Source organism: Thermus hydrothermalis, from assembly GCF_022760925.1.
Taxonomy (GTDB): Bacteria; Deinococcota; Deinococci; order Deinococcales; family Thermaceae; genus Thermus; species Thermus hydrothermalis.
On record NZ_JAKTNT010000006.1, the window covers coordinates 51938 to 105047 of the forward strand.

The following is a 53110-nucleotide window of genomic DNA, read 5'->3' on the forward strand; positions in this document are numbered from 1 at the left end:
GGATGGTGACGAGCTCCATCCTCCAAGGCTTTGAAAGCCTCCTGGAGGCGGTGACCGCCCTGGCCTTTTACGTGCCCGTGCTCCTGGGCACCGGGGGGAATACCGGCAACCAGTCGGCCACCCTCATCATCCGCGCCCTGGCCACCCGGGACCTGGACCTCAAGGACTGGCGGAAGGTGCTCCTCAAGGAGAGCCTGGTGGGAAGCCTTCTGGGCCTCACCCTGGCCGCTTTGCTCCTCGGCAAGGTGGTGCTGGACGGGCACGCCGCCCTGGCCCCGGTGGTGGGCCTCGCCCTCTTTCTCCTGGTGCTTTTCGCCAACCTGGTGGGGGCCATGCTCCCCGTGGTCCTAAGGCGGCTTGGGGTGGACCCCGCCCTGGTTTCCAACCCCTTGGTGGCCACCCTTTCCGACATCTCCGGGCTCCTCATCTACCTCTCCGTGGCCCGGCTCCTCTTGAACCTAGAATGAGGCGGCTTCGCATGGTGGTGGAGTGGTCCAGGGGAAGCCCCCTGCGCTATGCCTTCAAAGAAGGAAAGCTTGTCCCCGTGGGGCAAGACGCCCCGGCCCCGGTGAACTACGGCTTCATCCCGGGCCTCCTCAACCCCGCCGACGGGGAGGAGGTGGACGCCTGCTACCTGGGCCCACCCCTCTCCCCAGGCACCGAGGCGGAAGGGTTCCTCCTAGGCATGGTGGCCCTTTCCGACGGGGACCACAAGCTCGTGCTTGCGCCTGAACCAAGCGCCCTGGACCAAGAAGCGTTAGCGCCCCTCCTCGCCTGGTTTGCGCCCGAGCGCAGGCCCACCCTCCTGGGGGACGAGGAGGCTTGGGCCTGGCTCAGGGGGCTTGGGGAAGGATGAGCATGGCGTCCCCCAAGGAGTAGAAGCGGTACCCCTCGGCCACCGCCAAGCGGTAGGCCTCTAGGGTCCGCTCCCGCCCCAAGAAGGCGGCCACCAGCATGAGCAAGGTGGAGCGGGGCAGGTGGAAGTTGGTGAAGAGGGCGTCTATGGCCCGGAAGGTGTAAGGGGGGCGGATGAAGAGCCGGGTTTCCCCCGCTCCCGGAACCACCCCATCCCCCTCCCGCCAAGCGCTTTCCAAGGCCCGCACCACCGTGGTGCCCACCGCCACCACCCGCCGCCCCTCGGCCCTGGCGCGGTTCACCGCCCGGGCCGTTTCCTCGGGGATTTCAAAGGGCTCGGCGTGCATCTCGTGCTTGGCCACGTCCCCCTTGACGGGGCGGAAGGTGCCGGGGCCCACGTGGAGGGTAAGGAAGCAAAGCTCCACCCCCATGGCCTCCAAGCGGGCCAGAAGCTCGGGAGTGAAGTGAAGCCCAGCGGTGGGGGCGGCCACCGACCCCGGGCGCTTGGCGTACACGGTCTGGTAGCGCTCCAGGGGGATCTGGGCCTTGATGTAGGGGGGCAGGGGCACCTCCCCCACCTCCAAAAGGTGGGCGGCGAGGTCCCCCTGGAACCGGAGAAGCCGCACCCCATCGGGCTCTACCCCCACCACCTCCGCCTCCAAACCCTCCACGGGCCTTAGGTCCTTGGGGGAAAGGAGGCGAAGCCTTGTGCCCACGGGCGCCCTGCGGGCGGGGCCCAAGAGGGCCTCCCAGAGGCCCGGGGCCTTTTCCCGCACCAAGAGGATCTCCACCCGGCCCCCCGTGGGCTTCTGGGAGAGGAGGCGGGCGGGGATCACCTTGCTCTCGTTGAAGACCAGGACGTCCCCGGGCCGCAGGAACTCGGGAAGGTCCCGCACCCGCCGGTGCTCCACGCTAAAAGGGCCTTCCCGGTAGACCACCATCATCCGGGCGGCGTCCCGGGGCTCCGCCCCCGCTTGGGCGATCTGCTCGGGGGGCAGGTGGTAATCGTAGAGGTCAAGCTCGCTCATCCTGCGTTTTTAGGCTCCATGAAGGGGTTGGGGATGTCCGGGAGGTGGACGAAGCGGTCCACGGCGTCAATGAGCTTCTGGGCCGTGGTTTCGCGGAAGGCGATGACCTCCACCCGGATCCCCCGCTCCATGAGGACCTCGAGGATCTCCACGAAGTCCCCGTCCCCGCTCCCCAGCACCACCACGTCCAGATAGGGCATGAGCCGCACCATGTCCGCGGCGATGCCCATGTCCCAGTTCCCCTCGTAGATGGGCTTGCCCCCCTCCCCCACCTCCTTCACCGTGAGGTACATGCGCCGCACCCGGTAGCCGATGGTGGAAAGCTTGTAAATAAAGGGCCAAGCGGAGGTGTCCCCCTCCTTTTCCACCACATAGGCGGTGGCCCGCACCAAGCGCCTTCCCCCCACGGCGAAGCGGAGGAGGCTTTCAAAATTCACGTTCCGCTCGTAGTAGTCCCGGGCAGAGTGGTAGAGGTTTTGCGTGTCCACGAAGACGCCGACCCGCTGCTCGGGGTGGTGGCCAAGGGGCTCCATCGCCTCCATCATACCTAGCCGGCGTTTCTAAGCCCCGCCGCCACCCCGAGGAGGGAAAGGAGAAGCGCCCGCCTAAGGGCATCGTCCTCCCGGCCCCCGGGGGCCCGGTAGCGGGCAAGGAGCTCCACCTGCACGAAGTTGATGGGGTCCACATAGGGGTTCCTGAGGCCGATCTGCCTGTCCAGGGTCTTCTGGTTGTGGAGGAGGGGGGCCTCAAAGATGGCCTCCAGGAGCGCCACGGTTTTGCGGTACTCCTCCGCCAGGTGGTGGTACAAGCCCTGGAGCCCCTCGGGCACCAGCCTGAGGTAAAGCTCGGCGATGCCCAAGTCCGCCTTGGCCAAGGCCATGGCGGCGCTTTCCAAGGTGGTGGCGAAGAAGGGCCACTCCCGGTACATCTCCTGGAGCAGGGAAAGGGGTAAGGCCTCCAAGGCGGAGAGCCCGTACCAACCCGGCAGGAGAAGGCGCACCTGGGTCCAGGCCATGACCCAGGGGATGGCCCGGAGGTCCCGGATGTCCCGCACCCGGCCGTGGCGGTAGACGGGCCGGCTGGCGATGGGGAGTTCGCCGATCTCGCGAATGGGGGTAAAGGCCTCAAAGAAGGGGAAAAACCCCTCCTGGGAGAGGAGGGCCCGGTAGCGCTCCATGCTCCTCTCCCCCGCCTCCCAAAGCGCCTCCCGCCAATGGGCCTTGGGCTCCACCCCGTCCCCCAAGGCGGCCTGGGCGAAGTGGTAAAGGAGTTGCTCCAGGTGCCGCACGGCCAGGTCCGGGTGGGCGTAGCGGTCCGCCAAGGCCTCCCCCTGCTCCGTGAGGCGCAGGCGGTGGCCCACGCTCTTGGGCGGGAGGCCCGCGATGGCCCGCCCCGCCGGCCCCCCGCCCCGGGCGGTGGAGGTGCCCCGCCCGTGGAAGAAGAAGACGGGGATCCCTTCCGCTTCCCCCACGGCGTGGAGGGCCTCCTGGGCCTGGTAGAGGGCCAGGTTGGCCATGAGAAACCCGGCGTCCTTGTTGGAGTCGGAGTAGCCGATCATCACCTCCACCCCGCCCCTCGCCTGGGCGTGGGCCCGGAAGACGGGGTTGGCCAAGAGGCGCCTTAAGACCTCAGGAGCCCGCTCCAGGTCCTCCAGGGTTTCAAAGAGGGGGACCACGTCAAAGGGGAGGGGTTTCCCGGGGCGGTAAAGCCCCACCTCCCGGGCCAGGAGGAAGACGGCGAGGAGGTCGGCGGGGTGGTGGGTCATGGAAACCACGTGGGCCCCCTTGTCCCCCCAGGCCCGAAGGGCCCCCAGGGCCACCCTTAGCGCCTCGCCTTGCGGCGCCTCCCCCACGGGCAGAAGGGGGCGGGCGGTTTGGAGCTCTTGGGTGAGGAGGGCTTCCTTTTCCTCCGGGGAGAGGGCCAGGAAGTCCGGGTGGACCCCGCCCAGGCGGAGAAGCTCTGCGGCGGCCTCCAGGAGCTTGCCCGACTCCTCCCTCAGGTCCAAGGGGGCAAGCTCCAGACCGAAGGCGGAAAGCCGCGCCTCCAAGGGCTGCAAAAAGGCCTGCACCACCTGGGTAAGCCCCACCCCCTCCAGGCCCTTTTCCGCCACCCTTAGGGCCCGGGAAAGCCCTTCGGTGGAAAGGGCCTCCCCTTCCAAGGCCCGGTAAAGGGCGGCGAAGTAGCGGCGGTAAGGCTCCCCGGGAAAGCGCTCCACCCCTTCCCCCCCTTCCCGCACCTCCTTGGGCACGGGAATGCGGGCCTCGGAAAGGGAGAGGTCCCGCACCAAGGCCTCCAACTCCTCCAGGTACCGCCCCTTGGCCACCTCCCGGGCGTAGCGGCTGGCGAAGGCGGTGACCTCGGGGGTGACGAAGGGGTTCCCGTCCCGGTCCCCACCTATCCAGCTACGGAAGCGCACGGGGCTCTTGAGCCGGGGGCGCTTGCCGTAGACCCGTTCTAGGGCAGCCTCGAGGCCCGCCACCACCTTGGGAATGGCCCGCCACAGGGTGGTGGGCAGGTAGTAAAGCCCTCCCTTGATCTCGTCCTCCACGCTGGGTCGCGCCTTGCGCACCTCCTCCGTGGCGTAGAGGAGGACAACCCGGGCCAGAAGGCGCTCCCGGTCCCCTCCTTCCAACTCCTCCTGAAGCCTTTCCAAGTGGTGCCGGAGGGTGCGGCGGCGGGTTTCCGTGGGGTGGGCGGTGAAGGTGAGGAGGAGCTCCAGCCGGTTCAGGTGGGCCTCCGCCTCCTCCAGGGAGAGGCCCCGCTCCTTCAGGGCCTTGGCCAGGGCCAAAAAGCCCTCGGGCCTAGGGTTTTCCAAGGTCTCCCCTTCCGCCCTCAGGCGGTTCACCCGCACCCGGTGGCGTTCCTCCGCCAGGTTCACCAGGTGGAAGTAGTGGGTGAAAGCCCGCACCAAAGCCTCCATCTCCTCCACGGGCATGCGCTCCACCCGCCGGGAAAGGGCCTCGGCCGCAGCCCTGTCCCCTTGGCGCCTGGCCTTGGAAAGGAGGCGCACCTCCTCCACCAAGGCGAAGAAGCGCTCCCCGGAAACCTTCCTTATCGCCTCCCCAAGGAGGCGGCCCAGGAGGTCCACCTCGGCCTTTAGGAGCTCAAAGGGGTCGTTCACGGCTCCTCCCAGACGTAGGGGCTTAGGGAAACGGGCTTGCCGCCTTCCAAGACGAGCTCCGCGGCGTGGAGGCGCGCCTTGCCCTGGGCGGCGCGGAAAGGCTGGGGGCGGCCGGTGAGGAAGCGGGCCAGGAAGGTTTCTATCTCCCCCCCGATGATGGACTGGTAGGTGCCGGTCATCCCCACGTCGGTCTGGTAAAGCGTCCCCTTGGGAAGCCGCATGGCGTCCAGGGTAGGGACGTGGGTGTGGGTGCCGAGGACGGCGGACACCCGGCCATCCAGGTAGTGGGCCAGGGCCATCTTCTCGCTGGTGGCCTCGGCGTGCACCTCCACAAGGACATAGTCCGCCTTCTCCTCCCGCAAAAGGGCGTCCAGGGCGCGGAAGGGGTCGTCCAGGGGGTCCATGAAGACCCGGCCCATGACCTGAACGAAGAGGAGGCTTTCCCCGTTCACCTCAAGCCGCCACCACCCCCGCCCAGGGGTGCCCGGAGGGTAGTTGAGGGCCCGCACCACGGGCTCCCTTTCCAAAAGCTCGTAGACCTCCTTGTGGTCCCAGGCGTGGTTCCCCAAGGAAACGAGGTCTACCCCCGCCTCCCGCAAAAGGCGGTAGGCGCGCTTGTCTAGGCCTTTTCCCTTGGCGGCGTTCTCCCCGTTGGCGATGACCAGGTCGTACCGGTGGCGGATATCGGGCAGGTGGAGGCTCACCGCCCGCAGGCCCGGTTCCGCCATCACGTCCCCGATGAATAAAACCCGCATGGGGGCATTATATGGCCCCCATGCGGTCTTTGAGGTCTAACCTACCTTGATGTAGCCGTGGGTTGGGGGGAGAAGGAAGGCCTTGCCCTCCCGGTGTCAAGGGGTCAGGCGGCGCTTCGCTTCTGCAAGAAGTAGACCACGGCGTAACCGATCCCCGCCAGAATGAGAAGGGGGATGGCGTAGACGAGGAGCGTCCAGATGAGCCCCGAAAGCGCCAACAAGACCTTGCCCAGGAAGGAGAAGACCCACCCCCCCACCCAGAGGGCGAGGAGGACCCCCACCACCACCAAAAGGCCCAAAACCACCCACTCCAGGATGTCCCGCAGGCTCCGTTCCATGCCCTAAGCATACACTGGAAAGGTGGAACGCTACCGGTTGGAAGAGGGCGTGGTGGTGGGCCGCAAAGCCCTGCCCCAAGGGGACCTCCTCCTCCGCTTCGTCACGCCCAAGGGGAGCCTCGAGGCCATCGCCAAGAAGGGCCTCAGGCCCACGGGGCGCTCGGGGCGGCTCTCCCTCTTCCACCACGTGCGCTTCCAGGTCTATGCCAAAAAGGAAGGCCTCCCCACCCTGACCCAGGCGGAGCTTTTGGGAAAGCTTTTTGGCCTGGAAGAACCCCGCCGTTACCTCTACGCCTCTTTTCTAGCCGAGCTCGCCTACCGCTTGGCCTCCCCGGAGGCCGCCCCCAAGGTCTACCCCCTTTTCGTCTCCGGGCTAAGGGGCATCGCCAAGCACGAAAACCCCCTCCTGCCCCTGGTCTGGGCGGGGTGGCGGGTGGTGAAGGCAGGGGGGCTTGCCCCTCACCTCCTGGGCCCCGGGCTCCACCTGAAGGAGGGGCGCCTGGCCGAGGAGGGGGTGTACCTGGGGGAAAAGGGGGTGGAGGCCCTAAGGGCCATCCTCCACCTCCCCGGGGGGGAAGCCCTAACCTACCTGGAAGAAGCCCCCTTGGAGAGGCTTCTCCTGGCGCTCAAGCACCACGCGGAGGAAACCCTCGGCCCCCTGAGGAGCGCGGACCTCCTATAGGGGCTTGATCTCCAGGATGGTGTAGACCTGGGCGCCCTTCTTGCCCCGGATCTCCACCACGTCCCCCACCTTCTTGCCCAAAAGGGCCTGGCCCAGGGGGGATTCGTCGGAGATCTTCCCGCTGAAGATGTCCGCCTCGTGGCTCCCCACGATGGCCAGGGAAAGCCTCTCCCCCGCCTCGGTTTCCAGCTCCACCTGGCAGCCGAGGGCCACCTGGTCGTAGGAGCCATTCTCCACCACCACCGCCCGGGCCAGAAGGTCTTCCAGCTGGGCGATGCGGGCCTCGTTCTGCCACATGGCCCTGCGGGCCTCGTCGTACCCGGCGTTCTCCCTAAGGTCGCCCTCCTCGAGGGCCTGCTCAAAGTCGGCGGAAATCTCCTGCCGCTTGGTGGTCTTCAGGTGGTGTAGCTCCTCCTGAAGGCGCCTAAAACCTTCGGGAGTGAGGTAAACCGGCTTCTTCATGCGCATCCCTCCGGGTAAAAAGGGGCACCAGCCCAAGGCCTTGGGCTGGCGGTACCGCTATTTAGTATAGCAGGCGGGAAGAAACGCCTCCACCAGGGGGAGAAGGGCCTCCTCGGGCTTCCCTGCGGGCAAAAGGCCCACCCCGCTTCCCGCAAGGAGAAGGGTGCCCAAAAGCTCCCCTGGCCGAAGGTAGGCCCGCACCACCCGAAAGCCTAGCTCCCTCGCCTTCTCGGCCACCTTCTCCCGGGTGATGCCCTCGAGACCCCCTTCCAGCACGTAAAGCGTGCCCTCGCGGAAGAGGAGGGGGCTCGTGCGGCTTCCGTCCACCACGTGCCCCCAGGCGTCCAAGAGGAGGCCTTCCAAGGCCCCCTGCGCCGCCGCCCAGGCCTGGGCCAGGCGGTAGGGGAGGTAGTTCCCCGTCTTGTAGCGGGCGAGGTCGGGGTGGACGCGGTAGGGGGTGAGGACCACCTTCACCCCTTCCCGGTAGAGGCTTGGGGGCAGAGGGGCAAAGGGCCGGGCCTCGGCCAGCCGCACCCCCTCCCCCAGGGTCAGGCGCACCCGGAGGCAGGGCGTTTGGGGAAACGCCGCAAGGAGCTCCTCAAGATCCTGGAGGAAGGCCTCGTCGCCCGGGTAGGGGAGCCCCAAGGCCGAGGCGTGGCGGCGGAGGCGGGAGAGGTGCGCCTCCAGCCACAGGGGCACACCCCCCTCCACCCGCAGGGTGGTGAAGACGCTCGCCCCGTGGTAGAAGAAGGCCTCGGGCAAGGGGCCGGTGAAGGGTTCGCCGTTTAAAAGCCTCATCCCACCTCCAAGAAACGCGCCAAAAGCTCCATCCCCCAAGGGGAGAGGATGCTCTCCGGATGGAACTGGACGCCAAAGGCCCTCCTCCCGTCCCAAAGGGCCATGGGCACGCCGTCTTCCGTCCAGGCGAGGAGGCGGAGGCGGGGGGGAAGGCGCCTGAGGGCCAAGGAGTGGTAGCGGGCGAAGGGCAAGGGGTTGGGGAAGCCCTGAAAGAGGGCTTCCCCAGTATGGAAAACGGCGTGGGCCTCCCCGTGCACCGGGGCCTCCCGGTAAAGCTCCGCCCCCAGGACCACCCCCAGGGCCTGGTGGCCGAGGCAGACCCCGAGGAAGGGAATACCCTCCGCCAAAGCCCTTTCCGTCCACGCCAGGACCTGGCCCGCCGTATAGGGGTCCTTGGGCCCCGGGCCCACCACCAGGTGGGTGAAGCCCGAAAGGCAGGGGGCCTCCTCCTGGTCCACCACGTGGACCTCCGCCCCCAGGGCCGAGAGGTAGTCCACCAGGTTGTAGCTAAAGGAATCCCGGTTTTCCAAAAAGAGCACCCGGGCCCGAAGCCGCCGGGGAGGAGGGGGAGGGCTCCAGGCGGCCTGGGGCTTAGGGGGCCTAGGGGCTTTCCCCGGCTTCCCCCGCTCCAGGGCCAGGAGGAGGCTTTGCGCCTTGTGGAGGGTTTCCTCGTACTCCCTTTCGGGGTCCGAGGCGATGACGATGCCCGCCCCGGCGGAAAAGAGGACCTCTTCCCCCACCCTTTGGAAGGAGCGGATGAGGATGTTGAAGTCCGCCCCCCGGCCCGAAACGTAGCCCAGGCTTCCCGTGTAGGCCCCCCGGGGCACGGGCTCCAGGTCCCGGATGGCCTCCATCACCGTGCCCTTGGGGGCCCCGGTGATGGTGCCCCCGGGGAAGAGGCTTCGGAAGACCTCCCCCAAGGGGGCGCGGGTGTACCCCTCCACCTCGGAAACCAGGTGCATCACGTGGGCGTAGCGCTCCACGGTGAAAAGCTCCCGCACCCTCACCGTCCCCGGCAGGGCCACCCGGGCCAGGTCGTTGCGCAGGAGGTCCACCAGCATGGCGTGCTCGGCCCGCTCCTTGGGCGAGGCCAAAAGCTCCGCCTCCAAGGCCAGGTCCTCCGCTTCCGTCCTTCCCCTAGGCCGCGTGCCGGCGATGGGCCGGGCGAGGAGGCGGCCTCCCACCTTCTGGAATAGCCGTTCCGGGCTCCCCGAGACCACGGCCCACCCTTCCCCCTCCAGAAGGCCCATGAAAGGGGAAGGGTTCAGGGCCCGGAGTCGGGCGTAGAGGAGGAGGGGGTCCACGGGGCCCAAGAGGCGGAAGCGGTGGGAAAGGTTCACCTGGTAGACCACCCCGGCCCGGATCCTTTCCTGCACCTCCGCCACCCCCTTAAGGAAAGCCGCCTTGGGGAAGTCCGAGACCAGGGGGTGGTGGGGCAAGGGCGGCGGGGTGTAAGGAGAGGGGCGTAAGGGGAAAGAGGGGCGCTCCACAAGCCGCCCCTCCAAAAGGGCGTACCCCTCGGGGTAGTAGAAGAAGGCCGCCTCGGGGAGGCCAGGCAAGGGGTCGTGGGCGGGCAGGCCCAGGTGGCGGGCGAACTCGTAGGCGAAAAAGCCCACCCAAGCGGGGAAAAACCCCTTCCCCAAACCCCTTTCCAGGTAGCCGAAGAGGTCCAGGGCCTCCCCCACCCGCTTCCCGTCCAGGTAAAGCCGGCCCTCCAGGACCTCGAGGCGGTGCCGGGGCCTTACGCCCAGGAGGGAGAGGCGGGCGAAAGGGGTGCGGAAACCCAAGGACTCCAAAAGGGCAGGGCGAAGCCCCTCCTCCCGCGCCGCTTGGTAAAGGGCCAGCACGGCCCCGAGTATACTCAAGGAGATGGTCAAACACCGCTTCACGCTAGAGGCCTACCACAAAGCCTACGAGGCGGGGGCGCTTCCCGAACGGGTGGAACTTCTGGAGGGGGAGGTTTACGCCGTGTCGCCCATGGGGAAAAAGCACATCCGTTACCTTATTCACCTGACCAAGGTCTTCAGCGAAACCTTCGGCGAGGAAGCCTTGGTGGTTTCCCAAATACCCCTGCAACTCTCCGAGGTGTCGGAACCCGAACCCGATCTCCTGCTCCTGATGCCCCCCGAAGACCGCTACGACCGCCGCCCCCCTACCGCCAAGGATGCCCTCTTGGTGGTGGAAATCGCCGACACCACCTTGGTCCAAGACCGCACCCTGAAGCTTCCCCTCTACCAGAAGGCAGGGGTGCCGGAAATCTGGATCGTGAACCTGGTGGAGGAGGTCCTGGAGGTCTTCGCCTTCCCCCATTACTTGGAAGAGCGTTACCCCAAAGGGGAGAGGGTAGCCCCCAAGGCCTTCCCCAAGAGGCCCCTCGCCTGGTGGGTTTAGCCCCGCACCGCCCGCAAGGGAAGCCCCTCCGCCCTGGCCCAGGCCTCCCAGGCCTCAGGGGACTTCTCCCGGAAAAAGTCCAAAAGCTTCCGATAAGCCGGGTTTTCCGGGGTAGCGGGGGAAAAGGCCATGCCCAAGAGCTCCGGAAGCCCTGCCTTTTCGCAAAAGCGCGCCCAAAGGTGGGGCTCCAGGGCGGCCAGGGCCACCTCGCCCCCTTGGGCGGGGTAGACGCCGTAGCAGAGGACCGAGCCGTCCAGGAAGGGGATGGGCGGGTAGGCCACGGCCCGCACCGCCTCGGAGAGGGCCACCTCGTACACCCCGCCCCCCAGGAGAAGCCCCTTGAGGGCGGCGAGGGCCAGGGCGTAGGCCCCGGCCAGGTCGGCGAACTGGAAGGCCCGCCAGGGAAAGCGGCCCAAAAGCCCCGCCTCCGCCAGATAGGTGAGGTCGTGCCCGGGATCTTCGCCTTCCGGGTAGCCGCGAAGCCGGGCGTAGACCAAGCGTGGGTTCCGCTTGAGGAGGACCTCCGGGCCCAGGCCGAGCCGCTCCATCGCCCCGGGGCGGTTGGACTCTAAGAGGATGGCCGCCTCCGCCGCCAGGGCAAGGAGCGCCTCCCGTCCCTCCGCGGCCTTCAGGTCCAGGACCCGCACCTCCTTCCCCCCATTCAGGAAGCGGTAGGCCTCGGGGGCCAGGGCCCGCAAGGGGTCGCCCCCCGGGGGCTCCACCTTGACCACGGGGAAGCCCAGGTCTAGGAGGAGCTTTCCCGCCAAAGGCCCCGGCAGGAGGCGGGTGAGGTCCAGGACCTTACCGGGGGGCCATGCGCAAGGCGCCATCCAACCGGACCACCTCCCCATTCAGCATGGGGTTTTCCAGGATGTGGAGGACCAGAAGGGCGTACTCCTCCGGGCGCCCCAGGCGCCTTGGGAAGGGCACCTGCTCCGCCAAGGAGGCCTTGGCCTTCTCGGGAAGGCCCTGAAGGAGGGGGGTGTCAAAGAGGCCCGGGGCGATGGCCACCACCCGGATGCCCCATTCGGCGAGCTCCCGGGCGGCGGGCAGGGTGAGGGCCACCACGCCCCCCTTGCTGGCGGCGTAGGCCGCCTGGCCGATCTGCCCCTCGTAGGCGGCCACGCTGGCGGTGTTTACGATGACGCCCCGTTGCCCCTCCCCGTCGGGCGGGTTCTCCCGCATGGCCCAGGCCGCCAGGCGGAGGACGTTGAAGGTGCCCACCAGGTTCACCTCCAGCACCTTCCGGAAGGCCTCGAGGTCATGGGGGCCCTCCCGGCCCAGGATCTTCTGGGCAAGGCCGATGCCCGCGGCGTTCACCACGGCGAAAAGGGGCCCGCCCTCCCCCGCCAGGGCCACCGCCCTCGCCACGTCCGCCTCCTCCCGCACGTCCCCTTCCACATAGAGGAGGTCCTCCTCCCCCCGCTTGAGGTCCAGGACCACCACCCGGTAGCCCCTCGCCCTCAGGGCCAAGGCGGCGGCCCACCCAAGCCCCGAGGCCCCACCCGTCACCAAGGCGCTCCGCTCCATACCCGCCTCCTAAAGCCTCTGGATCACCGTGGCCGTGGCCTGGCCGTGGCCGATGCACATCACCTGGAGGCCGAGTTCCCCGTCCCGCCTCTCCAGCTCGTGGAGGAGCTTGGTCATGAGGATAGCCCCCGTGGCCCCCAGGGGGTGGCCCAAGGCGATGGCCCCCCCGTTGGGGTTCACCCTCTCGGGGTCCGGGTTGAACTCCTTGAGAAAGGCCAGGACCACGCTGGCGAAGGCCTCGTTCACCTCTATCACGTCCAGGTCACGGAGGGAAAGCCCCGCCCGCTCCAGGGCCTTCCGGGTGGCGGGGAGGATCTCCAAAAGTTGCAGGGTGGGGTCCCCCGCCACCACCACCCGGGCGAGGAAGCGGGCCCGGGGCCTAAGGCCCAAGGCCTGGGCCCTTTCCTTTTCCCCCAGGAGGAGGGCCGCCGCCCCGTCGGAGATCTGGCTGCTATTGCCAGCGGTGATGAGGCCATCTTCCAGGAAGGCGGGCTTGAGGGCTAAGAGCTTCTCCAGGCTCGTGTCCGGGCGGATGCCCTCGTCCCGATCTAGGAGAAAAGGCTTTCCCTCGGGGTCCAGGCCGGTGAGGGGGACCAGCTGCCCAAGGAAGCGGCCCTCCTCCGTGGCCCTTTGCGCCCGGCGGTGGGAGAGGAGGCTCCACTCATCCAGGTCCCGCCGGGAAAACCCGTAAAGCCGGGCGATGCGCTCGGCGCTTTCCCCTTGGTGGATGAGCGCATACTTCTGGAAAAGGGCGGGGTTTAGCGTGTGGAAGCCGCCCCCGATGTCCGAGAACATGGGGGCCCGGGTCATGCTCTCCACCCCACCGGCGATGGCGAAGTCCAGGTCCCCGGCGGCGATGGCCTGGGCGGCGAAGTGCACCGCCTGCTGGCTTGAGCCGCACATGCGGTTGAGGGTCACCGCCGGCACCTCCTTGGGCAGGCGGGAAAGGAGCACCCCAAGCCGCCCCACGTTGGCCCCCTGTTCCCCCGCCTGGGTCACGCACCCCGTGACCACGTCCTCCACCCGGGTGGGGTCCAGGCCGCTTCGCGCCAGGAGGGCGTTCAGGACCTCGGCGTACAGGGCATCGGGCCGCCACTCCCTAAGGGCCCCGTTCCGCTTGCCGATGGGGGTGCGCACCGCCTCGAGGATCACCGCTTCCCTCATGTCCGCCTCCTATGCCCCTCCCCTCCTCTATATGCCCAACATCCGCCTGTAAAGCTGCCCTACTTAGGAGCCCAGTCTACCAGAAGCCCGCCCGGAGCACCTTGAACTAAAATCCCCCGATCAGCCCCTCCCCTAGCCCGCCTAGAGTTTTTAGGAATGCCAGTGAACCAACCCCTTCTCTCAACCCCTGGATGCGCCCACCTCTTGACGCTCCCTGCCTCGGGTACTACACTAACCCTTGCGCGCCGGGGAGTAGCGCAGCCTGGTAGCGCACACGCTTGGGGTGCGTGTGGTCGTCGGTTCAAATCCGGCCTCCCCGACCAAAAGGCCCCGCCCAAGGGCGGGGCCCAAGCTTATTTCAAAGCCTCGCGCAAAACCCGCAGGTTGTCCGCCACAGGCCTTTCGTTGAAGAGGGCGCTCCCCGCCACCGCCACGTCGGCACCTGCCTGGTACACCTCCCCCACGGTCTTTGGGTTCACCCCTCCGTCCACCTCGAGGAGGCAGGCGGGGTTCAGCCTATCCCTAAGGGCCTTGAGCCTTCTAAGCCGCTCGGTGGAGGTGGGGATATACTTCTGCCCGCCAAACCCCGGGTTCACGCTCATGAGGAGGGCCAGGTCCAGGTAGGGGAGAAGGGGTTCAAAGGCCTCGAGGGGGGTTCCGGGGTTGATGGCGAGCCCGGCCTTCTTGCCCAGTTCCTTGATGCGCTCCACCGCCCGGTGGGGGTGGTAGGTGGCCTCCACGTGGACGGTGATGTGGTCCGCCCCCGCCTGGGCGAAGTCCTCGAGGTAGCGCTCGGGGTTCACGATCATAAGGTGCACATCCAAGGGCAAGGAGGTCGCCCGGCGCACCGCCTCCACCACAAGGGGGCCAAAGGTGAGGTTGGGGACGAAAACCCCGTCCATCACGTCCAGGTGTATCCAGTCCACCCCAGCCCTCTCCGCCTCCTGGACGACCTCCTTCAACCTACCGAAATCGGCTGTGAGAATAGAAACGGCGAAGCGCACGAAAAAACTATACCCCCTCCTCAGCGACGCACCCAACGGTACGCCAAGGCCAAAGCCAAAATCATTAGCGAAAGCAAGAGGAGCTCCGCCAAAACCGCCTGAAAACCTGGATGGTCCAGGGAAAAGGGAAACTTCTGGAGCCCCTCGGCAGTCACCACCAAGATGCGCCGTACCCCCGCAATCACCCCGATGATAAGGAAGGGTTCCACCTGAAGTTGACCTTCCTTGGCAAAACGCACCAGGGTGTAAAGGATTTCCGCCATCATTAGGGCGAGGAGAACGCGGTCCAAAAGAAAAACAGCCAGCTTGCCCCCTTCACCACCCAGGAGAAGCGCAACCCCCTCCACCACCGCTGCGGCCAAAAGGTAGGCTGCACCCAAAACGACCAATACCCCCGCAAAGAGGTAAATCACTGCCTCCGCGCGGGGGAAAAAGCGATAAAACCCCTCCATGGAGAAAGGATAGCCTCGAGGACACCCTTCACCTAGGAGGGAGAAGCTCGTGTGATTACACCAGCTCTAGAAGGGCTTCCGCCACCCGCTCTGGCGTAAAGCCCAGGCGCTCGTAGACCTCGGGGTAAGGGGCGCTGGCCCCGAAGCGGTCCAGGCCCACCACCTTGTGGGCGTACCGCTCCCAACCCAAGGAGGCCCCCGCCTCCACCGCCACCACGGGGAGGCCCGGGGGCAGGACCGCCCTGCGGTACGCCTCGGGCTGGGCCTCAAAGAGCTCCAGGCAAGGCAGGCTCACCACCCGCACCCCAACGCCCTGCTCCCTCAGAAGGTCCCTCGCCTTCAAGGCCAGGTGGACCTCGCTCCCCGTGGCCAAAAGCACCCCTTGGGGCTTCTCGGCGTCTTCCAGGACGTACCCGCCCCGCAAAAGCCCCTTGGCCTTCTCGGGGGAAAGGAGGGGCACCGCCTGGCGGGTGAGGACCAAGGCGGTGGGGCCCTCCTTCCTTTTCAGGGCCACCTGCCAGGCGTAAAAGGTCTCGTAGGCGTCGGCGGGACGGACCACCCAAAGCCCCGGCATGGCCCTAAGGCTCATCAGGTGCTCTATGGGCTGGTGGGTGGGCCCGTCCTCCCCTAAGGCGATGGAGTCGTGGGTGAAGACGAACACCGTGGGGGTTTCCATGAGGGCGGCGAGGCGGATGGCGGGGCGCATGTAGTCGGAAAAGACCAGAAAGGTGCCCCCATAGGCCCGGTAGCCCCCGTGGAGGTTAAGCCCGTTCAGGATGGCCCCCATCCCGTGCTCCCGCACCCCAAAGCGCAGGTAGCGCCCCGTGGGGTTTTGCGGGGAGAAGTCCTCCATGCCCTCGGCCTTGGTGTTGTTGGAGGGGGTAAGGTCGGCGCTACCCCCCAGGAGTTCGGGCATGCGGGGAGCGAGGAGGTCCAGGACCTTGCCGCTCGCCGCCCGGGTGGCCAGGGGTTTGTCAAAGGTAGGGGGCTCCTCCGGCAACGGGGGAAGCTCCCCTTGGAGGCGGCGGAGAAGCTCTTGGTACAGGTCCGGGTACGCCCGGGCGTAGGCCTCTAAGGCGCGTTCCCACGCCTCCTGCCAGGCCTTGCCCTGGGCGCGCATGTCCATGTGCTGGTAGACCTCCTCGGGCACCACGAAGGGCGGGTAGGGCCAGCCCAGGTTCTTGCGGGTGGCCTCCACCGCCTCCGGGCCCAAGGGCTCCCCATGGGCCTTGTGGGAGTCCTGCTTGGGCGAGCCGTAGCCGATATGGCTCCGCACGGCGATGAGGGTGGGGCGCTCGTCCAGTTGGGCGAGCCTTAGAGCGTGGCGGAGGGCGTTGAGGTCGTTGGCGTCCTCCACCCTGAGGGTCTGCCAGCCGTAGGCGCGGTAACGCAGGAGGACGTCCTCCTTAAAGGCCAGGTCCGTGGGGCCGTCTATGGAGATGCGGTTATCGTCCCAGAAGACGATGAGCTTGGAAAGCCCCCACTGCCCTGCCAAGGAGCTCGCCTCCCCCGAAACCCCCTCCATCAGGTCCCCGTCCGAGGCCAGGACGTAGGTGTAGTGGTCCACCACGGGATGGCCCGGGCGGTTGAACTCGGCGGCAAGCTTCTTTTCCGCCAGAGCCAGGCCCACCGCCGTGGCAATCCCCTGGCCCAGGGGCCCCGTGGTCACCTCCACCCCAGGAGTGTGGCCCCGCTCGGGGTGGCCCGGGGTCTTGGAGCCCCACTGGCGGAAGCGCTTAAGCTCCTCCAGGGGGAGGTCGTACCCCGTGAGGTGGAGGGCGGCGTAAAGGAGCATGGACCCGTGGCCGGCGGAAAGGACGAACCGGTCCCGGTTGGGCCAGGCGGGGTCCAGGGGGTTATGCCGCATCACCTCCCGGAAGAGGAGGTAGGCCAAGGGGGCCATGGCCATGGGCATACCCGGATGGCCGCTTTTGGCCTTTTCCACGGCATCTATGGCCAGGAAGCGGATGGCGTTCACGGATAGGGCGGTGAGGTCCTGGGTCTTGGTCATGTTCCCTCCAGGGTAGGCTCCCCAAAGCGCGAGCGCAAGGAAGCCTGGGGCATTCGTGCATAAAGGGGGACTTATGGAACGCCCCTCATCCCCCGCGAAAGACTATACCGGACCGGGGGCGGTTGCCATGGCCTCCAAGGGGTGCTAAAATCCCAAGGGCGTGGGCGCCCGTAGCTCAGCAGGATAGAGCGGGGGCTTCCTAAGCCCTAGGTCGGGGGTTCGAATCCCTCCGGGCGCACCAGAAGGCCTCCCCCCTCCCAGGAGGGGGGAGTTTTTTAGGCCCAGTGGTTGAGGGGCCCATGCCCGTGGCCCACGGGAGGGGCCGTTTTTAAGGCGCGGGTGAGGTAGGCCTTGGCCTCCGCCACCGCCTCCTCGAGGGGCTTGCCCAAGGCCAGAAGGGCAGCAATGGCGGCGGAAAGGGTACAGCCCGTGCCGTGGGTGTTCCGGGTGTTCACCCTCGGGGCCCGGTAGGCCCGCACCCCCTCCCGGGTGGCGAGGAGGTCCACCGCCTCCTCCCCCTCCAGATGCCCCCCTTTGAGGAGGACCGCCTTGGGCCCTAGGGCCAAAAGGGCTCTAGCAGCCTCCTCCGCTTCCTTTAGGGTCCGGATGGGGCTTCCCAAGAGGGCTTCGGCCTCGAGGCGGTTTGGGGTGATGAGGAGGGCTAAGGGAAAAAGCGCTACCTTCAGGGCCTCCACCGCCTCGGGGGCGAGGAGAGAGTCCCCGCCCTTGGCCACCATCACCGGGTCCACCACCAAGGGAGCGATGCCGAAGCGCCGCACCCCCTCCGCCACTGCCTGGACGATCTCGGCATTCCCCAAGGCCCCGGTTTTAGCGGCATGGATGGGCAGGTCCTGGGCCACGCTTTGGATCTGGGCGTAGACCAGGCCGGGCGGCAGGGGGTAGACGGCCTGCACCCCCAGGGTGTTCTGGGCCGTGACCAAGGTGAGGGCGCTCGTCCCGTAGACCCCGAAGCGGAAGAAGACCTTGAGGTCCGCCTGCACCCCCGCCCCGCCCCCAGAGTCCGAGCCGGCGATGCTAAGGGCCACCCTCATGTTTCCTCCAAGGGCCTTCCCCGGGTCTCTACCCCCACCCCCAAGGCAAAAAGTCCCGCCAGAAGGAGGAGCCCCCCGTGAAGGGCAAGCACCCCGCCCGGCCCCCAAGCGGGGAGGAGGGCCCCGGTGGCGTAGGGCGCCAGGATACCCCCCACCCGGCCTACGGCAGCGGCTAGCCCCGCTCCGCTTCCCCGCAACGTTGTGGGGGAAAGCTCAGGGGTATAGGCGTAGATGGCCCCCCAAGCCCCCAGGTTGAAGAAAGAGAGAAGGCTTCCAAAAAGAAGGAGCTCTCCGGGAGAGGAGGCCTGGGCCAAGAGGTAGGCGGAGAGGGCCGACAGGGCCAAGAAGCCCACCAAAACGGGCCTCCGCCCCAGACGCTCTACCAGGAAGGCGGCCGTCAAGTAGCCCGGCACCTGGGCCAGGGTCATGAGGAGCACATACTCCAAGGAGCGCACCAGGGTATACCCCTGGGCCACGAGCAGGGAGGGAAGCCATATGAAGGCCCCGTAGTAGCCAGCGTTTAAGGCGAACCAAGCCAGCGAGAGGAAAAGGGTGCGGCGGAGAAGGGGCGGGCGGAAGAGGGCGGCGTAAGGGTAAGCCTTCGGGGCGGGGACAGGGGACGGCAGAGGCAAGGGGTGGGGAAAGGCCCTCTCCCAAGCGGTCACCAGGGCCTCCGCCTCCTTCAAACGCCCCTGGGCCACAAGCCAGCGGGGGGACTCGGGCAAGGAAAGCCGCAGGTAGGCGGCGTAGAGGGCAGGGAGGGCCCCCACCAAAAAGGCCGCCCGCCAACCCAGGTCCGGCACCAAAAGGTACCCCACCAAGGCAGCAAGAAGCCACCCCACCGCCCAAAAGGCCTCCAAGAGAACCACCATCCGCCCCCGGTGGACCCGGGGGCTAAACTCCCCCATGAGGCTTGCCGCCACGGGAAGCTCCGCCCCCAGGCCGACCCCCGTGAGGAAGCGGAAGAGGTAGATCCACCCAAGACCCGGAGCCCAGGCGGTGAAGAGGCTCCCGAGACCCGCCAGAAAAAGGCTATACCCCACCACCGCCTTACGCCCCAAACGGTCGGCAAGCCGTCCGCCCAGGGCGGCCCCCAGGAGCATGCCCAAAAGCCCAGCGCTCCCCAAAAGGCCCGCCTGGACAGGGCTAAGGCCAAACTCCCGGGAAAGGGCGGGCAGGGTGAAGCTGATGAGGCCCACGTCCATGGCATCCAAGGCCCAGCCCAGGCCCAGGAGGAAGAGCAAACGGTAATGGGGCCTGCCCAGGGGCAGGCGCTCCAAACGGGAAAGCACGTCCATGCCCTTAGGCTACCGGAAGCTCGAGGCGCTCCCGACCCCGCAGCACCGCCTCCACCAGGTTCATGGGGCAGAAGGGGCCGCACATGCTGCAGGCCTTGGTGCGGCTTCCCCGCTCCTCCTTAAGCCGCCTGGCCTCCTCGGGAAAGAGGGCGAGGGCGAACTGGGCCTCCCAGTCCAGGCGGTAGCGGGCCTCGGACATCCGCCGGTTCCGCTCCAGCGCCCTCGGGTTCCCCCGGGCCACGTCGGCGGCGTGGGCGGCGATCTTGAAGGCGATCACCCCTTCCTTCACGTGCTCCGCCGTGGGCAGGCCCAGGTGCTCCGCCGGGGTCAGGTAGCAGAGCATGTCCGCCCCCATCCAGCCCGCCAAGGCCCCGCCGATGGCCCCGGCGATGTGGTCAAAGCCGGCGGCGGTGTCCACGGGGAGCATGCCAAGGATGTAAAAGGGGGCATGCCCCGTGAGCTTCTTCTGGATCTGGACGTTGGTGGCCACCTCGTTCAGGGGGATGTGGCCTGGCCCTTCCACCATGGCCTGGACCCCAGCCCGCCTGGCCCTTTCCACCAGCTCGCCGATGGTGAGGAGCTCGGCGATCTGGGCCCGGTCGGTGCTGTCCGCCAGGGAGCCCGGCCTAAGCCCATCCCCCAGGGAGAGGGTCATATCGTAGGTGCGGGCGATGTCCAAGAGGTCGTCAAAGCGGGCGTAAAGGGGGTTCTCCTCCCCGCGGTGGAGCATCCAGGCGGCCATGAGCCCCCCGCCCCGGCTTACGATGCCCGTGGTGCGGGGGGCATGCCGGTAGACCTCTAGGTTCTTTAGGGTGACGCCCACGTGCACCGTGATGTAGTCCACCCCCTCCTTCCCGTGCTCCTCAATGACCTCAAAGAGCTCATCGGGGGACATGTCAAAGAAGTTCTTGCGCTTGGCGGCCCGGAACTCCGCCTCGTAGATGGGCACGGTGCCCAGGGGAACGGTGGCCACCTCGAGGATGCGCCGCCTTATCTCCTTCAAGTCCCCCCCGGTGGAGAGATCCATGACGGTGTCCGCCCCGTAACGGATGGCCACCCGGGCCTTCTCCACCTCCTCCTCCACGTCCACGTAATCGTAGGAGGTGCCCAGGTTGGCGTTCACCTTCACGGAAAGCCCCTCCCCGATCCCCTTGAAGTCCCTCAGGGTGCGGTGGTTGGGGTTCCTCGGAATCACGATCCTTCCCGCCGCCACCCCTTCCCGCACGAACTCGGGGGAAACCCCCTCCTGCTCCGCCACGTAAGCCATCTCCTCGGTGACGATCCCTTTCCTTGCCGCCTCCAACTGCGTCATCCTTCCACCTCCATGAGCTTCAAAAGCCGCCTCGCCGTCCAAGGGGCGAGGAGGACCCCGTTGCGGCCATGCCCCGTGGCCGCGTAGACCCCCTCCCCCACCTCCCCCACGAAGACCTCCCCCATGGGCCTATACCCCCAAACCGCCTCCCGGAAGCGGGCCCCCTCCAGGAGGGGAAAGCGCTCGTGGGCGTAGTCCGCAAGCCACCGAAGCCCGAAGAGGTCCACCCCTGCCCCCCACCCCTCCCGGCCCGTGGCCCCCACGTAGACCCCACCCTCCCGGGGCAGGAGGTACCCTTCCCCGGCGAAGAGCGGGCCGGGGGGAGGAGGTCCCTGGAGGAGGAGGGCCTCCCCCCTGAGGGGGCGCACCCCGAGGCCAAACCGCTCCCCCCAGGCCCCCACGGCGAGGAGGATGCGCCGGGCCCGCACCTCCCCTTCGGGAAGGACCACCCGCCCCTCCCGCACCCCCTGGGCCTCGGCCTTCAGGTAGGGCACCCCCATGCCCCGAAGCGAGGCCAAAAGGGCCTCCCTAAGGGCCCGTGGGTGGACATACCCCCCGGGGAAAGCCCTGGCCCCCAAAGCTCCCCGCACCGGGTAGGGCGGGGGGCCTTCTGCCTCCCAGGCCTCCTTCTCCCCTGGGCTCAAGGCGGCCACGTAGGTGCCGGAAAAGCCCGCTTCTACGGCAAAGCCCTTCTCCCCAAGCTCCGCCAAGAGGTCCCGGTAATACTCCAGGGCGAAAAGCCCCGCCTCCAAGAGCTCCCCCGAAAGGCCCTCGGGGTAAGGGGCGAGCATCCCGGCGCTCGCCAGGGTGGCGGCCCCGGGCTTCTCCGCATCCAGGAGGAGGACCTCGAGGCCCCGCTTGGCAAGCTCATAGGCGGCGAGGGTTCCGATGATGCCCGCCCCCACCACCGCCACCTCGGCCCTCACCCCGGCCTCCCCAAGGGCACCCCTTCCGTGGGGCTTGAGGGGCTCGCCCCCTCCCTAGGCCGCATGGGCCCCGCCCGGTAGGCCTTCCTGCCCGCCTCCACCGCCAGGCGGAAGGCCTCGGCCATGGCGGGCGGGTCCTGGGCCTCGGCGATGGCGGTGTTCACCAAAACGGCGTCCAGCCCCAGTTCCATGACCTCCGCCGCATGGGAGGGAAGCCCAAGCCCCGCATCCACCACCACGGGCGGGAGGCTTGGGCGCTCCCGGGCGAAGAGCTCCAAAAGGGCCCGCGTCTTTACCCCCCATCCCGAGCCGATGGGCGCGGCCAAGGGCATCACCGTGGCCGTGCCCAAAGCGGCGAGCTTTTTGGCCAGGACCAGGTCCGGCCCCATGTAGGGCAGGACAAAGAAGCCCTCCTGGAGGAGGATCTCCGCCGCCTTCAGCGTCTCCACGGGGTCGGGGAGGAGGTAGGCGGGGTCGGGGATGACCTCCAGCTTCACCCAGTTCTCCCCCGTGAGGAGGCGGCCGAGCCGGGCCAGCCGCACCGCCTCCTCCGCCGTGCGTGCCCCGGCGGTGTTGGGGAGGAGGCGCACCCCCTCTAAAGCCTCCAAAAGCCCCACGTGTCCCGGGGCCCCCACCTCCACCCGGCGCACGGAAACCGTCACCACCTCCGCCCTCGCCGCCTTTAGGGCCTCCCGCATCACCCCGAAGTCGCGAAACTTCCCCGAGCCCAGGATGAGGCGGCTCGTGAGCGTTATGGGTCCCACCTGCCAAGCGTCCATCCCTCCTCCTTTACCCCCTTTACCCCCCTTGCACCAGGGCCACCACCTCCACCTCGTCCCCCTCCTGGAGGACACGGGGCGGAAGCTCCTTGCCGGGGTAAGCCTCCCCGTTGAGGAGGACGGCCACCCGTTCCGGCTCCACCCCCAAGGCTTCCAACACCTCCTTTAGGGTCTTCCCCTCCAAGGGCTTGGGCTCGCCGTTAAGCCACACCATAAAGCCTCTCCCTGAAGGCCCGGGCCGCCCGCTCGGGGTCCTCCGCATCCAGGATGGCGCGCACCACCACCACCCGCCGGGCCCCCGCCTCGAGGACCTCCGGCAGGTTCTTCAGGTCAATGCCCCCGATGGCGAACCAGGGCTTCTCTCCGAGGTTCTCCGCGGCAAAGCGGACGTAGCCAAGCCCCGCCGCCTTACGCCCGGGCTTGGTAGGGGTTTCCCACACCGGCCCCACGGACAGGTAGTCTGCCCCCTCCTCCAGGGCCTTTAGGGCCTGCTCGGGAGCGTGGGTGGAGCGGCCCACCAGGCCCTGAAAGAAGCGCCTGGCCTCCCTGGGCGTGAGGTCCCCCTGGCCCAGGTGCACCCCATCCGCCCCCAGGAGGGCAGCAAGGTCCGGGCGATCGTTGAGGAAGAAGGGGACCCCGTAGCGCCGGGCCAAGGCCAGCATCTTTTCCCCTAGCTCCAGAATGGGCCTCGCCTCCCAGTCCTTGGCCCTGAGCTGCAAAACCTCCACCCCGCCCGCCAGGGCCCGCTCGGTGCGGGAAAGGACCTCCTCCCACGTCCAGGAAGGCCGTGGGGTCACCACCAGGTAGAGCCTGCCGAGCAACCTTTCACCCCCTTAGGCCAGCGGAAAAGGCCCACGCGGCCCAAGGGGTGTTGGGTTTTGGGGATTGGGGATCTTCCGCATAGGCTTCCCTCCGCCGGCATTACCCGGATCAGGTTCCAAGGGTTGCTGGGAAGGACCCAGCTCTCAGCCCCTCCATTGGGGCACCCCTAGCCTGCAAGGGTTACTTTACCACGAGGAGTCCCAGGGAATGGAAGGGGGGGCACAAAGGGCCTTATACCCTTGACATTCATGGGCTCAATGGTATACCATGCCGGGCAACCCTCCCTCCGGGAGGGGACGAGGAGGCGAAGATGGCAGGGCTTTCCGAGGTGGTGGAAGCGGAAATCCGGTACCTGGAGGCGATGATCGCCCGCCTCGAGGCCGGGGAGGAAGACCCCGAGGACTTCCGGGTCTACCGGCTCAAGAACGGGATCTACGGGATCCGAGGGCGGCCGGAGCACCACATGATCCGCATCAAGCTCCCTGTGGGCCGCATCACCCCGGAAGGCCTCCGGGTTCTGGCGGAGGTGGCCGAACGCTATACGGAAAACCGCCTGGCCCACGTGACCACCCGCCAGGCGGTGCAGCTCCACCACGTGCACCGCCGGGACGTGCCCAAGGTCCTCCGGGCGGTGAACGCCGTGGGGCTCACCACCCGCGAGGCCTGCGGCCACTCCATCCGGGCCATCACCTGCTGTCCCTACGCTGGGGTCTCCCCCGAGGAGCCCTTTGACGTCACCCCTTATGCGGAAAGGGCCTACCGCTACTTCCTCCGCCACCCCGTGGGGCAGAACCTGCCCCGGAAGTTCAAAGTGGCCTTTGAAGGGTGCGCCACGGACCACGCCCGCACCCCCATCCACGACATCGGGGTGGTGGCGGCGGTGGAGGGGGGCAAACGGGGCTTCCGCATCTACGTGGGCGGGGGGTTAGGCGCTGCTCCCATGAGCGCCGAACTCCTGGAAGCCTTCACCCCCGAGGAGGACCTCCTCCCCACCATGCTCGCCATCATCCGCCTCTTTGACCGCTACGGGAACCGCAAGGTCCTGACCCAGGCCCGGCTCAAGTTCCTGGTGAAGAAGTGGGGCATCGCCGCCTTCCGGGAGGCGGTGCGGGAGGAAAGGCGCCTGGTAAAGCTCACGGCGAGCGGGGCCGACCTCGAGGCCTGGGCCCCACCCGAAGACGCCCCACCCCCCCGCCTGCCCTCTCCCCCCAGGAAACCCTTCTCCTTCGCCCCCGGCTTTGACGCCTGGCGGCGGACCAACCTTTTCAAGCAAAAGCAGGAGGGCTTTTACACCGTCACCGTCCGCCTCCCCTTAGGGGACATCACCCCTGAAGGCCTAAGGGCCCTGGCGGAGATCGCCGAGACCTACGCCGGGGAGGTCCGGAGCGCCATCAGCCAAAACCTCCTCCTGCGTTTTGTGCCCGAGGAGGCCTTGGGCGGGCTCTACGAGGCCCTTTTGGAAGCGGGGCTCGCCCACGGCGAGGCCCACACCCTCCTGGACATCACCCGTTGCCCCGGGGCCGACACCTGCAACCTGGCCATCACCCGCTCCCGGGGCCTGGCCCAGGCCCTGGGGGAGAAGCTCCAGGCTCTCCCCTTGGCCCAGGACCCAGGGGTGAAGGCCATAAGCGTCAAGATCTCCGGCTGCCCCAACTCCTGCGGCCAGCACCACATCGCCGACATCGGCTTCTACGGCTCTAGCCGCAAGGTAGGGGAGCGGGAGGTGCCCCACTACGTCCTCCTCCTGGGCGGGCGGACCCGGGAAGGGGAGGCCCGCTTCGGCCAGGTGGTGGGCCGCATTCCCGCCCGCCGGGTCCCCGAGGCGGTGGAAGCGGTGCTCCGACGCTACCTGGAGGAACGGCAAAACGGGGAGAGCTTCCAAGCCTATCTGGACCGGGTGGGAGGAGCCTCCTTCAAGGCTCTACTGGAGCAATTCCAAGACATCCCTCCCTACGAGGAGGCTCCAGAGTTCTACCAAGACCTGGGGGCGGAAGGGGAAGCTTTCAGCGTGCAGCTTGGGCGCGGGGAATGCGCCGTGTAGACGGCATAGGAGGCCACCATGCGCATCGCCTACGCTGGCCTAAGGCGGAGGGAGGAGTTCAAGGCCCTGGCGGAAAAGCTAGGCTTCACCCCCCTGCTCCTCCCTGCCCAGACCACGGAGAAGGTACCCGTACCCGAGTACCAGGACCGCCTCCGGGAGCTTTCCCGAGGGGTGGACCTTTTCCTCGCCACCACCGGGGTTGGGGTCCGGGACCTCCTGGAAGCGGGCAAAGCCCTGGGCCTGGACCTCAAAGACCCCTTGGCCCAAGCCCACCGCCTGGCCCGGGGCGCCAAGGCGGCCCGCATCCTGCGGGAGGAAGGCCTCCCCCCCCACGCCACGGGGGACGGCACGAGCCCAAGCCTCATCCCCCTAATCCCCCAAGGCCCAGGCAGGGCAGCGCTGCAGCTTTACGGCAAACCCTTACCCCTCCTAGAGGCTGCCCTGGAGGAAAGGGGGTACCAGGTCCTCCCCCTCCTGCCCTACCGCCACCTGCCTAACCCTGAGGGCATCCGGGCCCTGGAGGAGGCCATCCGGGAAAGGGCCGTGGACGCCGTGGCCTTCGTGGCCGCCATCCAGGTGGAGTTCCTCTTTGAGGGCGCGGAGAACCCCGAAGCGCTCCGGGAAGCCCTGAACGCCCAGGTGAAGGCGGTGGCCGTGGGCCGGGTCACGGGGGATGCCCTGAGGGAATGGGGGGTAAAGCCCTTCTACGTGGACGAAACCGAGCGCTTAGGGAGCATGCTCCAGGGCTTCAAGAAAGCCCTTTTCCAGGAGGCGGTATGACCTACTTCCCCCTGATGCTAGACCTCAAGGACCGCCCTGTCCTTCTCATCGCCGGGGGTCCCGAGACCGAGGCCAAGCTCCACGCCCTCCTCCAGGCCGGGGCCCGGGTCACGGTCCTGGCCGAGGAGGACGCCTGGGGCCTCGCCGCTTTGGAAAGGGAAGGGAGGATCCGCTGGCTCCGGCGGGGCTACCGGGAGGGGGACCTCGAGGGCTACTTCCTGGTCGTAAGCCACCCCAAGGACAAGGCCATCCATCCCCGGGTGCGCCGGGAAGCGGAGGAAAGGCGCATCTTCCTGGTGGCGGTGGACGATCCAGAACACGCCAGCGCCATCCTCCCCGCCGTCCTCCGCCGGGGAGATTTCCTCGTGGCCCTTTCCACCTCCGGCGCAGCCCCGGCCCTAGCGGTGCGCCTTAAAGAGCGCCTTGCCCAGCTTTTCCCCGAAACCTATGGGGAACTTGTGGCCTTTCTCCGCACCCTAAGGCCTAAAATCGCCCAGATCCCGAGCTTTGAGGAAAGGAAGCGGCTTTGGTACCGCATCGTGGACCAGGCCCTGGAGGAACTGGACCTGGACCCCAAGGACGGCCTGGCCAAGGCCAAAGCCAAAGCAGAGGAAACCCTGGAGGAAGTATGGACAAGGTAAGGGCTGCCAAGAGCTTGGTTCAAGAAGCTTTGGCCCATAGCCAAAACCCTTGCTTCACCTGCAGCTTCCAAGCGGAGGACGTGGTGGTGCTCCACCTCCTCCTGGAAGCCAAGCCCGACATCCCCGTCCTCTTCCTGGACACCGGCTACCACTTCCCCGAGGTCTACGCCTACCGGGACGAGATGCAAAAGCTTCTCGGCTTTCGCCTCGTAAACCTGACCCCCGCCCTCTCCCGAGAGGAACAAGAAGCCCGCTTTGGGCGGCTTTACGAGAGCGACCCCCACCGCTGCTGCCAGATCCGCAAGGTGGAGCCGCTCTTCCAAGCCCTGGAAGGGTACGACACCTGGTTCACGGGGCTTAGGCGGGAGCAGTCCCCCACCCGGGCCAATCTCCAACCTTTGGAAGAAGCGGTGCTCCCTACGGGCCACCGGCTTAGGAAGGTGAGCCCCCTCTACGACTGGACGCTCAAGGAGGTCTTCGCCTACCTGGCGGTGCAGGACCTGCCCTACCTTCCCCTCTACGACCAAGGCTACCTCTCCATCGGTTGCGCCCCCTGCACCGCAAAGCCCCTGGATCCAAACGATCCGCGTTCGGGGCGTTGGGCGGGCAAGGGCAAGCTGGAGTGCGGCATCCACCTGCACGGGAAGGAGGGGTAGCATGGCCTTTCTCCTGGGCTTTCTCATCGCCTTCGCCATCGGGGTCACGGGGGTAGGCGCGGGGACCATCACCGCCCCGCTTCTCATCCTGGCCCTAGGCCTCCCCCCGGAGGTGGCGGTGGGCACCGCCCTCCTTTTCGGTTTCCTGGTGAAGATCCCGGCAGGCGGGGTTTACCTCGCCCGGAGGCAGGTGGCGCCTAGGGCGCTTGCGCTCCTCCTCCTCGGGGGGGTACCCGGGGTGCTCCTGGGAAGCCTCCTCCTCACCGGGCTCAAAGGGGCCAAGGACCTCGTCCTCCTCCTGGTGGGGCTTACCGTGGTGGCTTCCGCCGCCTTGGGGCTTTGGCGGAGCTTCCGGAAGCACGCTGCGGGCAGGGAAAGGCCCAAGCTCCTTCCCCCCGCGGCCTTCGGGATTGGCCTCGAGGTGGGCTTCTCCTCCGCCGGGGCCGGGGCCTTGGGCACCCTCCTCCTCCTCTACGCCACCCGGCTTTCCCCCCAGCAGGTGGTGGGCACGGACCTCCTCTTCGGCCTGGTCCTCTCCCTCCTGGGGGGCGGGGTGCACCTCCTCTTCGGCCAGGTGGACCCAGGCCTCCTCCTCGCCTTGGGCACCGGGGGCATCCTGGGCGCCACCCTGGGGGCCCTCTTCGCCACCCGCTTACCCCGGGAGCCCCTGCGGCTCGCCCTCCTCCTCTGGCTCCTCTTCATCGGGGGGCAACTCATCTACCGGGGGGTGGCGCATGGGTAAGGTCTACCTGGTGGGGGCAGGCCCGGGGGACCCCGAGCTCCTCACCCTCAAGGCCCACCGCCTCCTCCAGGAGGCCCCCGTGGTCCTTCACGACCGCCTGGTGGACGGGCGCATCCTGGACCTCGCCCCGGGGAAGAAGGTCTACGTGGGGAAGGAGGAGGGGGAAAGCGGGAAGCAGGCCGCCATCCACCGCCTCCTCCTCCACTACGCCCGCCGCTACCCCTTTGTGGTGCGCCTGAAGGGCGGGGACCCCTTCGTCTTCGGCCGGGGCGGGGAGGAAGCGCTTTTCCTTCTGCGGCACGGGATCCCCGTGGAGGTGGTACCGGGGGTGAGCAGCCTGCTCGCTACGGGCCTGCCCCTCACCCACCGGGGCCTGGCCCACGGCTTCGCCGCCGTGTCCGGCGTGGTGGAAGGGGGCGGCTACCCCGACCTCCGGCCCTTCGCCCAGGCTCCCACCCTGGTGGTGCTCATGGGGGTAAAAAGGCGGGTCTGGATCGCCCAGGAACTCCTACGTCTAGGCCGGAATCCAGAAGAGCCCACCCTCTTCGTGGAACAGGCCACCACGCCTAAGGAGCGCCGCATCCCCGCCCGCCTGGGCGAGGTAGCCCAAGGCAAGGTGGCCGTGGAAGCCCCCGCCCTCTGGATCCTGGGAGAAGCGGTGCGGGTCTTTGAGGAGGCCCGCTTAGAAGCCGAAGCGCTTCTACGGAGGTAGCCCATGGTGGATACGCTTCCCACGTTGGAGATTGGCGAGGACGAGCGCCTGGACCTGGAAAACCTGGCCACGGGGGCCTTCGCCCCCCTCCAAGGCTTCTTGACCCGGGAGGAGGCCCTGAGCGTGGCCGAAACCATGCGCCTGCCCACGGGGGAGGTCTGGACCCTTCCCATCCTCCTGCAGACCCCCGAGAAACCCCGGGTGGGCCCAGGGGACACCGTGGCCCTGGTCCACGGAGGGGAACGGGTGGCGCTCCTACACGTGCAGGATGTGTACGCCTTGGACCTGAGGCGCCTGGCCAAGCAGGTCTTCGGCACGGAAAGCGAGGCCCACCCCGGGGTGGCCCGGCTCTACGCCAAAGGCCCTTATGCCCTGGGGGGGAAGGTGGAAGTCCTAAAGTTCAGGGCGCGTAGCCCTCTGGAGAAAACCCCCGAGGAGGCCAAGGCCCTCTTCCGGGAATGGGGGTGGAGGCGGGTGGTGGCCTTCCAGACCCGCAACGCCCCCCACCGGGCCCACGAGTACCTGATCCGGCTCGGCCTGGAGCTGGCGGACGGGGTTCTCGTCCACCCCATCCTGGGGGCCAAGAAGGCGGACGACTTCCCCACGGAGGTGATCCTCCAGGCCTACCAGGCCCTCATCCATGGGTTTCTCCCCCAAAACCGGGTGGCCCTCTTCGGCCTCGCCACCCCCATGCGCTACGCCGGGCCCAAAGAAGCGGTCTTCCACGCCCTGGTGCGCAAGAACTTCGGGGCCACCCACTTCCTGGTGGGCCGGGACCACGCCGGGGTGGGGGACTTCTACGATCCCTACGCCGCCCACCGCATCTTTGACGAGCTTCCCCCCTTGGGCATAGAGATCCTCCGGGTGGGGGCCGTCTTCCATTGCGCCCTCTGCGGCGGCATCGCCTCGGAAAGGACCTGCCCCGAAGCGCACCGGGAAAAGCGCCTTTCCATCAGCATGACCAAGGTGCGCGCCCTCCTGCGGGAAGGGAAGGCTCCACCCCCCGAGCTGGTGCGGCCCGAACTCCTCCCTATCCTGCGGCAGGGGGTGTAGCGAGGGCTTTCCGCACCCGGGGCAGGACCTCTCCGCCCAAAAGCTCAATGGCCCGAAGCACCTTAGTGTGGGGCAGGGTGCCCACGGTGAGCTGGAGCACGAGCCCTTCAGGGCGGAAGAGCTCGTACCAGTAAAGGGCCTTCTCCGCCACCCTAAGGGGGTCGCCGATGAAGTCGGCCCCCTCGAGGCCCCGGGACCAGGCGAAGTAGCTGAGGTCCACAGGCCGCCAGCCCCGCTCCCGCCCGATCCGGTTCATCACCTCCAGGAAGGCGGGAGCGGCAAGGCGGAAGGCCTCGGCGTCGTCCTCGGCCAAGAAGCCGTGGGCCGCAAGGGCGAGCCTGGAGGTGTGGCCGTGTTCCAGGGCCGTTTTCCGGTAAAGCTCCACGAAGGGCAGGAAGCGCTTGGGGCTTCCGGCGATGATGGCGAGGACCAAGGGAAGCCCGAGCTTCCCGGCGCGCACCGCCGACTCGGGGCTCCCCCCCGCCGCCACCCAAAGGGGCAGGGGGTTCTGCTTGGGTCTCGGGTACACCCCAAGGCCGGGGATGGGCTTGGTGAAGCGCCCCCCGGGCCAAAAGACCCTTTCCTCTTCCCGGAGCTTCAGGAGAAGGGCAAGCTTCTCCTCAAAAAGGGCCTCGTAGTCCCGGAGGTCGTACCCAAAAAGCGGGAAGGACTCCACAAACGAACCCCGCCCCACCCAAAGCTCCGCCCTGCCCCCCGAGAGGAGGTCCAAGGTGGCAAACTGCTCAAATACCCGGATGGGGTCCTCGGAGGAAAGGACCACCACGGCGCTGGCAAGCCTTATGCGCCGCGTGCGGGCCGCTAGGGCGGCCAGCACCACCGCCGGGGCCGAAACCACGTAGTCCTCCCGGTGGTGCTCCCCCACGGCGAAGAGGGAAAGCCCCACTTCGTCGGCCAGCTCCGCCTCCTCCAAAAGGCGCTCTAGCCTTTCCTCCGCCGTGGGAGGGCGGCCCAGCCCGGGGTCAAAGGTGCGCTCGCCAAAGGTGTAAAGGCCCAGCTCCATGCCCTGAGGATAGGCGAACGCTTTATTTTTGAAAGCGCCCTAGGCCACCCTGGGCCCTACGCCCGTGCCCGGCGCCGGCTGGGTGCGGCCTCGGGCAAGGCCTCCACCCGCTTGGCCCTTTCCAGCTTGATCCCCTGCACCTCGGCCAGCCGGGGCAGGTCCTGGGGACGGAGGTCCACGTAGAAACCCTCCTCCCCTTGGGCGATCTTCCCCACCTCGAGGCCCCGCTCCTTCAAGAGGGCCACAAGCCGGGGCAGGGTAAGCCGGGGCCCTGTAGCCTTGAAGGTGAGCCAGCCCTCCTCCCCCGTGAGGAGGCTTTTCTCCTTGGGCGCCCCGCCCAAGAGGAGGGCCATGATGGCGGCCACCACCTCCACCCGCCCCTCGGCGAAAAGCCTCCCGGCAAAGTCCAGATAGGGCTTGTAGTCCCGCTCCGGCACCCGGGCCAGGCGGGCCAGGAGGTGGTGCCACTTGGCCTCCAGCACCTCCTCGGGGGTGGGGGGGTTCACCCGCTTGAAGGTGCGGCCCACCGCCCGCTCCAGCTCCGAGAGCTCCCGCTTCTCCCGGGCCCCGTAAAGGACCACCACCTCGCCCCCTCGCCCGGCCCGGCCCGTGCGTCCCGAACGGTGCTGGTAGGTTTCCACCTTGTCGGGCAGGCGGTAGTGGACCACCAGGTCCACCTCGGGGATGTCCAGGCCCCGGGCGGCCACGTCCGTGGCCACCAGAACCCGCACCTCCCCCTCGCGGAAGGCCCGCATGACCCGCTCCCGGTCCGTCTGGGAAAGGTCCCCGTGGATGGCCCGGGCCGGATGGCCCAGGCGCAGGAGCCCCGTGGCCACCTCCTCGGTTTCCGCCTTGGTGCGGGTGAAGACGATGGCCCGCTTGGGCGCCTTCACGTAAAGGAGGTCGGAAAGCAGGGCCAGCCGGTCCCCCGGGGCCAGGATGGCCTCCTCCTGGTAGGTAACCCCCTCCTCCCGCACCACGTTGATGACCACGGGGGCTTTCATGTAGCGCTCGGCGAGCCTCCGGGCCCAGGAAGGCAGGGTGGCGGAGAAGAGGAGGGTCTGCCGCGCGGGAGGGGTAGCGGAAAGGATGGCCTCCACCTCTTCCTCAAAGCCCATGGAAAGCATCTCGTCCGCCTCGTCCAAGACGGCGATCTTCACCTCGGAAAGGTCCAAGACCCCTTGCCTTAGGTAGTCCAGGGCCCGCCCCGGGGTGGCCACCACCACGTCCGCCCCCCGGGCCAGCTCCTCCTTCTGCTTGCCGTAGCCGGTGCCCCCGTAGACCGCCACCACCTTGAGGTGGGGGGCCACCGCCGCCACCTCCCCCGCCACTTGGAGGGCAAGCTCCCGGGTGGGGGTGAGGATGAGGGCCCTGGGCTTCCTTCCCCGCACGGGGCTCAGCTCCAGGGCCTGGGCGATGGGCAGGGCGAAGGCCAGGGTCTTGCCGGTGCCCGTGCGGGCCTGGCCGATGAGGTCCTTGCCCTCCAGGGCCAAGGGGAGGGCGGCCGCCTGAATGGGGGTAGGGGCGGTAATGCCCCGCCGGGCCAAGGCTTCCTTGATCTCTTCCTTCAGGGGAAAGTCTTTGAACTCCATTCTCGCTCGCTTCCCGGGCCCCACCCGCGCCCGAAAAGGAGGGGTAAAGCCCGTAAAACCTTTTGAGTTTAGTGAACTAAAGCACGAGCACGCATGTCAAGGGGATGACCTCCACCACCTCCCCCTCCCGGGCGTCCTGGTCCGGGGGGAGGACCACCAAGGCGTTGCCGAAGGCCATGGAGCGGAGGACCCCGCTGCTTTGGTTGCCCGTGGTGCGCACCACGAGCTCCTCCTCAAAGGAGAGCACCCCCCGCCGGAAGACCTTCTTCCCCTTGGCCCCCTTGAAGGGGGTGAGGGCCTTGGCCTTCAGGGAGCGGTAAGGGGGGTCGGTGCGCTCCTGGAGGCGGAAGAGGAAGGGCCTCCCGTAGAGGAAGAAGGTGACCATGCTGGACACGGGGTTGCCCGGGAGGCCCAAGACGGGCAGGCCCCCAAGCCGGGCAAGGAGCAAGGGCCCTCCGGGTTGCTGCTTCACCTTCCAGAAGACCACCTCCCCCCTTTCCTCCAAGACCTTGCGCACCACATCGTATTCCCCCATGGAAACCCCGCCTGAGGTGAGGAGGAGGTCCAAAGGCCCCGCCGCCTCCAAGCGGGCCAGCACCTCCTCGGGGCGGTCCGCCACCTTGCCCAGGAGGACGGGCTCGCCCCCCGCCTCGAGGACCAACCCCAGGAGGCTATAGGCGTTGGAGTTGTACACCCCACCAAAGGGCAAGGGCTCCCCCGGTTCCACCACCTCGTCCCCCGTGGAGAGGATCCCCACCCGGGGCCGGCGGAAGACCCTGAGGCGGGGGTAGCCCATGGCCGCCGCCAGGCCCAGCCTCCCGGGCGTGAGGAAATCCCCCCGCCTCAGGTAGACCTCTCCCCGCTTCAGGTCATCCCCCTTGGGCCGGATGTCCTTGGGGCTCGCCGGGGCGAAGAGGAGGACGTCCTCCCCTTCCCGCCGCGTGTCCTCCACCCGAACAACGGCGTTGGCCCCCTGGGGAATGGGGGCTCCCGTGTACACCGCCACCGCCTCCCCCTTCCCCACTCTGCCCCCGAAGGGCCGCCCCGCCGGGGACTCCCCGATGACCCGAAGGCGCACGGGGTTCGCCTGCGAAGCCCCAAGGGTGTCCTCCTCCCGGCAGGCGTAGCCGTCCACGGCGGTATCGTCCTGGTCCGGGTGGTCCACCCGGGAGGCGAGGTCCTCCGCCAGGACCCGGCCGTAGGCCTCCCTTAAGGGAACCTCCTCCACGGGCAAAGGCGCCTTGGCCTCCGAAAGCACCAGGGCTAGGGCTTCCTCCACGCTGAGGTTCGCGCGCATAACCCAAAGTTTAAGGTAGGCGCAAAGCCCCCGCCCCCACCGCCTCCTCGGGATAGGGAAGGGGCTTGGCCCAGGATTTGAGAAGCTCCTCGTAGGCTCTAGGAGGCAAGCCTGGCCTTTCCTCCATGAGGAGGGCCAAGGCTCCCGCTACCCAAGGCGCGGCAAAGGAGCTTCCCCGGCACACCGCCTCCTTGCCCCCCGGCCCCCGGCAAGCCAACCCTTCCCCCGGGGCAAGGAGGTCCAGGTATGGCCCCCAGGTGCTGAAGGCCGCAGGCCCTTGGAAGCGGGCGTCCAAGGCGCCCACGGCCAAAAGCCCTGGGAGGTCAAAGGCGGCGGGGTAGTGGGCGGGGCCCCGAGGCCCCTGGTTGCCCCCCGCCGCCACCACCCCCACCCCTTCCGCCAAGGCCCTGCGCAACAGGCCTTCCAGGGCTTCCACCGGCGTGTCTCCCCCTAGGCTCAGGTTGAGGACCAGGGGCCTAGGCCCCCCAAGGGCGTAGCAGATCCCCTGGATCACGCGGCTTGCCCGGCATACCCCTTGGCTGTCGCACACCCGCACGGGCATGATTTGGGCCTCCGGGGCCACCCGCAGGACCAGGGAGGCCACCTGCGTGCCGTGCCCACCGGGAAAGGCGTCCTGGGGGAGGGCATCCCCTTCCACGAAGTCGTACCCGGGGAGGAACCGCCCTTCGGGAAGAGCCTCCACCCCGGTGTCCAGCACCGCCACCGCCACGCTTCCCCCTCGGAAGCCCCGCACCCAAAAGCCGCCTGCCCCAACAGGTTCAACCCCCTCCAGGTCCAACGACCAGAGGCTTTCCGGATCCGCCTTGTACATGGGGTCTTGGGCCTCGAGGGTTTCTAGGGCAAGGCCCAAGGGAAGGCCCCCCACACCCAACCGGTAGAACCGCAGGCCGCACGGTCCTAAGCTTCCCTCCTCCAACACCCGAAAGCCAGGGGGCAGGCTCACTGGCTTCCCCTCCGGCAGGAAGAGGAGCGCCTCTTCCCGCACCACCTGGCCCAAGACCACCAGCTCCGCCTCCACCGCGGGGCTCCCCTGCGCCCGGACCCGCCGCTTTCCCCCGGGAACCCCTGGAACCCGGAAACGCACCTCCCCGGGCCGCCGCTCCACCACCGCGGCCTCCACCCCATCCACGGTCACGCGGACCCTCTCTGGGGAAAGCTCCCCAATACCCAGGCGCACCTCCTCCCCCACCATAGCCCTGCGGGGATAAAGGACCCCCGGAGGCAAGGAGGCAACCTTCTCCTGGAAAAGACCTAGGGCGAAAAGAAAGGCCCCGCCCAAAAGCAGCAGCAACCCCCCCAACAAGCCCCAGGGCACATCGGGGGCAGGTTTGGTCTCCATAGGGGAATTTTATCCAAGGCGGGCCATGCGCTCCCGGTACCGCTCGGCAAGGGCCTCGTGCCCCGCTTCCGCCAGGAGGGCCACCGCCTCCTCCAGGAAAGCCCCCTCCCCCCGTAGCTCGGCCAAGTTCGCCAGCACCGCCGCCGTGAGCACCACCTCCCCCGCCTCCCGGGCTAGGAGAAGGGCCCTTTGGTAGGCATCCTCCGCCTCTTCCCTGCGCCCCTGGCGATGGTAGAGGGCGCCCAGGTTGTTCCAGGCCCGGCCCAGCACCTCGAGGCTTCCCCCCTCCTCCCCAAGTTCCAAAGCCTCACGGTAGAGGCTTTCCGCAACGGCAACGTCGCCCAGCCGCTCCCGGAAAACCCCCAGGTTGAGGAGGAGTCTAGCGCGGGCCAAGGCCCCCTTGGCCCCCGAAAGCGCCTCCTGAAAGGCCCGTTCTACCACCTCGCGCGCCACCTGGCCCTCGGCCAGAGCCAGGGCGCGGTTGCCCAAAGCCCCCGCATAGCGCTCCTCCTCCCCCTGGGCCAGGAAACGCACCGCCGCCCGGGCAAAGGCCTCCGCCGCCTCCTGGAACCTGCCTTCCCCAAGGAGGAGATACCCCCTTAGGTTCCAAGCCTCCGCCGAGCCCTCCTTCGCACCCTCCAGGACCCGCCAGGCCTCTTCTCGCCGACCCAGACGGAAGGCGATGATGCCCCTCAAGAGGCGCACCTCTTCGGTTTCGGGAAGGCCCCTCAAGAGCTCCAGGGCTTCCCTGAAGCGCCCAAGCCGCTCCAACGCCCGGGCGCGCTGAAGGCGGATGGGAGGAAGGTCGGGGGCGCCCTCCAAAAGGCGCAACACGTCTTTGGGATTGCGGGAGAGAAGGGCCTGGGCCTCCGCCAAAAAGGCCTCCACCGCCCGCCCCAGGTCCTCTCCTCGGAGCAAGGGCGAAGCCAGGCGGTACAGGTACGCCGCCTCCCTCAACGGGCGCCTTCGCGCCAACACGAGGGCTTCTTCCCGGGCCTCGAGGCCTAAAGGGGGCTCCAGGAGAGGCCTGCCCCTGGCGTCCACAAGGCCCCGAAGCCGCAGCCGGACCAGGGTTTCCCCCCCAGGTATCTCCCCACCAAGGAGTAGGCGGAAGAAGGCCCGCCGGTCCTCCTCAGGCAAGAGGAACCGCGCCAAGCGGGGTAGGCGCGGGGGCTCAAGCAGCCCGGGTAGGGAAGCGAGGCGCTCCCAAAGGGCCTCCGCTTCCTCCCAAAAGCCTAGGGCGGCTAAACCCGTGGCAGCGCGCTTGACCCCCTGGGCCACCTTTCGCGCCACCGCTTCCCGTTTGCGCCACACCCACTCCTCCAGTTCCTCCGGAAGCCTTAGGGTAAGGCGTTCCAGGAAAGCCCCGCGGTAAAGACGCAGGGCCTCCTCTACCCTCCCCTCCTTAAGGGCCTGGAAGACGAGGGGCAGGTCTAGGTCCACCCGGGCGGCCAACACCTCCTCCCCCACCACCACCCCAAGCGGGCGAAGCTGCAACAAGGCCACGGCCAGGCTGTTGAGGGCATCCCGGGCCCGGGGCCAGAAGAGCTCCGCCAGGTGGCGGCGGGGCTTAGGGCCCTCCACCGCCAGGTAGGCCAGGAGGAGCAGGGGCTTCTCCCGGCCAAACCGCATCCCTTCAAGCTCGGGCCCTCCCAAGGTGCGGAGAAGGGGCATGCCCCCATGCTACCCAACCCGTTCACCCTCCGCTCAGGCGCCGTTCACGCCCCCTTTGCTCTCCTAAAAGCCGGGAGGTGATCCCAGGTGCAAAGGCTTTGGCAGGCACTGGCTCTTGGAAGCGCCCTCCTTGCCGCTTGCAATGGGGGAGGGCCCAGCGGTACCCAGGTACAGGTCCAGCTGGTGAACGGGCTTAGCGAGCCCATCAACGCCACCGCCGCCGCCTACCGGGTGGGCAACGGCCCCTTCCAACCCCTAAATCCCAGCGGGCTCGGCATCTACACCTTCACCGTCCCCGCAGGGCAGGACCGCTACACCGTGGTCTTCCGTTGCCCTACCTTTGGCACGCTAAGCTCCCAGCAGGTACAGGCCGTAAGCTACGAGCTTACCCTGCAGGAAGCCACCTCTTTCAAAGTGCGCTGTTACGGGGGGTACGCGGGCCCGGAGGCCAATCTAAACCAACCCGACGACAACACCAGCAGCCGGGATTTTAGCGGAGGGTACGCCACAGCTTACTCAGCCACAACAATGGCGTCCCTTTCGGACGAAGGAACAGACGGCTCAATCAACGATATTGATAACGCCTTCCGTGTCCCCGTGGGCCAGAACCGGGAAGTGGCCATCTTCGGGGAAGTGGGAGGTACCTACTACTTTGGACGGGGCTTCTTCAACATCACCCCCACCACCACGGGCATCCCCCCGATCAACGTGAGCCCGGTGAGCGCAACCTTCACCACCTCCAGCCCCGCCCAGGCCAACCTTCTGGGCAGGGAGGTGAACATCTTCTTGGGTACAGGCTCCTCCTTCCCCAAACCTAGCTCCCTTTCAAGCGACCTCTACCAGGTTCTAACCTTTAGCGGTTCTAGCGCCGCTCTGAAGCGCATCCCCGCCCCGAACCTACCCTCCACGGTGAACATCAGCGCGCCAAGCCTCACCTTCACCCCCACCGTGCCCACACCGGCCCCAGGAGACCTTCCCACCTTCCAGGCCCTCTCCGCAAGCGGCTTCTCCGGGGGAATAGACCTCCGGGGCTACCTCCTGGTGCTGAGCTGGCCCACCGGGTCCTCCTGGCAGCACTTCGTGAGCCAGGGGGCCCTGGGAGGAACCAACTACGCCCTGCCTGACCCCACAAGCATCGCTGGGCTTAGCGCCCTCAAGCCCGCAAGCGGAGACCCGGTCAACTGGCAAGCGGTAGCCCTGGGTGTGGACCAACCCCTTGGCCACCTCCTGGCCGCCGACCCCATTCCCCAAGGGTTTGGCTTTGACCTCGTGGACCGCGGCACCGCCCTGGAGCTAGAAGCCGAAAGCGCAGGCGGCTCCTACACCCAACCTTAGGCGGCACCCTCCCCTAGGCCCCGCCTCCAGGCGGGGCCTTTTGCCGGAAGGCCCAGGGCCAGAGGGCGATGCCCAGGGCGTAAAGGGCCAAGGTGGCCCCAAAGAGGTAGTGGAAGGCACCAAGCCCTAGGGCGGCCTGGAGCTTGCCGGAAAGGGCGCTTCCTAGGGCGAAGAGGAGGCTCCAAAGGGCCGACTCCACCAGGAAGAAGCCCGCGCGCTCCTCCTCGGGTAAGTAGTCCATGACCAAGGCGGCGTAGACGGGCCCGGCAGCGTTCATCAGGGCCCCCCGCACCAAAAGGGCCAAGGTGACCACGGGAAGCCAAGGGGCCCAGGCCAAAAGGGCGAGGAAGGGAAGGGAGAGGGCCTGCACCCAGACGATGGCCCCAAGCTTCCCCACCCTATGGACCAAGAGGGGCTGGAGGAGCATGGCCCCGCCCGTGGCCAAGGAGGAAAGGGCGAAGACGAGGCCCGTGGCCCCGTAGGTGAGCCCGAACTTCTCCTTCAGGTAAAGGTTCAAAAAGGGGATGACGAGCCCCGCCCCAAAGCCGATGACCACCTGGGGCACGAGGAGGCGAAGCCACACCCCAAACCGCCCCTTTAGCCGCGGGACCTTCCCCTCCCCTTCCGGCAAGCCCAGCGCCAAGGGCACGGCCAGGAGGAAGAAGGGCAGGGCGAAAAGGAGGACGTGCCTGGCCCCCACCCACTCGGAGAGGAGGCCGGCGAGCAGGGTGGAGAAAAAGCCGCTCGCCGTGGTGAGGGCCGCCTGCAGGCTGAAAAGGGCCACCCGCCTTTCCGGGGGCACGAGCCGCGCCATGAGGGGGGCCGCCGCCCCCTGCAAGAGCGCCCCCGCCAGGCCGTACCCCCCGAGGGCGGGAAAGACCAAAAGGCCAAGCCCGAGGAGCACCCCGCTCCCCGCCGCCAGGAAGAAGGCCAAGTAAAGGCTTTTCAGGTAGCCCAGGCGGGGGATGAGGTAGGCAAGGGGCAGGGCGGACACCACCCCCACGAGGAGGAGGAGTGCCTGGGCGTAGCCGATGTGGGCCCGGGTGTACCCCAGGGCCTCGAGGTGAAAGTTCAGGAAAAAGTAAACCAGGTTGGCCCCGAAGGACCAAAGAAAGCTCGCCAGCACAAAGCGGTACGCGGGGGAAAGCCCCTTCAACGAATACCTCCTTGGCCTAAGCCTCCCGGCTTGGGCAAAAGGGGGCGAGGACGCAGGCGCCGCAACGGGGCTTCCTCGCCGTGCACACGTAGCGGCCGTGGAGGACCAAGGCGTGGTGGACGAAAACCCAGTCCTCCCTGGGGAAAAGCCTTTCCAGGTCAGCCCCGATCCTCTCCGGGCGCTTGGCTTCCGTGAGGCAAAGCCTCCGGCTTAGCCGCGCCACGTGGGTGTCCACGGCGATGCCGGGGATGCCGAAGGCCGCCCCCAGGACCACCGTGGCCGTCTTCCAGCCCACCCCGGGAAGCCGCATGAGGGCCTCCTTGTCCTTAGGCACCTCGCCCCCATACTCCGCCACAAGCCGCTTCGCCAAGGCCACCAGGTTCTTGGCCTTGGTCTTGTAAAGCCCGATGCGCCTGATATAGGGCTCCACCTCCTCCGGGGTGGCCTCCGCCAGGGCCCGGGCGTCGGGGAAGCGGGCGAAGAGGGCCGGGGTGGCCTCGTTCACGCTTTTGTCCGTGGCCTGGGCGGAAAGGACCGTGGCCACGAGGAGTTGGAAGGGGCTATTATGCCGAAGCTCCGTGCGGGCACCGGGATAGGCCTCCTTGAGGGCCTTCAGGATGGCGAGGGCCCTAGCCTTCTTCTCCTTTTCGCCTTCCCTCGGACAACCCACGCCCCCTACTCTACAATGGGGCCGTGGAAAGGCCCAAAATCGGGCTCATCGTGCGCGAGCCCTACGCCAGCCTCATCGTGGACGGCAAGAAGACCTGGGAGATCCGCAAGCGCTACGCCCGCCACCGAGGTCCCTTGGGCATCGTCACGGGAGGGAGGCTCATTGGCCAGGCGGACCTGGTGGGGGTGGAAGGCCCTTTCAGCGTGGAAGAGCTCCTGCCCCACTTCGCCAAGCACCAAGCGGAGGAGGCCTTCCTCCGGGCCTACGCCGAAGATGCCCCCCTCTACGCCTGGGTCTTGGAGAACGCCTTCCGCTACGAGAAGCCCCTCTGGGTTCCCCGGCGCAAGGGCCGGGTCATGTTCGTGGACCTGTCCGAGGTACCGTGGTGAGCCCCCCGTAGCCCACGAAGACCAGAAGGTCGGGGTCCAAGGCAGCGATGACCTCGGGGCGGTGGGTAGCGGCCACCAAGGTGATCCCCGCTTCCCGGCACAACTTCCCTAGGCCCAGGGCCACCCGCCGGGCGGTGGGCACGTCCAGGTGGGCGGCGAACTCGTCTATGAGGACAAGGTCGGGCCTCTCAGCCAAGAGGAGGGCCAGGCGGAAGCGCTCCCTCTGCCCCGTGGAAAGCTCCTTGGGCCTTGCCCGGTAGAGCACGGCGTCGGAAAGCCCCACGCGGTTCAGGACCTCAATGGCCGCCCCCACGTCCCCGAGCTTCCGGTAGACCGCCTCGAGGACCGCCCCCTCCCCCAGCGCCACCTCCCGCTCCCCCGGGATGTACGCCACGCGCCTGCCCGGGGGAAGGACCACCCGGCCCAGGTCCGGGGGCTCGCCCAGGAGGAGGCGGAGCAGGGTGGTCTTCCCCGCCCCGCTCGCCCCCGCCAGGACCACCAGGCTTCCCGGGGGGATTTCCAAATCCGCACCCCTTAGCACCGCCCGCTCCACCACCCGGGCCCTTACCCCGAAGGCGGCCAAGGCCTCCTGCACCTCCGGAGGGAGGCCCTCCAGGTCTAAGTGGCTCCGGTAGGCCTTGTGGACCCCTTGGAGCCTTATGGGCCCCTTTAGCCCCGCCACCCGCCCAAACCGGGGCCGGAAGAGCCGCCCCCCGTGGGCCCGGGCGTAGGGGTCCTCCCGGAGGAAGCACTCCAAGTAGGCCTTCGCCTCCTCGGTTAGGGGATAGAAGAGCACGGGCCGCCCCGAGGCGGTTTCAAAGAGGTAGCGGAAGCCCACCTTTTCAAAGAAGGGGTGGTAGCGGGCCATCTGGGCGATGGTGTAGACGAGGTGCTTCTCCCGCCTCCCCTCGGGGGCACCCCGCTCCTTGGCCCACGCCAAGGCCATCTCCACGAGAAGCTTCCCAAAGCCCTCCGAGCGGTAGTCGGGGTGGACCACCACCCGGGCGATGCGGGCGGCGGCGGTATTGACCCGGTCTAAAGCCTCCTCCCAGTCGCCTCCCCCCTCGTAGGTGGGGTGGAACCAGTCCTTGGGAAAAATCCTTTCCCGGATGTCCCGCTCCACCCCTTCGGGGGTCTTGCGGTGCATGCGGGGGATGGGCGGGTCTAGGCGCAGGTAGCCGAGGATTTTGGGCTCAAAGGGGAGGCGCTCCAAGAGTTCCAGCACCAGAAAGCGGCTTGCCGGGGTGGAGCCCCGAATCTCCTTAAGCCGCGCCTCTCCCCCGCAGTCGCAAACGGGCTTGGTGTTGGCCAGAAGGGTTTTCTGGCACCGGGTGCAGACCCAAAGGGCCACCACCTCCTTCTCCGAGGCGTAGTGGAACTGCTCCAGCTCGGCGATGGCCTCAAAGTCCCCCTCGTACGTGGCCTCCCGCACCCTAAGGCGGTAGCGGTAGGCCTCCCCGCCCAAGGGGCTTTCCCGCACGTGCACGAGTTCCCGGCTAAAGGGGGGCCAGATGGGGAAGGCCCCCTCCAGGGCGTACTCGTCAAAGCCCAGGAGGGGCTTCTTGAACTCCGTGCTTAGGCGCACCCGGTCCCCCGGGCGAAGCCACTTGGCGGCGTCCCCCGACATGCGGAGGACGGTGCCCCCTTCCAGGAGCACCTCCCCGTACCAGCGCCAGTAGACCCTGCGCCCCAGGACCCGCACGTCAGTAGGCCTTGGCGAAGACCACCCGCTTGCCGTAGGCCGCAGGCTTCCCGCACCGCACGCAGACCCCCTCCTCCGGCTCCCCCTCAAAGGGCACGCAGCGGGTGGTGGCGGTGGTTTCCTCCTGGATGAGCCGCTCGCAGGCCTTGTCCCCGCAGTGGAAGGCCAGGGCGAACCCCTCCTGCACCGCCTCCTTGAAGGCCTCGTAGGTGTCCACCCTGCGGGTGTGGGCCTCGCGGAAGGCCAGGGCCCTTTGGTAGAGGGCCTCGTGGAACTCGTCCAGTTTTTGGGGCAAGAGGGCGGGCAAGGCCTCCAGGGAAACCCTCTCCTTCCCTCCCAGGCGGCTTGCCAGCACCGCCTCGCCCGCCTCGAGGTCCTTGGGGCCGAGCTCCACCCGGTAAGGCACCCCCTTGAGCTCCCACTCGTGGAACTTGTACCCCGGGGTGTACTGGTCCCGGTCGTCCAGGTGGACCCGCACCCCCGCCTTCAAGAGGCGGCGCCTGAGGTCATGGGCCGCCTCCAGGACCTTTTCCCGGCTCTCCTCCCGGTAGATGGGAACAATGACCGCCTGGATGGGGGCCAGGCGGGGAGGAAGGACGAGGCCCTGGTCGTCCCCGTGGGTCATGATGATGGCCCCGATGAAGCGCCAGGAAAGCCCCCAGCTGGTGGTGTGCACGTACTTCACCTGGAGGTCCTTGTCCTGGAACTTGATGTCAAAGGCCCGGGCGAAGTTCTCCCCCAGGTAGTGGCTCGTGCCCGACTGCAGGGCCTTCCCGTCCCGCATCATGGCCTCAATGGTGGTGGTGTAGACCGCCCCGGCGAACTTTTCCTTCTCCGTCTTCCTCCCTTCCACCACGGGGATGGCGGCGTACTCCCGGGCGAGCTTGGCGTAGATGCCGAGCATCCTTCGCACCTCCTCCTCCGCCTCCTCCCGGGTGGCGTGGGCGGTGTGGCCCTCCTGCCACAAGAACTCGCTGGTGCGCAGGAAAGGCCTGGTGCGAAGCTCCCAACGCACCACGTTCCCCCACTGGTTTAGGAGCTGGGGCAGGTCCCGGTAGCTCTTGATCCACTTGGACCACATGTACCCGATGACCGTTTCCGAGGTGGGCCGCACCGCCAAAGGCTCCTCCAGCTCCTCCCCCCCGGCATGGGTCACCACGGCAAGCTCGGGGGAAAACCCCTCCACGTGCTCCGCCTCCTTCCTGAGGAAGCTCATGGGGATGAAGAGGGGGAAGTAGGCGTTTTGGTGGCCCGTCTCCTTGAACATGCGGTCCAGGACCTGTTGGATATTCTCCCAAATGGCGTAGCCGTAGGGGCGGACCACGATGGTGCCCCTCACCGGCCCGTAGTCGGCGAGCTCCGCTTTCTGGATGACCTCGAGGTACCACTCGCTGAAGTCTTGGCTCTGAGGGGTTAGGCCCTTCTCCTTCGCCATACCCGCCCATCATACCCCAGTAAAATGGCCCCATGGACCTTATCCCCGTTCTCAAGGAGCTTCACCAACCCGGCGGCAAGATCCTCCTCGTGGTCCTGGACGGCGTGGGGGGGCTTCCCCTGGAGCTGGGAGGCCCCACGGAGCTGGAGGCAGCCCAAACCCCCAACCTGGACCGGCTAGCCCAGGAAAGCGCCCTGGGCCTTCTCACCCCCGTCCACCCGGGCCTCGCCCCGGGCTCGGGCCCCGGGCACCTGGCCCTTTTCGGCTACGACCCCTTCCGCTACCTGGTAGGCCGGGGGGCCCTGAGCGCCTTGGGCCTGGGGGCGGACTTCCGGGAAGGGGACATCGCCCTAAGGGGCAACTTCGCCACCTTGGACGCCGAGGGGAAGGTGGTGGACCGCCGGGCGGGCAGGCCCTCCACGGAGGAAAACCAAAGGGTCATCGCCAAGCTAAAGGAGGCCATCCCCCGGATAGAGGACGTGGAGGTCCACTTCTACACGGAAAGCGAGCACCGCTTCTTGGTGATCCTACGGGGCGAGGGCCTGGGGGATGGCGTGACGGACACCGACCCGCAGAAGGCGGGCCTTCCCCCCTTGGAGGCCAAGCCCCTGGACGAGGCCTCCCAGAAGACCGCCCACGTCCTCAACCTCCTCTCCCAGCGCATCCGGGAGGTGCTCAAGGACGAACCCCGCCTCAACGGGGCCCTCTTCCGCGGGGCCTCCAAGAGGCCCCGCTTCCCCGGCTTCCAGGAGGTGTATGGTCTAAAGGCCGCCGCCATCGCCAGCTACCCCATGTACAAGGGCCTCGCCGCCCTGGTGGGCATGGAGGTCCTCCCCGTGGAGGGGGAAGGGGACGCCCACGAGGGGAAAATCAAGGCCCTGCGGGAGAACTGGGAGCGGTACGAGTTCTTCTACCTCCACTTCAAGAAGACGGACGCCAAAGGGGAGGACGGGGACTTCTATGGCAAGGTGCGGGAGATTGAGCGCTTTGACGCCCTCCTGCCCGAGCTCCTCGCCCTAAAGCCCGAGGTCCTCGCCCTCACCGGGGACCACTCCACCCCCGCCCTCCTCAAGGCCCACTCCTGGCACCCCGTGCCCCTCCTCCTCAAGGCCCCCTACCTGCGGCGGGACGAGGCGAGGCGCTTCACGGAGGCCGAGGCCCTGAAGGGAAGCCTCGGCCACCTAAGGGGGGTGGAGCTCATGCCCCTCCTCCTGGCCCACGCCGGGCGGCTATTGAAGTATGGGGCCTAAAATGGAAGGGTGATCCGGCACCGTTTGAGCCTCGAGGAGTTCCAAGCCCTTCTGGAAAAGGCTCCGGAAGGGGTGCGGTTGGAGCTTCTGGACGGCGAGGTGTACGAGATGGCCCCCATTGGTAGCGAACACGCCGGCTTGGTCACTTACCTAGCCAAACGCCTAGAGCTTTACTACGGGGACCGGGCGCTGGTTTACGTGCAAAACCCTCTCCTTCTCTCCCCCACCTCCTTGCCCCAACCCGACCTGGCCCTCCTCCGTCCCCGGGAAGACTTCTACCGAACCCGTCTCCCCCAGCCCGAGGACGTCCTATTGTTGGTGGAGGTAAGCCCCTCCACCCGGGAACTGGACGAAGGGGTGAAGCTCCCCCTTTACGCCCAGGCCGGCATCCCCGAGGTCTGGCTGGTGGGAACGGATACCCTGGAGGTCCACCGGGAGCCCAAGGGCAGCCGCTACCGCCTCCGCCTCCTCCTGGAGCTGGGGGAAGCGGTGGCGCCCCTCCTCCTGGGCGACCCACCCTTCCCCTTTGATCCTCCTAGAGGTACCCCGCCCGCCTAAGCTCCTCCTGGACTGCCTCCAAAACGAGCTCGTAGGCCCGGTCCAGGTCTACCCCCTTAAGCGTGGCCCCGGCGGCGGGCACGTGCCCGCCGCCCCCAAGCTTCAGGGCGATGTTCTGGGCGGAAACCCCGCCCCGGGAACGGATGGACACCTTCACCCCCTCCTCCCGCTTGCGCAGGAAGACGGAGACCACGCTCCCCTCCACGTAGCGGATGAGGCCCACGAAGTCGTCGGAGTCCTCCTCCTCCCGCTTCGCCTCCTCGGGGAGGTGGGCGGTGACGAGGAGCCCCCCGAAGTGGAAGGCCACGGTGGAGAGCACCTGGCCCATGAGGCGGAAGTAGGAGGGGGGGCGGAACTGGAGGCGGTCCGTGAGCTCGGCGAGCTTCACCCCGTAGCCCACGAGCTCCGCCGCCACCCGGAGCACCTCGGGGGTGGTGTTGGCGAAGCGGAAGTTGCCGGTGTCCGTGAGGATGCCGGTGAGCACGGGGGTGGCGATCTCCGCCGTCCAGGCCACTCCCAGGAGGTCAATGAGGTCCTTGACCATCTGGGCCGTGGCCGCCTTGGAGGGGTCCACCACGTGGAGGTGGCCGAAGCGGGGGTTGGTGCCGTGGTGGTCAATGTTGATGACGAAGCCCTCCACCGGCACCCCCACCACCCTCGAGGGCTCGGCGCTGTCCAAGGCCACCAAAGTGGCCCCGGGAGGAAGCTTCTCCACGGGGTCGGAGTACTCCTCCTCCTTGGGGAGGAAGCGGAGGAAGCGGGGGGGCTCGGCCACCCAGCGGGCGTCCTTACCCAAGGCCTTGAGGGCCCGGTAAAGCCCCAAGGAGCTACCGATGGCGTCCCCATCGGGGTCCACGTGGGTGGCGATGTAGATGGGGCCCTCCACCGCTTTCAGGACCTCGGCCACAAGCCGCATCTTCTCCCAGTACTTGGGGTCAGGAGCGTTCCCGTCCACGAAGCCCATCCTACAGGTTCCACCCCCCCGCCACCTCGAGGACCTGCCCCGTGAGGTAGGGCTCCCGGACGAAGAAGAGCACCGCCCGGGCCACCTCCTCTAGGAGGGCGAGCCGCCCCATGGGGATCTCCTGGAGGGGCTTGGAAACGGAGTTCTCCGCCACCCCGGGGGCCACCACGTTGGCGGTGATCCCCGCCTGGGCGAAGCGCTTGGCGATGGCCTTGGTGTAAAGAACCACCCCCATCTTGGCGATGGCGTAGGGGGTGATGTGGGGCCGGGCGATGGGGTTGGTGGCCCCGGCGTAGCCCAAGTTCACGATGCGCCCGTAGCCTTGGGCCACCATGAGGGGGAGGACCCTTTGGGTGAGGAGGAAGGTGGCGGTGAGGTTGGTGTCCATGATCCAGCGCCACTCCTCGAGGCCCACCTCCTCAATGGGCTTGTAGAGGTAGTCCCCCACGTTGTTCACCAAGACCCCAATCCCCCCCAGGTGGTAGCGCACCTCCTCCACCAGGCCCGCCACCTCCTCCTCCCGGGTGAGGTCCGCCCGCACCTTGATGGCCTTTACCCCCAGGGCCTCCGCCTCCTTCCGGGTGGCCTCCGCCAGGCCCTCGGAGGTGCGGTAGTGCACGGCCACGTTGAACCCTTCCTTGGCCAAGGCCAGGAGGATGGCCCGGCCAATCCCCTTGGCGCTTCCCGTGACCAGGGCTACCCGCATGGCCCCTCCAGGTACCTTTCCAAAAGCCTCCGGGTGAAGGTGTTGAGGGGGTAGGCGAGGGCCGCCTCCGGGGGAAGCCAGGCCCACTCCAGGATCTCCTCGCCCGGCCGCACCTCCCCTTCCCCCTGGGCGACATAGTTGAAAAGGAGCATGTGGGTGGGCTTATGGAACTCCGGGCTAAAGAGGGCCTCCTGCACCAGGAGGAACCGGACCTCCTGGAGCGCTAACCCCACCTCCTCCCGTATCTCCCGCCTCAAGGCATCCTCCAGGCGCTCGCCCCACTCCACCTTTCCCCCCGGCACCCCCCATAGCCCCCGCCACTTGGCGGTGCGCACCAAGAGCACCTTGTCCCCTTGCGCCACTAAGGCCCCCACCGTGGGGATGGGATACTGCGGACGATCCTCCATACGTACCCAAGGCCAAGATACAGGGCCTGGAGGAGGACAAAGGTGAGGTACGCCCCAGGCTGGTGGAAGGCGAGGAAAACCCCGAGGAAGAGGAGCTGCGTGGTAAGCCCCAGGTTCACCACCCCCGCCAAAGCCCCCTCGTCCCAAAAACGCACGGGGTCCAGGCCCAAGCGCCTTTGCAGGGAAACCTCCAAGGCCCGGATGGCGCGGTCCTGGGGAAGGAAGAGGAGGGCGTAAACCCCCCGGAGAAGGCGGAGGAAGGGGGTTTCCGGGCCCTCCGGCTCAAGGGGAAGGGGAAGCCCCCGCGCCTCCCGGTAAAGCCTTTCCAGGTTGAAGTCAAAGGACTGGACCAGGGTGAAGACGAGGAAGGCGAGGACGGCTCGCTCCACCTCCCCCGTGCGCAGGGCCAGGGCGAGGAAGAGGGCGAGGTTGCCCAGGAAGTCCATCTCCGTGTCCAGGTAGCGGCCCAAGGCGCTCACCTCCCCCCTAAGCCGGGCAAGCTGCCCGTCGGCGTTGTCCAGAACGGTCTTGAGCTGGAGGAGAGAGGCGGCCCAAAGGTCCTCGCCCTGGTAAAGGAGCCAGGCGGCCAGGAGGACGAGGCCCGTGTGGAGGAGGACCAAATGGTGGGGGCGCACCGGGGTGGGGAGGAGGAGGCGGACCAGGAGGTGGGCCAGGGGGCGGAAGAGGAGGGCGTTTAAGAACTCCTGCACCGGCCTTTCCTTCGCCCCTGGCACCATGGCTAGTCCTTAAGGTGCTCCAGGACCCAGGCCACCACCTCGTCCAGGGTCATCCCGCTGGTGTCCAGGACCAAGGCGTCGGGAGCGGGGGCGCTTTGGGCCTTGTCCTTCTCGTCCCGCTCCAGGAGGTCCTTGAGCACCGCCTCGTAGGTTTCGGGCCGCTCCTTGGCCCGCCTTCTCGCCCTAACCTCGGGGCTTGCCGTGAGGTAGAACTTGTGGGGGGCCTCGGGGAAGACCTTTGTGCCCATGTCCCGCCCCTCGGCCACGAAGGGCGGGGGCACTTCCTTGAGCCTCGCGTTCACCCAGGCCCTCACCCCCGGGTGGCGGGCCACCTCCGAGACCACCCGGTCCACCTCGAGGGTGTGGAGGAAGGGCGTGAGGTCCTCCCCGTCCGCCAAGACCCGGTTTTCCCGCCCCGGCACGAGGCGCACCTCGTGGGCCCCAAGAAGCCGCAGAAGCCCCTCCTCGTCCCTGGGGTCCACCCCGGCCCTCAGGGCCAAAAGGGCCGCCCCCCGGTAGAGGAGGCCGCTAGAGAGGTAGGGCACCCCCAAAGCCTCCGCCACCCGCCTCGCCACGGAGCTCTTCCCGGAGGCGGAAGGCCCGTCTAGGGTCACGATCCCCCGCATAGCCCAAGGAGGTCCCGGAAGAAGCCGGGATAGGAGATTTCCGCCCACTCGGGCTCGTGGACCCGCACGCCCACGGGGAGGCCCGCCACGGCGAAGGCCATGGCGATGCGGTGGTCGTGGAAGGGCTCCACCTCTCCCCCTCGCACCCCACCCCCCCGGATGCGGAGCCAGTCCGGGCCCTCCTCCACCTCCACCCCCAAGGCCCGCAGGTTGTGGGCGATGGCGGCTACCCGGTCCGACTCCTTCACCCTGAGCTCGGAAAGGTTGGGGATAAAGGTCTCCCCCTCCGCCCAGGCGGCGGCGGCGGCCAGAACGGGCACCTCGTCCACCATGAGGGGAATGAGGCCAGGGTCCACGGAAACCCCCTTGAGGGGGCTATACCGGGCCCGGACGTAGCCCACGGGCTCCCCCGCCTCCCCCTCCAGGACCTGCCACTCCAGGTCGGCCCCCATGGAGGAAAGCACCTGCAAGAGCCCCGTGCGGGTGGGGTTTAGGCCCACCCCCTCCACCACCACCTCCGAGCCCGGGACGATGAGGGCCGCCACCAGGAAGAAGGCGGCGGAGGAGAAATCCCCCGGCACCAGGAGGTCCTTGGCGGGAAAGGGGGAGGCCTTCTCGGTCTGGACCCGGTTCCCCTCCACCCTCAGGGGCAGGCCGAAATGGCGGAAGAGCCTTTCCGTGTGGTCCCGGGTGGGGACCGGCTCCTCCACCTCCGTGACCCCCTCGGCGAAGAGGCCGGCGAGGAGGAGGGCGCTCTTTACCTGGGCGCTGGGGACGGGAAGGGCGTAGCGGATGCCCCGCAAGGGACCGCCCCGCACCGCCAGAGGGGCCCTTCTCCCCCCCTCCCGCCCGTCCACCTGGGCCCCCATGGCCCGCAAAGGCTCCACCACCCGGCCCATGGGGCGGCGGCGGAGGGAACTATCCCCGGTTAGGACGGCAAAGACCCCCTCCTGCCCCGCCAGGATGCCCAGGAGGAGGCGCATGAGGGTCCCGGCGTTCCCGCAGTCCAAGACGTCCTCGGGCTCCTTGAGGCGAAGGCCCCGGCCCCGCACGCGGAAGTGCGGGCCTTCCTCCACGATCTCCGCCCCCAAGGCCTTCAGGACCCGGGCGGTGGAGAGGGTATCCCCGGCCTTCAAGGGGTAAAAAAGCCTTCCCTCTCCCTCCGCCAGGGCGAGGAGCATGAGGCCCCGGTGGGTCACGGACTTGTCCCCGGGCACCCTCAAGGCCCCCCGCAAGGGGCCACAGGGCCTAAGGTCCAGGTGGGCGCGGTCCATGCCCCCTAGTCTTGGGCGGGAGGGGGCCTTCGGTCAAGGCTTGGAAGAAAGGGGGGGCTTTTCTAGAATGGGGGACAAGCATGGCCCTGGCCTGGCAAAGCCCGGTGTACCTGGAAAGGGCCCGCCTTTTGGACCTGCTCCCCGAGGAGGTGGGCTTCGCCGTTCTCCTGCAGGCCCCGGCGGGCTTCGGCAAAAGCGTCTTGGCCGGGCAACTTTCCGCACGGCTTGGGATGCGCACCCTTTGGGGAAGCGCCCTCTTAGGGGAACCCCGGGCCCTCTTGGCGAGGGGCCTGGGCCTACCCGAAGAGGCCCCTTGGGGGGTCATCCTGGAGGCCTTAAGGGCCGAGCCTACCTTGGTGGTCCTCGAGGACCTCACCGGGGAGGAGGCCCTCTCCCCCCTCCTCCGCACCCTCCCCTGCCTCCTGGTCCTGGCGAGCCGCAAGCCCCTCCCCTACCCCGAGCTCCCCAAGCTCCTGGCCGAGGGCAGGCTTCTGCGCCTGGGGCCCGAGGACCTCGCCTTCACCCTCGAGGAGGCCAAGGCCCTCTTTGGGGGCCGGGGGCCCTGGGAGGAGGCCCACCGGGCCACGGGGGGGTGGCCCCTGCCCCTCTTCCTCTCCGCCCTCACGGGGAAGCCCCCGGAGGCGGAGGCCCTCCTCCAGGGCCTAAGGGAAAGCCTGAGCGAAGGGGAGTTCCGCGAAGGGCTTCTCCTGGCCGCCCTCCCCTTCCTCCCCCAAGCCCACGCCACCCCCGAAACGGAAAGCCTTTTCCAAAAAGGGCTTCTGCGGCTTACCCCAGAGGGGTTCCGCCTCCACGACCTCATGCGGGAGATGGCCCTGCGAAGCCTCCTCCCCGAGGTACAGAAGGCGGTGCGGGAGGCAGAGGGAAGGCTTCCCCCAGAGCTTTTGGCCGAGGCCTACTTCGCCTCGGGCCTCACGGAAGACCTCCTCGCCCTTATGGAAAAGCCCATCCCCATCAACCTCCCGGCGGAGCGCCTCGTCGCCTGGGAGGGGCTTTTGCGCAAGGGGGGAAAGCGGGCGAGGCTACGCCTGGGGGAAGCCCTCCTCCAGTGCGGCAAGAAGGAGGGGTTCCCCCTTTTGGAAGCGCTTGTGGAGGCGGAAGACCCCAGGCTCGCCCTAATCGCCATGGGCCACCTCGCCTACTACCTGGCCGAGCCCATGCTGGGAAAGGACCTCCCCCGGGCGCGGGCCTATCTGGAGAGGGGCCTCGCCCTTTTGGAAAGGGTGCCCGGGGAGCTTGCGGGGCGCTTCCTCAACGACGTGGCCCGCGTGCCCTACGAGGAGGGGAAGCCCGAGGAGGCCATGGGGCTCCTGGAGGAGGCCCTAAGGCGCCTGCCCCCCGAAAGCCCCTACCGCATCGCCCCCCTCACCAACCTGGCCTTCCTCCGCTTTGAGCTCCAAGGGGACTTCCTGGGGCGCATGGCCGCCCTGGAGGAGGCCCTGAAGAAGGCCCACCCCGCCAACCGCCCCGGCCAACTGCGGGACCTGGGGCGGCTTTACCTCCTCCTCGGGGAACGGGAGAGGGCCAAGGCCTACTTCCGCCAGGCGGCGGAGGCCCCCGGGAACCCCTTGGCCGCCCTCGAGGCCCAGATGCTCCTCGCCCACCTGGAAGGGGATGCGGAAACCCTGGCCCGCCTGGTAGCCCAGGCGGAGCTATGGGAAAACCCCTACCTGGTGGCCCGGGGAAGGGCCCTGTGGGCGGAGGTCCAGGGGGACCCGGGCCTGGTGGAGGGCCTGGAGGGCTTCCTCCCCCGCCTCACCCTGGCCCTCCTGAAGGGGGATGCCCGCCTCCTCCCCCCCTATCCCGAGGAACGGGAGGAGCGGCTTTACTGGCACGCCGCCCGCTATCGCCTTTTGGGGAAGGAGGAGGACCTCCAAGCCCTCCTCGCCCTCACCCAAGCGGGAGGGCGCCTCCTTCCCGGGCTCATCCCCCTAGAACGCCTTCCCCGGAACCAGCCCGAACTCGCCCGGGCCTACCCCTTGGAGGAGGTCCTGCGCTCGGGGTGGAAGGAGGCCCTCCTCCTCCGCCACGCCGAGATCCCCCCGTTACGGGTGGAGGTCCTGGGAAGGTTCCGCATAGAAGGCCCCTTGGGGCCGGTGGAGCTCAAGGGGAAGGCCAAGGAGGTCTTCGCCCTCCTCCTCCTAGGGCTTCCCCGGGAGGAGGTGGCCTTCGCCCTCTGGCCCGACCTGCCCGAGGAGGCCGCCCTCAACAACCTGTACGTGTGGCTTGCCCGGCTTCGCAAAACCCTGGAGCCCTGGGGGGTGGCCACCTACCTCCAGGAGGAGGGCCTCGTTCGGGTGGAGGCGGACCTCTTCGCCCTGGAAAGGGCTTTGGCGGAGGAAAGGGCCGAGGAGGCGCTCAGGCTCTACCGCGAACCCCTCTTCCCCGGCCTGGACCACCCCCTCTTGGACCGGAAGCGGGAGGAGGTCTATCACCGGGTACGGGCCCTGTTCCTGCAAAAGGGCGAACCCCCCTACCTGGAGCGCCTCCTGGAGCTAGACCCCCTGGACGAGGAGGCCCTCCTTCCCTTGGTGGAAGCCTGCCTCCAAAGGGGGCAGAGGGCCCGGGCCCTAAGGTTTTTGGAGAGCTACCGCAAGCGGCTATGGGAGGAGCTTGGGGAAAGGCCTTCGCCCCGCCTACAAGCCCTCCTTAGCCGCCTCTTGGGCTAGCCCCAAGGAGAAGCCCCTCCCCCTCCCAACCGGCCTCCTCCCCCGCCTCGAGGAGGAGGGTGGCGGGAGGCTTCAGGACCTCACCCCCAAGCCTCGCCTCCCCTTCAAGCAGGGTAAGGACGAGGGGGGCCTCCGCCCGCAAGGAAAGCCGCCCCGCCAAGGGATAGCGGAAGAGGTCAAAAAAGGGGGTGGCGAGGAGCCTTTCCCCTCCCTCCACGGGTTCAGGCCGTACCTCGGGAAGCGGCACGGGCTCCAGGAGGGCCACGGCCAGGGCCTTTTCCAGGTGCAACTCCCGGGGGCGGCCGTAATCGTAAAGCCGGTAGGTGAGGTCCGAGGGGGTCTGGACCTCGTAGACCCGCACCCCGGGCCCCAAGGCATGGACCAGGCCGGCGGGGAGGTAGACCACCTGCCCCGGCCGCACCTGTACCCGGTTCAGGACCTCGTCCAGGGTGCCCTCCTTGGCCCTCGCCGCCACCTCCGCAGGGGCCACGGGACGGCGGAAGCCGTAGACGATCTCCCCCGGGGCGAGCACGTACCAGGCCTCGTACTTGCCCGGCTTCCCCTCCACCGCCAGGGCGTAGGCGTGGGGCGGGTGCACCTGGACGGAGAGCCAGGCCTCGGGGTCCAAGAGCTTCACCAAAAGGGGCGCCTCGCAAAGCCACACCTCCCCGATCCCAGGGCCGAAGCCCAAGGCGCTTCCCCCCCAGATGCGGGCCACGGGTTTGGGCGGGCAGGGCCGCATGGGGGTTAGCATAAGGGGTATGCGCGACCTGGACCGGGAGGAAACCTATCTGGTGGACCGACAAGGGCTAGCCCTGGAGCTTAGGGACCTGGTGGGCTCCGGGCCCGTGCCCCAGGAGGCCTA

At 68.0% G+C, this 53110-nt stretch carries 54 protein-coding genes, 2 tRNA genes and 1 riboswitch (2 of these 57 cut by a window edge); of the genes, 19 read left to right on the top strand and 37 right to left on the bottom strand.

Annotation, left to right across the window (positions count from 1 at the left end; genetic code table 11):
- Positions 1-467: the end of a magnesium transporter gene (mgtE, locus tag L0C60_RS05260; protein ID WP_234503138.1), read on the top strand. 883 nt of this gene lie to the left of the window's left edge; 467 of the gene's 1350 nt are visible here — the last part of the coding sequence; its start codon lies off the left edge, out of view; the stop codon is at positions 465-467.
- Entirely contained in the window at positions 464-856 is a 393-nt protein-coding gene (locus tag L0C60_RS05265) for an inorganic diphosphatase (protein WP_234503136.1), read from the top strand. Before mgtE ends, L0C60_RS05265 begins: the two co-directional genes overlap by 4 nt.
- Here the strand turns inward: L0C60_RS05265 and queA are convergent.
- From queA to L0C60_RS05290, 5 genes are all read right to left on the bottom strand, one after another.
- The gene (gene queA / locus L0C60_RS05270) at positions 834-1883 is read right to left on the bottom strand and encodes a tRNA preQ1(34) S-adenosylmethionine ribosyltransferase-isomerase QueA (protein WP_234503133.1); all 1050 of its coding nucleotides are present in this window, start codon (positions 1881-1883) and stop codon (positions 834-836) included. The genes L0C60_RS05265 and queA overlap by 23 nt on opposite strands.
- A complete protein-coding gene (locus L0C60_RS05275; protein ID WP_234503130.1) occupies positions 1880-2416 on the bottom strand; it encodes a LabA-like NYN domain-containing protein in 537 nt (178 codons plus the stop codon). Before L0C60_RS05275 ends, queA begins: the two co-directional genes overlap by 4 nt.
- 14 nt (positions 2417-2430) lie before the next feature.
- Positions 2431-5004 (bottom strand): phosphoenolpyruvate carboxylase, encoded by a 2574-nt coding sequence (locus L0C60_RS05280; RefSeq protein WP_234503127.1) that lies wholly within the window; start codon positions 5002-5004, stop codon positions 2431-2433.
- Positions 5001-5759, bottom strand: coding sequence for a TIGR00282 family metallophosphoesterase (locus L0C60_RS05285; protein ID WP_234503123.1), 759 nt, complete (start codon positions 5757-5759; stop codon positions 5001-5003). The genes L0C60_RS05280 and L0C60_RS05285 overlap by 4 nt, the downstream gene beginning before the upstream one ends.
- Positions 5760-5863: 104 nt before the next feature.
- Complete coding sequence (locus tag L0C60_RS05290; RefSeq protein WP_234503120.1) at positions 5864-6097, bottom strand: hypothetical protein; 234 nt, start codon at positions 6095-6097, stop codon at positions 5864-5866.
- Positions 6098-6119: 22 nt separating this feature from the next.
- Here L0C60_RS05290 and recO point away from each other — a divergent pair, with 22 nt between their 5' ends.
- The gene (recO, locus tag L0C60_RS05295; protein WP_234503117.1) at positions 6120-6779 is read left to right on the top strand and encodes a DNA repair protein RecO; all 660 of its coding nucleotides are present in this window, start codon (positions 6120-6122) and stop codon (positions 6777-6779) included.
- Here the strand turns inward: recO and greA are convergent.
- Genes greA through L0C60_RS05310 form a run of 3 tightly spaced genes read right to left on the bottom strand, consistent with a single transcriptional unit; the run spans position 6774 to position 9886 of the window.
- A complete protein-coding gene (gene greA / locus L0C60_RS05300) occupies positions 6774-7241 on the bottom strand; it encodes a transcription elongation factor GreA (RefSeq protein WP_234503114.1) in 468 nt (155 codons plus the stop codon). The genes recO and greA overlap by 6 nt on opposite strands.
- Positions 7242-7298: 57 nt before the next feature.
- Positions 7299-8039, bottom strand: coding sequence for an aminotransferase class IV (locus L0C60_RS05305; RefSeq protein ID WP_234503112.1), 741 nt, complete (start codon positions 8037-8039; stop codon positions 7299-7301).
- The gene (locus L0C60_RS05310; RefSeq protein WP_234503108.1) at positions 8036-9886 is read right to left on the bottom strand and encodes a chorismate-binding protein; all 1851 of its coding nucleotides are present in this window, start codon (positions 9884-9886) and stop codon (positions 8036-8038) included. The genes L0C60_RS05305 and L0C60_RS05310 overlap by 4 nt, the downstream gene beginning before the upstream one ends.
- A gap of 22 nt (positions 9887-9908) precedes the next feature.
- On the opposite strand from L0C60_RS05310, the gene L0C60_RS05315 reads away from it, so the two are divergent.
- Positions 9909-10430, top strand: coding sequence for a Uma2 family endonuclease (locus tag L0C60_RS05315; protein ID WP_234503105.1), 522 nt, complete (start codon positions 9909-9911; stop codon positions 10428-10430).
- Here the strand turns inward: L0C60_RS05315 and L0C60_RS05320 are convergent.
- The 3 genes from L0C60_RS05320 to L0C60_RS05330 are packed head-to-tail and all read right to left on the bottom strand — an operon-like array spanning position 10427 to position 13124.
- Positions 10427-11260, bottom strand: coding sequence for a CoA transferase (locus L0C60_RS05320; protein WP_234503102.1), 834 nt, complete (start codon positions 11258-11260; stop codon positions 10427-10429). The two genes, L0C60_RS05315 and L0C60_RS05320, sit on opposite strands and share 4 nt — an antisense overlap.
- A complete protein-coding gene (locus L0C60_RS05325) occupies positions 11232-11960 on the bottom strand; it encodes a 3-hydroxyacyl-CoA dehydrogenase (RefSeq protein WP_243092592.1) in 729 nt (242 codons plus the stop codon). Before L0C60_RS05325 ends, L0C60_RS05320 begins: the two co-directional genes overlap by 29 nt.
- A 9-nt stretch (positions 11961-11969) precedes the next feature.
- Entirely contained in the window at positions 11970-13124 is a 1155-nt protein-coding gene (locus L0C60_RS05330) for a thiolase family protein (RefSeq protein WP_234503096.1), read from the bottom strand.
- A 246-nt stretch (positions 13125-13370) separates the two neighbouring features.
- On the opposite strand from L0C60_RS05330, the gene L0C60_RS05335 reads away from it, so the two are divergent.
- A tRNA-Pro gene (locus L0C60_RS05335) sits at positions 13371-13447 on the top strand.
- 30 nt (positions 13448-13477) lie between these two features.
- On the opposite strand, the gene rpe is transcribed toward L0C60_RS05335, so the two are convergent.
- From rpe to tkt, 3 genes are read right to left on the bottom strand one after another with little or no spacing between them, the layout of a single operon-like run.
- Positions 13478-14128 (bottom strand): ribulose-phosphate 3-epimerase, encoded by a 651-nt coding sequence (gene rpe / locus L0C60_RS05340; protein WP_234503093.1) that lies wholly within the window; start codon positions 14126-14128, stop codon positions 13478-13480.
- 20 nt (positions 14129-14148) lie between these two features.
- Positions 14149-14580 (bottom strand): phosphate-starvation-inducible PsiE family protein, encoded by a 432-nt coding sequence (locus L0C60_RS05345; protein WP_234503090.1) that lies wholly within the window; start codon positions 14578-14580, stop codon positions 14149-14151.
- A 55-nt stretch (positions 14581-14635) separates the two neighbouring features.
- Positions 14636-16591, bottom strand: a complete 1956-nt coding sequence (gene tkt, locus L0C60_RS05350) for a transketolase (protein ID WP_234503088.1) — start codon at positions 16589-16591, stop codon at positions 14636-14638.
- Positions 16592-16755: 164 nt separating this feature from the next.
- Here tkt and L0C60_RS05355 point away from each other — a divergent pair.
- A tRNA-Arg gene (locus L0C60_RS05355) sits at positions 16756-16832 on the top strand.
- Between the two features lie 34 nt (positions 16833-16866).
- Here L0C60_RS05355 and thiD read toward each other — a convergent pair.
- The 7 genes from thiD to thiE are packed head-to-tail and all read right to left on the bottom strand — an operon-like array spanning position 16867 to position 22779.
- On the bottom strand, positions 16867-17643 hold the full coding sequence (gene thiD / locus L0C60_RS05360; RefSeq protein WP_234503086.1) for a bifunctional hydroxymethylpyrimidine kinase/phosphomethylpyrimidine kinase: 777 nt from the start codon (positions 17641-17643) through the stop codon (positions 16867-16869).
- Positions 17640-18941: an MFS transporter gene (locus L0C60_RS05365; RefSeq protein WP_234503083.1), complete on the bottom strand. Its 1302-nt coding sequence runs from the start codon at positions 18939-18941 to the stop codon at positions 17640-17642. The genes thiD and L0C60_RS05365 overlap by 4 nt, the downstream gene beginning before the upstream one ends.
- 4 nt (positions 18942-18945) lie before the next feature.
- Entirely contained in the window at positions 18946-20253 is a 1308-nt protein-coding gene (gene thiC / locus L0C60_RS05370) for a phosphomethylpyrimidine synthase ThiC (protein ID WP_234503081.1), read from the bottom strand.
- On the bottom strand, positions 20250-21179 hold the full coding sequence (locus L0C60_RS05375; RefSeq protein ID WP_234503078.1) for an NAD(P)/FAD-dependent oxidoreductase: 930 nt from the start codon (positions 21177-21179) through the stop codon (positions 20250-20252). The genes thiC and L0C60_RS05375 overlap by 4 nt, the downstream gene beginning before the upstream one ends.
- Entirely contained in the window at positions 21176-21958 is a 783-nt protein-coding gene (locus L0C60_RS05380) for a thiazole synthase (RefSeq protein WP_234503075.1), read from the bottom strand. The genes L0C60_RS05375 and L0C60_RS05380 overlap by 4 nt, the downstream gene beginning before the upstream one ends.
- Positions 21959-21977: 19 nt before the next feature.
- The gene (gene thiS / locus L0C60_RS05385) at positions 21978-22172 is read right to left on the bottom strand and encodes a sulfur carrier protein ThiS (RefSeq protein ID WP_234503072.1); all 195 of its coding nucleotides are present in this window, start codon (positions 22170-22172) and stop codon (positions 21978-21980) included.
- The gene (thiE, locus tag L0C60_RS05390) at positions 22159-22779 is read right to left on the bottom strand and encodes a thiamine phosphate synthase (RefSeq protein ID WP_234503069.1); all 621 of its coding nucleotides are present in this window, start codon (positions 22777-22779) and stop codon (positions 22159-22161) included. The genes thiS and thiE overlap by 14 nt, the downstream gene beginning before the upstream one ends.
- 69 nt (positions 22780-22848) lie before the next feature.
- Positions 22849-22958: riboswitch (TPP riboswitch) on the bottom strand.
- A gap of 132 nt (positions 22959-23090) precedes the next feature.
- Between thiE and L0C60_RS05395 the strand changes: the two genes are divergently transcribed.
- From L0C60_RS05395 to L0C60_RS05425, 7 genes are read left to right on the top strand one after another with little or no spacing between them, the layout of a single operon-like run.
- A complete protein-coding gene (locus tag L0C60_RS05395) occupies positions 23091-24821 on the top strand; it encodes a nitrite/sulfite reductase (protein WP_234503066.1) in 1731 nt (576 codons plus the stop codon).
- A gap of 18 nt (positions 24822-24839) precedes the next feature.
- On the top strand, positions 24840-25601 hold the full coding sequence (locus tag L0C60_RS05400) for a uroporphyrinogen-III synthase (RefSeq protein WP_234503062.1): 762 nt from the start codon (positions 24840-24842) through the stop codon (positions 25599-25601).
- Positions 25598-26242, top strand: coding sequence for a precorrin-2 dehydrogenase/sirohydrochlorin ferrochelatase family protein (locus L0C60_RS05405; RefSeq protein ID WP_234503058.1), 645 nt, complete (start codon positions 25598-25600; stop codon positions 26240-26242). The genes L0C60_RS05400 and L0C60_RS05405 overlap by 4 nt, the downstream gene beginning before the upstream one ends.
- Entirely contained in the window at positions 26230-26898 is a 669-nt protein-coding gene (locus L0C60_RS05410) for a phosphoadenylyl-sulfate reductase (protein ID WP_234503056.1), read from the top strand. The genes L0C60_RS05405 and L0C60_RS05410 overlap by 13 nt, the downstream gene beginning before the upstream one ends.
- A 1-nt stretch (position 26899) precedes the next feature.
- Positions 26900-27640 (top strand): sulfite exporter TauE/SafE family protein, encoded by a 741-nt coding sequence (locus L0C60_RS05415; protein WP_234503053.1) that lies wholly within the window; start codon positions 26900-26902, stop codon positions 27638-27640.
- Positions 27633-28352, top strand: a complete 720-nt coding sequence (cobA, locus tag L0C60_RS05420) for a uroporphyrinogen-III C-methyltransferase (RefSeq protein ID WP_234503051.1) — start codon at positions 27633-27635, stop codon at positions 28350-28352. The genes L0C60_RS05415 and cobA overlap by 8 nt, the downstream gene beginning before the upstream one ends.
- Positions 28353-28355: 3 nt before the next feature.
- Entirely contained in the window at positions 28356-29405 is a 1050-nt protein-coding gene (locus tag L0C60_RS05425) for a sulfate adenylyltransferase (protein ID WP_234503048.1), read from the top strand.
- On the opposite strand, the gene L0C60_RS05430 is transcribed toward L0C60_RS05425, so the two are convergent.
- From L0C60_RS05430 to L0C60_RS05450, 5 genes are all read right to left on the bottom strand, one after another.
- Positions 29383-30426 carry an LLM class flavin-dependent oxidoreductase gene (locus L0C60_RS05430; RefSeq protein ID WP_234503045.1) on the bottom strand — a complete coding sequence of 348 codons (1044 nt, stop codon included), beginning with the start codon at positions 30424-30426 and terminating at the stop codon, positions 29383-29385. The two genes, L0C60_RS05425 and L0C60_RS05430, sit on opposite strands and share 23 nt — an antisense overlap.
- Before the next feature lie 56 nt (positions 30427-30482).
- The gene (locus L0C60_RS05435; RefSeq protein ID WP_243092593.1) at positions 30483-32018 is read right to left on the bottom strand and encodes a DEAD/DEAH box helicase; all 1536 of its coding nucleotides are present in this window, start codon (positions 32016-32018) and stop codon (positions 30483-30485) included.
- A gap of 76 nt (positions 32019-32094) precedes the next feature.
- Entirely contained in the window at positions 32095-33315 is a 1221-nt protein-coding gene (locus L0C60_RS05440) for a molybdopterin molybdotransferase MoeA (protein ID WP_234503038.1), read from the bottom strand.
- Between the two features lie 10 nt (positions 33316-33325).
- Positions 33326-34675, bottom strand: coding sequence for a S8 family peptidase (locus L0C60_RS05445; RefSeq protein ID WP_234503035.1), 1350 nt, complete (start codon positions 34673-34675; stop codon positions 33326-33328).
- 9 nt (positions 34676-34684) lie between these two features.
- A complete protein-coding gene (locus L0C60_RS05450) occupies positions 34685-36349 on the bottom strand; it encodes a tetratricopeptide repeat protein (RefSeq protein ID WP_243092594.1) in 1665 nt (554 codons plus the stop codon).
- 183 nt (positions 36350-36532) lie between these two features.
- On the opposite strand from L0C60_RS05450, the gene L0C60_RS05455 reads away from it, so the two are divergent.
- Complete coding sequence (locus L0C60_RS05455) at positions 36533-37684, top strand: hypothetical protein (protein WP_234503030.1); 1152 nt, start codon at positions 36533-36535, stop codon at positions 37682-37684.
- Between the two features lie 13 nt (positions 37685-37697).
- Here the strand turns inward: L0C60_RS05455 and L0C60_RS05460 are convergent, their stop codons facing one another.
- Positions 37698-38840 (bottom strand): MFS transporter, encoded by a 1143-nt coding sequence (locus tag L0C60_RS05460; RefSeq protein WP_234503027.1) that lies wholly within the window; start codon positions 38838-38840, stop codon positions 37698-37700.
- A gap of 16 nt (positions 38841-38856) precedes the next feature.
- Positions 38857-39510 (bottom strand): endonuclease III, encoded by a 654-nt coding sequence (gene nth / locus L0C60_RS05465; RefSeq protein ID WP_234503024.1) that lies wholly within the window; start codon positions 39508-39510, stop codon positions 38857-38859.
- 23 nt (positions 39511-39533) lie between these two features.
- On the opposite strand from nth, the gene L0C60_RS05470 reads away from it, so the two are divergent.
- Positions 39534-39899 (top strand): ASCH domain-containing protein, encoded by a 366-nt coding sequence (locus L0C60_RS05470; protein ID WP_234503022.1) that lies wholly within the window; start codon positions 39534-39536, stop codon positions 39897-39899.
- On the opposite strand, the gene L0C60_RS05475 is transcribed toward L0C60_RS05470, so the two are convergent.
- Together L0C60_RS05475 and proS are read right to left on the bottom strand one after the other, a co-directional pair.
- Positions 39865-41601, bottom strand: coding sequence for a GNAT family N-acetyltransferase (locus L0C60_RS05475; protein ID WP_234503019.1), 1737 nt, complete (start codon positions 41599-41601; stop codon positions 39865-39867). The genes L0C60_RS05470 and L0C60_RS05475 overlap by 35 nt on opposite strands.
- A 1-nt stretch (position 41602) precedes the next feature.
- A complete protein-coding gene (gene proS, locus L0C60_RS05480) occupies positions 41603-43036 on the bottom strand; it encodes a proline--tRNA ligase (RefSeq protein WP_234503016.1) in 1434 nt (477 codons plus the stop codon).
- Positions 43037-43068: 32 nt separating this feature from the next.
- On the opposite strand from proS, the gene L0C60_RS05485 reads away from it, so the two are divergent.
- Positions 43069-44286 carry a 2,3-bisphosphoglycerate-independent phosphoglycerate mutase gene (locus L0C60_RS05485; protein WP_243092595.1) on the top strand — a complete coding sequence of 406 codons (1218 nt, stop codon included), beginning with the start codon at positions 43069-43071 and terminating at the stop codon, positions 44284-44286.
- A 9-nt stretch (positions 44287-44295) separates the two neighbouring features.
- Positions 44296-44844: a Uma2 family endonuclease gene (locus tag L0C60_RS05490; RefSeq protein WP_234503013.1), complete on the top strand. Its 549-nt coding sequence runs from the start codon at positions 44296-44298 to the stop codon at positions 44842-44844.
- Here the strand turns inward: L0C60_RS05490 and L0C60_RS05495 are convergent.
- Genes L0C60_RS05495 through aroA form a run of 6 tightly spaced genes read right to left on the bottom strand, consistent with a single transcriptional unit; the run spans position 44822 to position 49558 of the window.
- Positions 44822-45799, bottom strand: coding sequence for a DHH family phosphoesterase (locus tag L0C60_RS05495; protein ID WP_234504103.1), 978 nt, complete (start codon positions 45797-45799; stop codon positions 44822-44824). The two genes, L0C60_RS05490 and L0C60_RS05495, sit on opposite strands and share 23 nt — an antisense overlap.
- A gap of 10 nt (positions 45800-45809) precedes the next feature.
- Positions 45810-46514, bottom strand: a complete 705-nt coding sequence (tmpR, locus tag L0C60_RS05500; protein ID WP_234503004.1) for a bifunctional dihydropteridine reductase/dihydrofolate reductase TmpR — start codon at positions 46512-46514, stop codon at positions 45810-45812.
- Entirely contained in the window at positions 46505-46921 is a 417-nt protein-coding gene (locus L0C60_RS05505) for an NUDIX domain-containing protein (RefSeq protein WP_234503001.1), read from the bottom strand. Before L0C60_RS05505 ends, tmpR begins: the two co-directional genes overlap by 10 nt.
- Positions 46876-47658, bottom strand: coding sequence for a CDP-alcohol phosphatidyltransferase family protein (locus L0C60_RS05510; protein ID WP_234502998.1), 783 nt, complete (start codon positions 47656-47658; stop codon positions 46876-46878). The genes L0C60_RS05505 and L0C60_RS05510 overlap by 46 nt, the downstream gene beginning before the upstream one ends.
- Before the next feature lie 2 nt (positions 47659-47660).
- Positions 47661-48284 (bottom strand): (d)CMP kinase, encoded by a 624-nt coding sequence (cmk, locus tag L0C60_RS05515; RefSeq protein WP_234502996.1) that lies wholly within the window; start codon positions 48282-48284, stop codon positions 47661-47663.
- Positions 48269-49558, bottom strand: a complete 1290-nt coding sequence (gene aroA, locus L0C60_RS05520; RefSeq protein WP_234502993.1) for a 3-phosphoshikimate 1-carboxyvinyltransferase — start codon at positions 49556-49558, stop codon at positions 48269-48271. Before aroA ends, cmk begins: the two co-directional genes overlap by 16 nt.
- Before the next feature lie 80 nt (positions 49559-49638).
- Between aroA and L0C60_RS05525 the strand changes: the two genes are divergently transcribed.
- Entirely contained in the window at positions 49639-52245 is a 2607-nt protein-coding gene (locus tag L0C60_RS05525) for an AfsR/SARP family transcriptional regulator (RefSeq protein ID WP_234502992.1), read from the top strand.
- On the opposite strand, the gene L0C60_RS05530 is transcribed toward L0C60_RS05525, so the two are convergent.
- Positions 52226-52987, bottom strand: a complete 762-nt coding sequence (locus L0C60_RS05530) for a class I mannose-6-phosphate isomerase (protein WP_234502990.1) — start codon at positions 52985-52987, stop codon at positions 52226-52228. The genes L0C60_RS05525 and L0C60_RS05530 overlap by 20 nt on opposite strands.
- A gap of 19 nt (positions 52988-53006) precedes the next feature.
- On the opposite strand from L0C60_RS05530, the gene L0C60_RS05535 reads away from it, so the two are divergent.
- A protein-coding gene (locus L0C60_RS05535; protein WP_243092596.1) for an SIS domain-containing protein crosses the window boundary here: on the top strand, positions 53007-53110 show its start. It continues 769 nt past the right edge of the window; 104 of the gene's 873 nt are visible here — the first part of the coding sequence; the start codon lies at positions 53007-53009; its stop codon lies beyond the right edge, outside the window.

Excerpts from the sequence above, each read along its gene's own strand:
- L0C60_RS05265 (WP_234503136.1), top strand. The coding sequence starts at position 464 with ATGAGGCGGCTTCGCATGGTGGTGGAGTGGTCCAGGGGAAGCCCCCTG.
- queA (WP_234503133.1), bottom strand. The coding sequence starts at position 1,883 with ATGAGCGAGCTTGACCTCTACGATTACCACCTGCCCCCCGAGCAGATC.
- L0C60_RS05275 (WP_234503130.1), bottom strand. The coding sequence starts at position 2,416 with ATGGAGCCCCTTGGCCACCACCCCGAGCAGCGGGTCGGCGTCTTCGTG.
- L0C60_RS05285 (WP_234503123.1), bottom strand. The coding sequence starts at position 5,759 with ATGCGGGTTTTATTCATCGGGGACGTGATGGCGGAACCGGGCCTGCGG.
- L0C60_RS05290 (WP_234503120.1), bottom strand. The coding sequence starts at position 6,097 with ATGGAACGGAGCCTGCGGGACATCCTGGAGTGGGTGGTTTTGGGCCTT.
- greA (WP_234503114.1), bottom strand. The coding sequence starts at position 7,241 with ATGAAGAAGCCGGTTTACCTCACTCCCGAAGGTTTTAGGCGCCTTCAG.
- L0C60_RS05305 (WP_234503112.1), bottom strand. The coding sequence starts at position 8,039 with ATGAGGCTTTTAAACGGCGAACCCTTCACCGGCCCCTTGCCCGAGGCC.
- L0C60_RS05315 (WP_234503105.1), top strand. The coding sequence starts at position 9,909 with ATGGTCAAACACCGCTTCACGCTAGAGGCCTACCACAAAGCCTACGAG.
- L0C60_RS05320 (WP_234503102.1), bottom strand. The coding sequence starts at position 11,260 with ATGGCGCCTTGCGCATGGCCCCCCGGTAAGGTCCTGGACCTCACCCGC.
- L0C60_RS05325 (WP_243092592.1), bottom strand. The coding sequence starts at position 11,960 with ATGGAGCGGAGCGCCTTGGTGACGGGTGGGGCCTCGGGGCTTGGGTGG.
- L0C60_RS05330 (WP_234503096.1), bottom strand. The coding sequence starts at position 13,124 with ATGAGGGAAGCGGTGATCCTCGAGGCGGTGCGCACCCCCATCGGCAAG.
- L0C60_RS05345 (WP_234503090.1), bottom strand. The coding sequence starts at position 14,580 with ATGGAGGGGTTTTATCGCTTTTTCCCCCGCGCGGAGGCAGTGATTTAC.
- tkt (WP_234503088.1), bottom strand. The coding sequence starts at position 16,591 with ATGACCAAGACCCAGGACCTCACCGCCCTATCCGTGAACGCCATCCGC.
- thiD (WP_234503086.1), bottom strand. The coding sequence starts at position 17,643 with ATGAGGGTGGCCCTTAGCATCGCCGGCTCGGACTCTGGGGGCGGGGCG.
- L0C60_RS05365 (WP_234503083.1), bottom strand. The coding sequence starts at position 18,941 with ATGGACGTGCTTTCCCGTTTGGAGCGCCTGCCCCTGGGCAGGCCCCAT.
- thiC (WP_234503081.1), bottom strand. The coding sequence starts at position 20,253 with ATGACGCAGTTGGAGGCGGCAAGGAAAGGGATCGTCACCGAGGAGATG.
- L0C60_RS05380 (WP_234503075.1), bottom strand. The coding sequence starts at position 21,958 with ATGGACGCTTGGCAGGTGGGACCCATAACGCTCACGAGCCGCCTCATC.
- thiS (WP_234503072.1), bottom strand. The coding sequence starts at position 22,172 with ATGGTGTGGCTTAACGGCGAGCCCAAGCCCTTGGAGGGGAAGACCCTA.
- L0C60_RS05395 (WP_234503066.1), top strand. The coding sequence starts at position 23,091 with ATGGCAGGGCTTTCCGAGGTGGTGGAAGCGGAAATCCGGTACCTGGAG.
- L0C60_RS05400 (WP_234503062.1), top strand. The coding sequence starts at position 24,840 with ATGCGCATCGCCTACGCTGGCCTAAGGCGGAGGGAGGAGTTCAAGGCC.
- L0C60_RS05405 (WP_234503058.1), top strand. The coding sequence starts at position 25,598 with ATGACCTACTTCCCCCTGATGCTAGACCTCAAGGACCGCCCTGTCCTT.
- L0C60_RS05410 (WP_234503056.1), top strand. The coding sequence starts at position 26,230 with ATGGACAAGGTAAGGGCTGCCAAGAGCTTGGTTCAAGAAGCTTTGGCC.
- L0C60_RS05415 (WP_234503053.1), top strand. The coding sequence starts at position 26,900 with ATGGCCTTTCTCCTGGGCTTTCTCATCGCCTTCGCCATCGGGGTCACG.
- cobA (WP_234503051.1), top strand. The coding sequence starts at position 27,633 with ATGGGTAAGGTCTACCTGGTGGGGGCAGGCCCGGGGGACCCCGAGCTC.
- L0C60_RS05425 (WP_234503048.1), top strand. The coding sequence starts at position 28,356 with ATGGTGGATACGCTTCCCACGTTGGAGATTGGCGAGGACGAGCGCCTG.
- L0C60_RS05430 (WP_234503045.1), bottom strand. The coding sequence starts at position 30,426 with ATGGAGCTGGGCCTTTACACCTTTGGCGAGCGCACCTTTGACCCCGGG.
- L0C60_RS05435 (WP_243092593.1), bottom strand. The coding sequence starts at position 32,018 with ATGGAGTTCAAAGACTTTCCCCTGAAGGAAGAGATCAAGGAAGCCTTG.
- L0C60_RS05440 (WP_234503038.1), bottom strand. The coding sequence starts at position 33,315 with ATGCGCGCGAACCTCAGCGTGGAGGAAGCCCTAGCCCTGGTGCTTTCG.
- L0C60_RS05445 (WP_234503035.1), bottom strand. The coding sequence starts at position 34,675 with ATGGAGACCAAACCTGCCCCCGATGTGCCCTGGGGCTTGTTGGGGGGG.
- L0C60_RS05450 (WP_243092594.1), bottom strand. The coding sequence starts at position 36,349 with ATGCCCCTTCTCCGCACCTTGGGAGGGCCCGAGCTTGAAGGGATGCGG.
- proS (WP_234503016.1), bottom strand. The coding sequence starts at position 43,036 with ATGGCGAAGGAGAAGGGCCTAACCCCTCAGAGCCAAGACTTCAGCGAG.
- L0C60_RS05485 (WP_243092595.1), top strand. The coding sequence starts at position 43,069 with ATGGACCTTATCCCCGTTCTCAAGGAGCTTCACCAACCCGGCGGCAAG.
- tmpR (WP_234503004.1), bottom strand. The coding sequence starts at position 46,514 with ATGCGGGTAGCCCTGGTCACGGGAAGCGCCAAGGGGATTGGCCGGGCC.
- L0C60_RS05505 (WP_234503001.1), bottom strand. The coding sequence starts at position 46,921 with ATGGAGGATCGTCCGCAGTATCCCATCCCCACGGTGGGGGCCTTAGTG.
- L0C60_RS05510 (WP_234502998.1), bottom strand. The coding sequence starts at position 47,658 with ATGGTGCCAGGGGCGAAGGAAAGGCCGGTGCAGGAGTTCTTAAACGCC.
- cmk (WP_234502996.1), bottom strand. The coding sequence starts at position 48,284 with ATGCGGGGGATCGTGACCCTAGACGGGCCTTCCGCCTCCGGGAAGAGC.
- aroA (WP_234502993.1), bottom strand. The coding sequence starts at position 49,558 with ATGGACCGCGCCCACCTGGACCTTAGGCCCTGTGGCCCCTTGCGGGGG.
- L0C60_RS05525 (WP_234502992.1), top strand. The coding sequence starts at position 49,639 with ATGGCCCTGGCCTGGCAAAGCCCGGTGTACCTGGAAAGGGCCCGCCTT.
- L0C60_RS05530 (WP_234502990.1), bottom strand. The coding sequence starts at position 52,987 with ATGCGGCCCTGCCCGCCCAAACCCGTGGCCCGCATCTGGGGGGGAAGC.